Annotated in this window: 66 protein-coding genes (2 of these 66 cut by a window edge); 21 read left to right on the top strand and 45 right to left on the bottom strand. The window is 44.8% G+C overall.

The window, feature by feature from the left end:
• The 5 genes from AOC29_RS07465 to AOC29_RS07485 form a co-directional block, all read right to left on the bottom strand.
• On the bottom strand, nt 1-1,153 hold the 5' portion of the coding sequence (locus AOC29_RS07465) for a 4Fe-4S binding protein (protein WP_215295222.1). The gene continues 938 nt to the left of window position 1, outside the view; only the first 1,153 of its 2,091 coding nucleotides appear in the window; the start codon lies at nt 1,151-1,153; its stop codon lies beyond the left edge, outside the window.
• 11 nt (nt 1,154-1,164) lie between these two features.
• Nucleotides 1,165-1,731, bottom strand: coding sequence for a DUF3306 domain-containing protein (locus tag AOC29_RS07470; RefSeq protein ID WP_215295224.1), 567 nt, complete (start codon nt 1,729-1,731; stop codon nt 1,165-1,167).
• Entirely contained in the window at nt 1,728-2,243 is a 516-nt protein-coding gene (locus AOC29_RS07475; protein ID WP_251369958.1) for a DUF3305 domain-containing protein, read from the bottom strand. The genes AOC29_RS07470 and AOC29_RS07475 overlap by 4 nt, the downstream gene beginning before the upstream one ends.
• A gap of 32 nt (nt 2,244-2,275) precedes the next feature.
• The gene (gene apbC / locus AOC29_RS07480; protein WP_215295228.1) at nt 2,276-3,364 is read right to left on the bottom strand and encodes an iron-sulfur cluster carrier protein ApbC; all 1,089 of its coding nucleotides are present in this window, start codon (nt 3,362-3,364) and stop codon (nt 2,276-2,278) included.
• 128 nt (nt 3,365-3,492) lie between these two features.
• Entirely contained in the window at nt 3,493-3,687 is a 195-nt protein-coding gene (locus tag AOC29_RS07485) for a heavy-metal-associated domain-containing protein (RefSeq protein ID WP_215295230.1), read from the bottom strand.
• A gap of 51 nt (nt 3,688-3,738) precedes the next feature.
• Between AOC29_RS07485 and AOC29_RS07490 the strand changes: the two genes are divergently transcribed.
• Nucleotides 3,739-6,012 (top strand): cation-translocating P-type ATPase, encoded by a 2,274-nt coding sequence (locus AOC29_RS07490; RefSeq protein ID WP_215295233.1) that lies wholly within the window; start codon nt 3,739-3,741, stop codon nt 6,010-6,012.
• A 7-nt stretch (nt 6,013-6,019) separates the two neighbouring features.
• On the opposite strand, the gene AOC29_RS07495 is transcribed toward AOC29_RS07490, so the two are convergent.
• Complete coding sequence (locus AOC29_RS07495; protein ID WP_215295235.1) at nt 6,020-6,817, bottom strand: DUF3047 domain-containing protein; 798 nt, start codon at nt 6,815-6,817, stop codon at nt 6,020-6,022.
• A gap of 47 nt (nt 6,818-6,864) precedes the next feature.
• Between AOC29_RS07495 and AOC29_RS07500 the strand changes: the two genes are divergently transcribed.
• From AOC29_RS07500 to AOC29_RS07520, 5 genes are read left to right on the top strand one after another with little or no spacing between them, the layout of a single operon-like run.
• Nucleotides 6,865-8,361, top strand: coding sequence for a glycosyltransferase family 39 protein (locus AOC29_RS07500; RefSeq protein ID WP_215295238.1), 1,497 nt, complete (start codon nt 6,865-6,867; stop codon nt 8,359-8,361).
• Between the two features lie 49 nt (nt 8,362-8,410).
• Nucleotides 8,411-9,454, top strand: coding sequence for a lysylphosphatidylglycerol synthase transmembrane domain-containing protein (locus AOC29_RS07505; protein ID WP_215295240.1), 1,044 nt, complete (start codon nt 8,411-8,413; stop codon nt 9,452-9,454).
• 18 nt (nt 9,455-9,472) lie between these two features.
• Nucleotides 9,473-10,741 carry a glycosyltransferase family 9 protein gene (locus AOC29_RS07510; protein ID WP_215295241.1) on the top strand — a complete coding sequence of 423 codons (1,269 nt, stop codon included), beginning with the start codon at nt 9,473-9,475 and terminating at the stop codon, nt 10,739-10,741.
• Entirely contained in the window at nt 10,738-11,529 is a 792-nt protein-coding gene (locus tag AOC29_RS07515) for a phosphatase PAP2 family protein (RefSeq protein WP_215295243.1), read from the top strand. Before AOC29_RS07510 ends, AOC29_RS07515 begins: the two co-directional genes overlap by 4 nt.
• A gap of 6 nt (nt 11,530-11,535) precedes the next feature.
• The gene (locus AOC29_RS07520) at nt 11,536-12,405 is read left to right on the top strand and encodes a 23S rRNA (adenine(2030)-N(6))-methyltransferase RlmJ (RefSeq protein WP_215295245.1); all 870 of its coding nucleotides are present in this window, start codon (nt 11,536-11,538) and stop codon (nt 12,403-12,405) included.
• Between the two features lie 18 nt (nt 12,406-12,423).
• Here the strand turns inward: AOC29_RS07520 and AOC29_RS07525 are convergent, their stop codons facing one another.
• The 16 genes from AOC29_RS07525 to AOC29_RS07600 all read right to left on the bottom strand — a co-directional run bounded on the left by AOC29_RS07525 (nt 12,424) and on the right by AOC29_RS07600 (nt 24,906).
• Nucleotides 12,424-12,990, bottom strand: coding sequence for a heme-binding protein (locus tag AOC29_RS07525; RefSeq protein ID WP_215295247.1), 567 nt, complete (start codon nt 12,988-12,990; stop codon nt 12,424-12,426).
• 68 nt (nt 12,991-13,058) lie between these two features.
• Nucleotides 13,059-14,003: an LD-carboxypeptidase gene (locus tag AOC29_RS07530; protein ID WP_215295249.1), complete on the bottom strand. Its 945-nt coding sequence runs from the start codon at nt 14,001-14,003 to the stop codon at nt 13,059-13,061.
• Nucleotides 14,000-14,458, bottom strand: a complete 459-nt coding sequence (gene tadA, locus AOC29_RS07535) for a tRNA adenosine(34) deaminase TadA (protein WP_215295251.1) — start codon at nt 14,456-14,458, stop codon at nt 14,000-14,002. Before tadA ends, AOC29_RS07530 begins: the two co-directional genes overlap by 4 nt.
• Nucleotides 14,459-14,923, bottom strand: coding sequence for a 6-carboxytetrahydropterin synthase QueD (queD, locus tag AOC29_RS07540; RefSeq protein WP_215295253.1), 465 nt, complete (start codon nt 14,921-14,923; stop codon nt 14,459-14,461).
• A gap of 31 nt (nt 14,924-14,954) precedes the next feature.
• Nucleotides 14,955-15,608 (bottom strand): 7-carboxy-7-deazaguanine synthase, encoded by a 654-nt coding sequence (gene queE / locus AOC29_RS07545; protein ID WP_215295255.1) that lies wholly within the window; start codon nt 15,606-15,608, stop codon nt 14,955-14,957.
• A 27-nt stretch (nt 15,609-15,635) separates the two neighbouring features.
• On the bottom strand, nt 15,636-16,364 hold the full coding sequence (locus AOC29_RS07550) for a hypothetical protein (protein WP_215295257.1): 729 nt from the start codon (nt 16,362-16,364) through the stop codon (nt 15,636-15,638).
• On the bottom strand, nt 16,340-17,041 hold the full coding sequence (locus AOC29_RS07555) for a hypothetical protein (protein WP_215295259.1): 702 nt from the start codon (nt 17,039-17,041) through the stop codon (nt 16,340-16,342). The genes AOC29_RS07550 and AOC29_RS07555 overlap by 25 nt, the downstream gene beginning before the upstream one ends.
• A gap of 28 nt (nt 17,042-17,069) precedes the next feature.
• Nucleotides 17,070-17,867: a ferritin-like domain-containing protein gene (locus AOC29_RS07560; protein ID WP_215295261.1), complete on the bottom strand. Its 798-nt coding sequence runs from the start codon at nt 17,865-17,867 to the stop codon at nt 17,070-17,072.
• Between the two features lie 514 nt (nt 17,868-18,381).
• Entirely contained in the window at nt 18,382-18,981 is a 600-nt protein-coding gene (locus AOC29_RS07565; protein WP_215295263.1) for an alternative oxidase, read from the bottom strand.
• Nucleotides 18,982-19,043: 62 nt separating this feature from the next.
• Nucleotides 19,044-20,381: an NAD(P)/FAD-dependent oxidoreductase gene (locus tag AOC29_RS07570; RefSeq protein WP_215295264.1), complete on the bottom strand. Its 1,338-nt coding sequence runs from the start codon at nt 20,379-20,381 to the stop codon at nt 19,044-19,046.
• Nucleotides 20,382-20,423: 42 nt separating this feature from the next.
• A complete protein-coding gene (locus tag AOC29_RS07575) occupies nt 20,424-20,897 on the bottom strand; it encodes a TspO/MBR family protein (protein WP_215295266.1) in 474 nt (157 codons plus the stop codon).
• Between the two features lie 26 nt (nt 20,898-20,923).
• Nucleotides 20,924-21,064, bottom strand: a complete 141-nt coding sequence (locus tag AOC29_RS07580) for a hypothetical protein (RefSeq protein ID WP_215295268.1) — start codon at nt 21,062-21,064, stop codon at nt 20,924-20,926.
• 11 nt (nt 21,065-21,075) lie between these two features.
• Nucleotides 21,076-22,962, bottom strand: a complete 1,887-nt coding sequence (gene dxs / locus AOC29_RS07585; RefSeq protein WP_215295270.1) for a 1-deoxy-D-xylulose-5-phosphate synthase — start codon at nt 22,960-22,962, stop codon at nt 21,076-21,078.
• Nucleotides 22,963-22,976: 14 nt separating this feature from the next.
• Nucleotides 22,977-24,278, bottom strand: a complete 1,302-nt coding sequence (hemA, locus tag AOC29_RS07590) for a glutamyl-tRNA reductase (RefSeq protein WP_215295272.1) — start codon at nt 24,276-24,278, stop codon at nt 22,977-22,979.
• Nucleotides 24,279-24,417: 139 nt separating this feature from the next.
• Nucleotides 24,418-24,657 carry a hypothetical protein gene (locus tag AOC29_RS07595; RefSeq protein ID WP_215295274.1) on the bottom strand — a complete coding sequence of 80 codons (240 nt, stop codon included), beginning with the start codon at nt 24,655-24,657 and terminating at the stop codon, nt 24,418-24,420.
• Nucleotides 24,658-24,699: 42 nt separating this feature from the next.
• Nucleotides 24,700-24,906, bottom strand: coding sequence for a hypothetical protein (locus AOC29_RS07600; protein WP_215295276.1), 207 nt, complete (start codon nt 24,904-24,906; stop codon nt 24,700-24,702).
• A gap of 242 nt (nt 24,907-25,148) precedes the next feature.
• On the opposite strand from AOC29_RS07600, the gene pufB (AOC29_RS07605) reads away from it, so the two are divergent.
• The 6 genes from pufB (AOC29_RS07605) to AOC29_RS07630 all read left to right on the top strand — a co-directional run bounded on the left by pufB (AOC29_RS07605) (nt 25,149) and on the right by AOC29_RS07630 (nt 27,632).
• Nucleotides 25,149-25,292, top strand: coding sequence for a light-harvesting antenna LH1, beta subunit (gene pufB, locus AOC29_RS07605; protein ID WP_112294365.1), 144 nt, complete (start codon nt 25,149-25,151; stop codon nt 25,290-25,292).
• Nucleotides 25,293-25,307: 15 nt separating this feature from the next.
• Nucleotides 25,308-25,511, top strand: coding sequence for a light-harvesting protein (locus AOC29_RS07610; RefSeq protein ID WP_215295278.1), 204 nt, complete (start codon nt 25,308-25,310; stop codon nt 25,509-25,511).
• An 87-nt stretch (nt 25,512-25,598) separates the two neighbouring features.
• Complete coding sequence (locus AOC29_RS07615) at nt 25,599-27,011, top strand: PucC family protein (protein ID WP_215295279.1); 1,413 nt, start codon at nt 25,599-25,601, stop codon at nt 27,009-27,011.
• Between the two features lie 47 nt (nt 27,012-27,058).
• On the top strand, nt 27,059-27,295 hold the full coding sequence (locus tag AOC29_RS07620; RefSeq protein ID WP_215295281.1) for a hypothetical protein: 237 nt from the start codon (nt 27,059-27,061) through the stop codon (nt 27,293-27,295).
• A 2-nt stretch (nt 27,296-27,297) separates the two neighbouring features.
• Entirely contained in the window at nt 27,298-27,480 is a 183-nt protein-coding gene (locus tag AOC29_RS07625) for a hypothetical protein (RefSeq protein ID WP_215295283.1), read from the top strand.
• Entirely contained in the window at nt 27,477-27,632 is a 156-nt protein-coding gene (locus AOC29_RS07630; protein WP_215295285.1) for a hypothetical protein, read from the top strand. Before AOC29_RS07625 ends, AOC29_RS07630 begins: the two co-directional genes overlap by 4 nt.
• Nucleotides 27,633-27,656: 24 nt before the next feature.
• On the opposite strand, the gene AOC29_RS07635 is transcribed toward AOC29_RS07630, so the two are convergent.
• Nucleotides 27,657-28,133 (bottom strand): glutathione peroxidase, encoded by a 477-nt coding sequence (locus tag AOC29_RS07635; protein ID WP_371819557.1) that lies wholly within the window; start codon nt 28,131-28,133, stop codon nt 27,657-27,659.
• Between the two features lie 119 nt (nt 28,134-28,252).
• Between AOC29_RS07635 and AOC29_RS07640 the strand changes: the two genes are divergently transcribed.
• Genes AOC29_RS07640 through AOC29_RS07655 form a run of 4 tightly spaced genes read left to right on the top strand, consistent with a single transcriptional unit; the run spans nt 28,253 to nt 31,019 of the window.
• The gene (locus AOC29_RS07640) at nt 28,253-29,449 is read left to right on the top strand and encodes a Coenzyme F420 hydrogenase/dehydrogenase, beta subunit C-terminal domain (protein ID WP_215295289.1); all 1,197 of its coding nucleotides are present in this window, start codon (nt 28,253-28,255) and stop codon (nt 29,447-29,449) included.
• Nucleotides 29,450-29,475: 26 nt separating this feature from the next.
• Nucleotides 29,476-30,060, top strand: a complete 585-nt coding sequence (locus AOC29_RS07645; protein ID WP_215295291.1) for an NnrU family protein — start codon at nt 29,476-29,478, stop codon at nt 30,058-30,060.
• Nucleotides 30,061-30,084: 24 nt separating this feature from the next.
• Entirely contained in the window at nt 30,085-30,435 is a 351-nt protein-coding gene (locus tag AOC29_RS07650) for a hypothetical protein (RefSeq protein WP_215295292.1), read from the top strand.
• Nucleotides 30,436-30,455: 20 nt separating this feature from the next.
• Nucleotides 30,456-31,019, top strand: a complete 564-nt coding sequence (locus AOC29_RS07655; RefSeq protein ID WP_215295294.1) for a lipocalin family protein — start codon at nt 30,456-30,458, stop codon at nt 31,017-31,019.
• Here the strand turns inward: AOC29_RS07655 and AOC29_RS11390 are convergent.
• The 12 genes from AOC29_RS11390 to bchF form a co-directional block, all read right to left on the bottom strand.
• Nucleotides 31,016-31,138, bottom strand: coding sequence for a hypothetical protein (locus tag AOC29_RS11390; protein WP_255534195.1), 123 nt, complete (start codon nt 31,136-31,138; stop codon nt 31,016-31,018). The genes AOC29_RS07655 and AOC29_RS11390 overlap by 4 nt on opposite strands.
• 64 nt (nt 31,139-31,202) lie before the next feature.
• Entirely contained in the window at nt 31,203-32,405 is a 1,203-nt protein-coding gene (locus AOC29_RS07660) for a geranylgeranyl diphosphate reductase (protein WP_215295296.1), read from the bottom strand.
• Between the two features lie 43 nt (nt 32,406-32,448).
• On the bottom strand, nt 32,449-33,804 hold the full coding sequence (locus AOC29_RS07665) for a BCD family MFS transporter (RefSeq protein WP_215295298.1): 1,356 nt from the start codon (nt 33,802-33,804) through the stop codon (nt 32,449-32,451).
• 12 nt (nt 33,805-33,816) lie between these two features.
• Nucleotides 33,817-34,734: a chlorophyll synthase ChlG gene (chlG, locus tag AOC29_RS07670; RefSeq protein ID WP_215295300.1), complete on the bottom strand. Its 918-nt coding sequence runs from the start codon at nt 34,732-34,734 to the stop codon at nt 33,817-33,819.
• Nucleotides 34,716-35,468 (bottom strand): putative photosynthetic complex assembly protein PuhE, encoded by a 753-nt coding sequence (gene puhE / locus AOC29_RS07675; protein WP_215295302.1) that lies wholly within the window; start codon nt 35,466-35,468, stop codon nt 34,716-34,718. Before puhE ends, chlG begins: the two co-directional genes overlap by 19 nt.
• 4 nt (nt 35,469-35,472) lie before the next feature.
• Nucleotides 35,473-36,567 carry a magnesium-protoporphyrin IX monomethyl ester (oxidative) cyclase gene (gene acsF, locus AOC29_RS07680; RefSeq protein ID WP_251369959.1) on the bottom strand — a complete coding sequence of 365 codons (1,095 nt, stop codon included), beginning with the start codon at nt 36,565-36,567 and terminating at the stop codon, nt 35,473-35,475.
• A 19-nt stretch (nt 36,568-36,586) separates the two neighbouring features.
• The gene (puhC, locus tag AOC29_RS07685; RefSeq protein ID WP_215295303.1) at nt 36,587-37,051 is read right to left on the bottom strand and encodes a photosynthetic complex assembly protein PuhC; all 465 of its coding nucleotides are present in this window, start codon (nt 37,049-37,051) and stop codon (nt 36,587-36,589) included.
• Nucleotides 37,048-37,707, bottom strand: coding sequence for a photosynthetic complex putative assembly protein PuhB (gene puhB / locus AOC29_RS07690; RefSeq protein WP_215295305.1), 660 nt, complete (start codon nt 37,705-37,707; stop codon nt 37,048-37,050). Before puhB ends, puhC begins: the two co-directional genes overlap by 4 nt.
• Nucleotides 37,708-37,731: 24 nt before the next feature.
• Nucleotides 37,732-38,502: a photosynthetic reaction center subunit H gene (gene puhA / locus AOC29_RS07695; RefSeq protein WP_215295307.1), complete on the bottom strand. Its 771-nt coding sequence runs from the start codon at nt 38,500-38,502 to the stop codon at nt 37,732-37,734.
• Nucleotides 38,503-38,558: 56 nt separating this feature from the next.
• The gene (locus tag AOC29_RS07700) at nt 38,559-40,007 is read right to left on the bottom strand and encodes a BCD family MFS transporter (RefSeq protein ID WP_251369960.1); all 1,449 of its coding nucleotides are present in this window, start codon (nt 40,005-40,007) and stop codon (nt 38,559-38,561) included.
• 2 nt (nt 40,008-40,009) lie between these two features.
• On the bottom strand, nt 40,010-40,735 hold the full coding sequence (gene bchM, locus AOC29_RS07705) for a magnesium protoporphyrin IX methyltransferase (protein WP_215295309.1): 726 nt from the start codon (nt 40,733-40,735) through the stop codon (nt 40,010-40,012).
• Between the two features lie 19 nt (nt 40,736-40,754).
• On the bottom strand, nt 40,755-41,429 hold the full coding sequence (gene bchF / locus AOC29_RS07715) for a 2-vinyl bacteriochlorophyllide hydratase (RefSeq protein ID WP_251369961.1): 675 nt from the start codon (nt 41,427-41,429) through the stop codon (nt 40,755-40,757).
• A 295-nt stretch (nt 41,430-41,724) separates the two neighbouring features.
• On the opposite strand from bchF, the gene AOC29_RS07720 reads away from it, so the two are divergent.
• The 5 genes from AOC29_RS07720 (at nt 41,725) to AOC29_RS07740 (ending at nt 47,105) form a co-directional block, all read left to right on the top strand.
• Nucleotides 41,725-42,564 (top strand): B12-binding domain-containing protein, encoded by an 840-nt coding sequence (locus AOC29_RS07720; protein WP_215295311.1) that lies wholly within the window; start codon nt 41,725-41,727, stop codon nt 42,562-42,564.
• A 1-nt stretch (nt 42,565) separates the two neighbouring features.
• The gene (gene ppsR, locus AOC29_RS07725; protein WP_215295312.1) at nt 42,566-43,978 is read left to right on the top strand and encodes a transcriptional regulator PpsR; all 1,413 of its coding nucleotides are present in this window, start codon (nt 42,566-42,568) and stop codon (nt 43,976-43,978) included.
• A gap of 10 nt (nt 43,979-43,988) precedes the next feature.
• Nucleotides 43,989-44,675, top strand: coding sequence for a spheroidene monooxygenase (locus tag AOC29_RS07730; protein WP_215295314.1), 687 nt, complete (start codon nt 43,989-43,991; stop codon nt 44,673-44,675).
• Complete coding sequence (crtD, locus tag AOC29_RS07735) at nt 44,638-46,233, top strand: 1-hydroxycarotenoid 3,4-desaturase CrtD (RefSeq protein ID WP_215295316.1); 1,596 nt, start codon at nt 44,638-44,640, stop codon at nt 46,231-46,233. The genes AOC29_RS07730 and crtD overlap by 38 nt, the downstream gene beginning before the upstream one ends.
• A 158-nt stretch (nt 46,234-46,391) precedes the next feature.
• Nucleotides 46,392-47,105 (top strand): carotenoid 1,2-hydratase, encoded by a 714-nt coding sequence (locus AOC29_RS07740; protein WP_251369962.1) that lies wholly within the window; start codon nt 46,392-46,394, stop codon nt 47,103-47,105.
• A gap of 22 nt (nt 47,106-47,127) precedes the next feature.
• Here AOC29_RS07740 and AOC29_RS07745 read toward each other — a convergent pair whose 3' ends face one another.
• The 10 genes from AOC29_RS07745 to bchY form a co-directional block, all read right to left on the bottom strand.
• A complete protein-coding gene (locus tag AOC29_RS07745) occupies nt 47,128-48,162 on the bottom strand; it encodes a phytoene/squalene synthase family protein (RefSeq protein WP_215295318.1) in 1,035 nt (344 codons plus the stop codon).
• Complete coding sequence (locus tag AOC29_RS07750) at nt 48,159-49,676, bottom strand: phytoene desaturase (protein WP_215295320.1); 1,518 nt, start codon at nt 49,674-49,676, stop codon at nt 48,159-48,161. The genes AOC29_RS07745 and AOC29_RS07750 overlap by 4 nt, the downstream gene beginning before the upstream one ends.
• 77 nt (nt 49,677-49,753) lie before the next feature.
• The gene (gene pufC / locus AOC29_RS07755) at nt 49,754-50,821 is read right to left on the bottom strand and encodes a photosynthetic reaction center cytochrome PufC (protein WP_215295322.1); all 1,068 of its coding nucleotides are present in this window, start codon (nt 50,819-50,821) and stop codon (nt 49,754-49,756) included.
• Complete coding sequence (gene pufM / locus AOC29_RS07760) at nt 50,818-51,840, bottom strand: photosynthetic reaction center subunit M (protein WP_216861642.1); 1,023 nt, start codon at nt 51,838-51,840, stop codon at nt 50,818-50,820. Before pufM ends, pufC begins: the two co-directional genes overlap by 4 nt.
• 18 nt (nt 51,841-51,858) lie before the next feature.
• Nucleotides 51,859-52,683: a photosynthetic reaction center subunit L gene (gene pufL / locus AOC29_RS07765; protein WP_215295324.1), complete on the bottom strand. Its 825-nt coding sequence runs from the start codon at nt 52,681-52,683 to the stop codon at nt 51,859-51,861.
• 83 nt (nt 52,684-52,766) lie between these two features.
• Nucleotides 52,767-52,973, bottom strand: coding sequence for a light-harvesting antenna LH1, alpha subunit (gene pufA, locus AOC29_RS07770; RefSeq protein ID WP_088524712.1), 207 nt, complete (start codon nt 52,971-52,973; stop codon nt 52,767-52,769).
• A gap of 9 nt (nt 52,974-52,982) precedes the next feature.
• The gene (locus AOC29_RS07775; RefSeq protein ID WP_215295326.1) at nt 52,983-53,207 is read right to left on the bottom strand and encodes a hypothetical protein; all 225 of its coding nucleotides are present in this window, start codon (nt 53,205-53,207) and stop codon (nt 52,983-52,985) included.
• Nucleotides 53,208-53,234: 27 nt separating this feature from the next.
• Nucleotides 53,235-53,387 carry a light-harvesting antenna LH1, beta subunit gene (gene pufB, locus AOC29_RS07780; RefSeq protein ID WP_215295328.1) on the bottom strand — a complete coding sequence of 51 codons (153 nt, stop codon included), beginning with the start codon at nt 53,385-53,387 and terminating at the stop codon, nt 53,235-53,237.
• A 142-nt stretch (nt 53,388-53,529) separates the two neighbouring features.
• Nucleotides 53,530-54,987, bottom strand: coding sequence for a chlorophyllide a reductase subunit Z (gene bchZ / locus AOC29_RS07785; RefSeq protein WP_215295330.1), 1,458 nt, complete (start codon nt 54,985-54,987; stop codon nt 53,530-53,532).
• Nucleotides 54,987-55,629, bottom strand: the 3' portion of a protein-coding gene (gene bchY / locus AOC29_RS07790) for a chlorophyllide a reductase subunit Y (RefSeq protein ID WP_215295331.1). Its footprint extends 896 nt past the window's final position; 643 of the gene's 1,539 nt are visible here — the last part of the coding sequence; the start codon falls outside the window, past its right edge; it ends in the stop codon at nt 54,987-54,989. The genes bchZ and bchY overlap by 1 nt, the downstream gene beginning before the upstream one ends.

A 55,629-nucleotide genomic window follows, 5' to 3' on the forward strand; every position in this document is an offset into this window, starting at 1 on the left:
TTTTGGCTTCAGCATGAAAAACGCTAGCCAAGGTTTTTAATTCTTTACCTTGATGCGGCACGCTTGGATAGTTATAGCGCATCGCCCCCGATGGGCATACAGTCGAGCAAGCGCCACAACCCATGCAAAGATTAGGGTTGACTTCAACACTACCTTGCCCATTTTTAAAGATAGAACGGATTGCACCGGTAGAGCAGACATCAATACAGGCACTACAGCCTACTTTACCGTTGCGTCCATGGGCACAAACTTTTTCGTTGTAGACAAAATATTTAGGCTTCTCAAACTCACCCACCAACTCTAATAATTGATTTACAACTAATGCTTGATCAAGAGGATCTTTACCAGGAGCAAAGTAGCCCTGAGGAGTTTGGCTCATCGGCATTTTTGGATCTGCGCGTAAATCCAAGATCAAATCAAATTCGGCGCTGCGTTTACGTTCCACACGATCAAATGCAATGGCGCCAATACTGGCACAGGCGGTCACACAGTCTCGATGGGATTTACATTTGTCTAAATCAATTTGAAATGAGAGATCAATGGCATTTTCAGGGCAGACTTCAACGCAAGCCCCGCAACGAGTACACATCTCCGGATCAATTGGGTTTTGTAAATCCCAATCTACTGAGAAATTACCCAGATAACCCTCAAGCTTAGTCACTACGCCGGTATAAATGGGATAGTTGCGCACTAAAGGCAAATCACCTGACTCGGTACACAACACAGAGATATCCAAAGAAGCGCCAAGCTTTTCTGCCCAAGGTAAGACCTGAGATCCAGGGCCTACTAATAACAATCTTCCCTGACTTTCATAATTCACCACAGGCACAGGCTCAGCTTCGGGCATATCAGCCAAAGCCAAAAGTGCCGCAATCTTAGGTCCTGATAATTTTGCTTCTTGCGTCCAACCGGCAACTTCGCGAATATTGACAAAGCGCAATGGCGCCACCAAAGGCTTTTCAGATTGCTCTGCTAATTCAGCAAAGAGTGCTCCCTCTTGCGTGCAAGCTACGATTAGAGAGTCAGAACCATCCAGGGCTTTTAAAAAAGATCCAACTTCCTGTCGACATAAGGAACGATGTACTGAAACACCCAAAGCCTTCGCATCCAAAGGCATCGTGCCATTACAGTTACAGACTAATTTTTGACTCATTGACAACCTTCTTAGGTTTTTTTCTGATCTGACGCAAGCGGCATTTCATCCAGACTGGCAGATTTTTCCTGCGCTTGGATTTGAGTGGATGTTAAATCACTTTGTGTGGGAGCCTCTAAAGTGGCTTGCTCAGGCTCTGCTGCTTTAGTAATCCCAGCAGGCCCTTTCTTTTGATCAGCTTCATCACTACTCTTCTTGAAGAGATTAAGCATATCGCTTTGGACCATTCTTTCTAGCATGCCAGGTGGTAAAGGATCCGGCTTGGAATAGTCATCAATATAGATATCTAGACCATCCATCACATTGAAATGGGGATCAGTAAACATCTTCTTAAGAGCGGCCTGCTGAACAGCAGGATCAACATCCGGTTTCATAAATGCAGAAAAGTCCGGCGCAAAGCGATCGATCTTTTCGACATCATCTAAAGTCGGTGGCGGTGGCACCTCAGGATCTGGCGCCTTCATTTCTGCATTTGTCTGAGCTAGTGGCTGAGTAGCTTCTTTTTGTTGCTCCGCTACTTCATCCTCTTTGCCTGCCTTACGGCGTGACCAGCGACTTAGAAAACCATCTGCCATCATTCCTCCGCTGAGCGCTCGGCGCCTTTAAATGATGCTGGCTTGTGCCGTTTTTTGGGCTCAGGTCGATAATTTTCATTGACATACTCTTGCAGCCAAGAGGCATGCTCATCATTCATGGGAACAGTGTCCACTGACTCTCCTCCATCAAGCAATCGCGCTGCTTCGTTATAGCTCACACAGATACGATGAGGAACGGCAATAGTAACTTCCGCTTTAGCCATCTCAAGTGATTGCGCATCAATATAGCGATCAATCTCTTCTTCCAAGCGCCACATCACAAACCATGCGGGTGTTGTTGCAGAAACATTCAGGTAATAGCCTTCAGCCTCATCAGGAAAAAGATTTAATTCAAAGCCGGTGAATAACCAAGATTCACCCTCGGCATCACGACCCAAGAACTGCCCTGAGATAGCGCTATTTTGATTGGCATTGAATTGTCCAAAATCAGGGAGCACTTCCTGAGGAACCCATCGGTATGACACCCATGGGTTATCCATATTTTGTTTACGCATTAGCACTGCAAAGCGCATAAGTACCCAGCGCCTTAGGTGTTCTGAACCACAATGTTCGGAAATTTGCTGCTCATATCTTTTGACAGAGTAGCAACACGAATAGCGACTTGTCTTGCGATGTTCTTATAGATTGCACTAATGGCTCCATCCGGGTCAGCAACCACAGTTGGACGACCAGCATCTGCCTGTTCACGAATCGATAAATTCAGTGGCAATGAACCCAAGAAATCAACGCCATACTCCTGACACATTTTTTCACCGCCACCACTACCAAAAACATGCTCTTCATGACCGCACTGAGTGCAAACATAAGTACTCATATTTTCAATAATGCCGATGATCGGCACACCAACTTTCTCAAACATCTTTAAACCTTTGCGAGCATCCAGCAGTGCGATGTCTTGCGGCGTAGTCACAATGACCGAGCCGGTAACAGGCACCTTTTGCGATAAGGTCAACTGGATATCACCAGTGCCTGGTGGCATATCTACGATCAAGTAATCTAGATCACGCCAGCGGGTTTGACGCAGCAGTTGCTCCAAAGCAGAAGTCACCATAGGACCACGCCATACCATTGGTGCATCTTCTTCAATTAAGAAACCAATAGAGCTAGCTTGCAAGCCATGGCCTTCCATTGGCTCAATCGTATTCTCTTCAACAGATTCTGGTCTACCGGTAATACCCAACATCATGGGCTGACTTGGCCCATAGATATCGGCATCTAATATTCCGACTTGCGCACCTTCAGCTGCTAACGCTAATGCCAAGTTCACAGCAGTGGTTGATTTACCAACTCCACCCTTACCGCTTGCAACAGCAATAATATTTTTCACGCCCGGCAATAATTTAACGCCCCGTTGCACAGCATGCGCGACAACCTGACTGCTCACATTCACGCTGACGTTTTTAACCCCAGGCAATGCGCGCACAGCATTGATAACGGATTTACGAATCAAATCAAATTGGCTTTTAGCGGGATACCCCAAAACAATATCGAACGAAACATCGCCATCTTCAATACGCAAATTTTTGAGGTTTTTAGCTGTTACAAAGTCGATCTTTGTATTGGGATCAAGCAAGCACTTAAGGGCTCCTTGTACAGCTTCTACAGTAACTGACACTACTTTCTCCTATGCTCAGTAGCTCTGAATACATTTTCAGAACTGCTTTAATTAATTTTTAGAACATCAAGTAGATTAACCGCACCAGCAAAACTTTGCTGAGCAGGTGCTTATGGATCTCTTGGTAATTATTGAATAACCGGAAAACCTGCTTCCGTAATGATCTGACTGGCCTGCGCAGCCGATAAGGAAGTTTCTAGATTGACCATCTGAGATGGCAAATCAGCCCGTACTGTAGCTTGCGGATCCTGAGCTTGAATTGCCCTCGTTACGGCATTAATACAGCCCCCACAGGTCATTCCGGATACTTTAAGACTCAACATATCAACCTTTTTGCATTGAATTTACTTGGCATGAAGTAGATTATCTTCCATATGAGCACCCTAAAAGAGATGAGTTCTGAGCTTTTTACCTTAGATATTGGTGGAATGACCTGTGCCTCTTGCGTAGGGCGGGTTGAAAAGGCGCTTCATCAGATCCCTGGAGTAGAAGCTGCCAGCGTCAATTTAGCAACTGAGCAAGCCAGAATTCGCCTCAATACATCATCCCCTAGCAACATTGCTGAGGTTATTGCGGCAGTGAATAAAACCGGTTATGAAGCGCGCTTGAGCAATCCCCACTCAAGTGCAGAGATAAAACCCTCGCATTCATTTTGGGGGTCAGATGGTCTGGGTAGAGTGTTACTGAGTTTTGCTTTATCAGCTCCACTCATCTTGCCAATGCTGTTGATGCCCTTTGGGATTCATTGGGCGCTATCTCCCAAATGGCAACTGCTCTTAGCAAGTCCAGTGCAATTTTGGCTTGGGTGGCGATTTTATAAGTCTGGTTTTAAAGCACTCCTGTCAGGCGTTGGCAATATGGATTTACTGGTTGCCATTGGGACAAGTGCTGCTTATGGTTTGAGCGTATCTCAAATGCTGACTTCACCGCATGCAGTTCATGAGCTCTATTTGGAGGGGTCTGCTGTCATTATTTGTATGGTGCTTCTAGGAAAATGGTTAGAGGCTCGTGCAAAGCAACAAACTAGTGAAGCGATACGGGCACTACAAAAACTTTGGCCAGAGCATGCAAAAGTCCTTGACCCTAGCATTGATATCGCAGAGGGTGTTCCACTCGACCAATATCGCGATCTCCCTCTAGAGCAGGTTTTCCCTAAAGACCGTGTATTGGTTTTACCTGGGGAGCGCATTCCTGTAGATGGCTTCATCTTGCTTGGATCTAGCCATGTAGATGAATCGCTCCTGACCGGAGAAAGTGAGCCAGTTAAAAAAATACTGGGTGCAAAAGTCATTGGTGGATCACTGAATGGCGAAGGCTTACTGGTGGTTGAGGCGCAAGCTGTTGGCGTAGAAAGTGTTCTTTCCCAAATCATTTCATTAGTAGAAGATGCGCAAACCCAAAAAGCGCCCATTCAAAAATTAGTAGATCAAGTCAGTGCAATCTTTGTACCGAGTGTGATTGTGATTGCCATCATCACTGGATTGGTAAATTGGTTTTACCTGGACTCTGCATCGATTGCCATACTAAGAGCAGTCTCTGTCCTAGTGATTGCCTGCCCTTGCGCTCTTGGCTTAGCAACACCTGCAGCCATCATGGCAGGAACTGGTATTGCAGCGCGCTTTGGTATTTTAATTAAAGACCCTCAAGTACTTGAGTTAGCACACCGCTTAAGTATTGTTGCGTTTGATAAAACAGGTACTCTCACGATTGGTAAACCCAGGCTTCTCAATATCATTTCATTTACTGATTCTGTAGATGAAGATGCCATCTTAGCGAGTACTGCAGGCTTACAATTGGGCAGCGAGCATCCCTTAGCTAAAGCCTTGCTAGATGGAGCTAAACAAAAAGGGGTCAGCCCAATACCACCCCTGGAAAGTAAGGCGCTAGCAGGTATTGGCATCAGCGGTAAACCGAGTGCTGGTGGTTGGATGGGTCAAAGCCTCTGCTTACAAAGTATTGCCTCACTAGATGCAAACCCACATCAAGCAGACATTATTCAAAAAGCACAAGTGTGTTTCGATGCAGGGCAGACTGTTTCTGTACTCATGAATGAAGCTACTTCGTCTCCGATTGCGATCGTTGCCTTTGGTGATGAACTCAAACCGAATGCCAAAGAGGCGATCGCTTCTTTACAGCAACTGCACATTCGTACCGTGATGCTCTCGGGTGATAACACTGCGGCAGCAAATCGCGTGGGTCAGTCCATCGGGATCGATGAAGTCTTTGCGCAGGTGATGCCAAGCAATAAAGCAGACATTATTCAGAAACTGCAATCCTCTCAAAAAGATGGTGATCGTCATTGGGTGGCGATGGTAGGTGATGGCATCAATGATGCTCCCGCTCTCGCAACAGCAGATGTTGGTATGGCCATGTCTACCGGTACCGATGTTGCGATGCAGGCTGCAGGTATTACTTTGATGCGCGGAGATCCGACTTTGGTGGCGGATGCCATTGATATCTCCAAGAGAACCTGGAGAAAGATTCAGCAAAACTTATTCTGGGCTTTTATCTTCAACTCCACCGGAATTCCGTTGGCAGCACTAGGCTATCTCTCACCAATGCTCGCCGGCAGTGCCATGGCACTCTCGAGCTTTTGCGTTCTGAGTAACGCCTTGCTCCTAAAACGCTGGCGTCCCTCTCACGCGTAAGCAATCCTTATTTGGGGATTTTACGAATGAGCTCAATATCGCCATAAATAGCGCGTGTTTCTGACTTTGTATTATCAGTATCGGTTAATAAGGCAATCCCAATGACTTCACCAGGAGCCTCACCATAAGCATGTCTGTAATCAGCAGCAAGATCACGTTGATGTTTGTGCCAATTTCCTAAATTTTCCCAACCAGAATCCACCACAATCATTTTGATACGCGAGGTATGCGCATTGGTAATGACCGTGTCGATAGGAGACTTACCTGACCAGATATACATCAAAGTAGCGTATGGCATTTCTTGACCGCTAATGAGATTGGCCATCTCAAATGTCATTTTTTCTTTTAAAGAAAGTTTTGATTTATTGCCATCAAAGGCGACCAAAATTCTTAAGGGCGCATCATCTTGATAACTCTCAGCATTGTCAGCATCAGGCAAAGCGCCTAAAGCCTTCCATTCCCACTGTAACCATAAATTATTTGCTTGACGTGGGCGCAGTTTCACCGCCAACCCTGAAGCAGAGGTTTTGGAGTTGGCACTCAAAACAGTTTTGCCTTGGTAAGTTTCTAGGCGATAAACCGTATTCTTTTTATAAGGAGCAATCCGATAGAAATTCCAGCCATTAGGCATCCCATCGCGCGGAGTCTCAGCCGAAAATTTTGGCAACTCATCTTGTGCAGGAATTTGAGCAACATTAAAAGCCTGCCCTGACTCATTTTGCACTGATCCGCCACCCAGCCCTGCGCAAGCCGTTAGAGCCAGCGCAATGCAGACAATGAAGAAAAGGGAAAGGAGCTTGGGCATGGGCTAATTGTCCCAATTATTGACCTAAGTAAGTCTAAAATCAAAGTATGCGCCGACAATCTCCCTCTAGCTGGGCTGCAATCTGCATCTGTATTGCAGCAGTGGTGCACTTTGCTCTAGGCTTTGCGATTGAATTCTCGGTTGATGAAGCGCATTACGCACTGTATGCACAGCATCTAGCGTGGAGCTATTTTGATCATCCGCCACTCGTTGGCTGGATTCAGTGGCCACTAGTAGCACTCACCTCCTCCGAAGGCATTATTCGATTGATCCCAGAGTTGCTCTGGGTACTTTCCTGTTTCTTGGTTTATCAAGTGACTTTGGAGGTGCATCACTTTATCCAAGGACGTAACGCTGGATATCTGACAAGTGCACTGCCATCGTCTAACACTTGCGGACTCATGGCAGTACTAGCCATCATTGCGGCACCAATGCCACATGTATTAGCAATTGGCTTGTTACCCGACAGCTTACTCATTCCGCTGAGTCTAGTTCTGCTGTTGATGGCACTACGCTGGTTAATGAAAGATCACTTCAGCATTGCTGATTGGCTTATCACTGGAGCATTACTTGGTTTAGCGGGACTCAGTAAATATACTGCCGTCTTTACTGCAATGGCATTGCTGCTGATTTTTTTAAGTAGCCCTAGAAAACCTTGGATTAACAAAATCGGTTTTTGGCTTGCTGCAATTGTTGCTCTTCTACTCATTAGTCCTGTTCTATATTGGAATTGGACTCATGACTGGATCTCATTTAAATATCAAGTAGCTCATGGAGCTGGCAGTGTTTGGCTCTGGCGCAGATTTGGTGGCTACCTGGCTATCCAAGTGGTGGTCTATGGACCCCTACTCATTTTAGGTGCCTACCTTTTTATTAAACATTGTATTCACGGCACCAGACTAGCTTTATTAGCCTTACTAGGATTCTTTGTGATTCCTTTTGTAATCTTTACAAGTCTCTCTGCTGGTGGCGGATTACCACACTGGACATCACCTGCATGGTTTTGTCTGGCGCCATTTGCAGGCATTGGCTTAGCAAAAGCATGGTCCACTCAACGCCATCAGCTCATTCGAATTTTATTCATCGTACAAGTTGTACTCTGTTGTATTGGATTTACCTATGTTCTGTCTGGTGGCATGAATTCAGCAGCTATCAAATCCAACCCGATTGCAGATCTCTATGGCTGGAAACTAGCAGGTCAAAAGGCTGCTGAATTAACGCAAGCAACAAAAGCGAGTGGGATCGTCGTGCAAAATTGGACTTTAGGTAGTCGCACCGCTTGGTATGCCCAACCGATTCCCGTGTTTGTTTTGGATGAACGTCAAGACCAGTTTGATCTCTGGTTTGGGCAATTGCCCCGTGGGGCAAACATCATCCTCATAAATTGGTCGGGAATGTCTTTTGCACCCCCGCTTGGTAAGCAATCTGCCTTTGAACGCTGCGAAGCTTTGGATACCCTAGAAATTATGCGATTTGGACAAATCTTGTCTAAATTTGACTTTAGCCTTTGCAGCAACTGGCAAGGCACTGGTTTAGCGAAGTAATTCACCCAAATTCAAGACCTTAGGCGCCCAAAGCATTATCCTTACGCCTATGAGTTCACTGCCCCAGTCCACCCCAAAAGCCCAATCTGGGTGGAAATCAATGCTAAAGCGCGCCTGGCCGACCATTCGCATTTTGCTATCCATCGCCCTGCTTTGGAAAGCCACCAGCGGAATCGACTGGCATACCCTCCTTGATTCTGAAATCAAGATGCAACCAGCTTGGCTAATAGCTGCAGGAGTAGCAATTTGTTGCGCGTTTATTTGTGGCGGTCTGCGTTGGGGATTTTTAATGCGGAGTGTGGGTTTTCAAGGTGGCTTCAAAACTTATATCGCTCTATATTTTGCTGGCGGACTCATTAACCAAGGACTACCAAGTACGCTAGGGGGAGATAGTTATCGCGCCATCACCGCAACGCATCTCAACAGCACCGGAAATCTCACTGAAACAAAAGAGCTTGATGAAGAGCTTCATCACTCTGTTGATTTAGAGCATGCCCCTGCAAAACTGCGCCTCAGCTTTGCGATGGTTTTAGTGGATCGCTTTTTAGGTTTAGCGGGCAATAATTTACTCGGTGGCTTAGGCTTAATTCTCGGTGGCGCTACGCTTGCTGCCTGGGGACAAGATTTAGGTTACGCCGTTGTTGCCGTCATGGTGTTAGCAGGGTTAATCATCGCCTTGGTATTGGCTTGGGCGCCAACCCGTCGACTACTGCAAAACTTACTTGACCGCCTGCGCATGAACAACGCCATGCCTGGTATTCATTTGGCCTTTTCCTGGCCGATGAATATCGCACAAGCACTTTTCGCAATCGCCATTCATGGCTTCATTATTTTGGCTTTTGGTTGTTGCCTGAGAGCCTATGGTGCTGAAGCGCCAATCTCTAGCCTGATGATTGGCCTGCCCGCATTAAGTCTTTTGTTAATGCTCCCGATTAGTATTTCTGGCTGGGGTTTGCGTGAAGCAACTCTATCGTCTGTGCTAGCACTATGGGGCGTTAACCCTTCACTTACTGTATTAGCCTCTATAAGCTATGGTGCAATTACTGTGATCTCAGTCCTGCCGGGTGCTTACTTTTTATTAAAACGAAAATAATTCTTTCAGAGCAAAATTATGACTATTAGCGTCAATACCATGCGTGCCATTGATCATTGGGTTGGAGTACCCCTTTGCGCAATTGCCAGCCCATTAGTGGTATTGATAGATGGTGTAAAAAGAATTTTTAGCCGTGGTCCAAAAACTCCCAAGAAATTACTGTTTATCGAACTCTCCGAAATGGGGAGCGCCATCTTGGTTGACCCAGCGATGCGCAATGCACAAGCGCGTGGCGCTGAATTATTTTTCTTAATCTTTAAGAGCAATCGCGCTAGTCTCACCCTTTTAAATACGGTTAAGCCAGAAAATATTTTCACGATTGACTCTTCAAGCTTGGGTGGATTAATTAAAGACACCTTGCGCTTTTTGCTCGTCGCCCGTGCACATCGCATCGATACCGTGATTGATCTTGAGCTCTTCTCACGCTTTACTGCCCTTCTCACTGGACTATGTGGTGCTCGTCATCGCGTGGGCTATCACATTTTTCACGGGGAAGGTTTATGGCGTGGCTTCATGCTTACCCGCAAGGTGCATTACAACCCGCACATTCACATTACTAAAAACTTTCTCTCTTTAATTCATGCAGCTTTTGCAAAAGAGATTGAAGTGCCTTTTAGCAAAATTCAGATTCCGGATTCTGAAGTCAAACTTGAGCAAGCCATCATCCATCCAGATGTTATGAAAAAAGTGCTTGCTCGGATTGAAAAGAAAGCTGCTGAAGCCGGCATTCCCTATACCTATGGAAAAAATCGCCTCATTTTGATTAATCCGAATGCTAGCGATCTCTTGCCACAACGTCGCTGGGCGCAACAGCGCTTCTCGGAGCTCATTCAAGCTGTAAACCAGCGCTATCCAAACGATTTAATTCTGATTACGGGCTCCCCTACTGAATTTGTCTATGTCGATAAAGTGCGCTCTGTTGCCAATGTTAAAAATGCTCTGAACTTTGCAGGCCAAGTTACCTTTACTGAATTGCCACCGCTGTACACGCTATCTGATGTGATGGTGACCAATGATTCTGGCCCAGGTCACTTCTCTGCAGTGACACCACTCAGAACAGTGGTTCTGTTTGGACCAGAGACGCCCGCCCTCTACGGCTCTATTGGTAACTCTATTGCAATCACCGCCAATCTTGCTTGCTCACCTTGTGTGAGCGCAGCTAATCATCGCAAAACACCTTGTCAAGATAATGTCTGCATGCAAGCCATTTCGGTTGCGCAAGTATTAGATAAAGTGACTGTTCAATTGCAAGAAGCGGATAGAGCAAAAGGTCGTTCAGCTGGATGAGCAAGACAGCAATCCCCAAACTAGCTTGGTTTGTCCCGCTTGCTCCTATCGCTCTTGCTGCAGCGATTTACTTTGGGGAATTTCAAAGTAGTAGCTTTTTATTCATTAATCGTCTTACCCAGTTATTGCCTGACACAGTTTGGGCCTGGCTCACTTTTCTAGGAAATGGCTGGGGCATATTTGCATTGGCATTTCCGCTACTCCTTTTAGCGCCCCGCTTACTCACTGCCGGTTTATTTGCAGGTGCCCTCTCCGCAATTGCCAGCACAATTCTCAAAAACGGGTTTGATCTTCCAAGACCAGCTGGTCTTTTAGAGAATGGTAGTTTTTATCGCATTGGCGAGCCCCTGCTGCATAAAGCATTGCCATCAGGTCACACCCTTACGGCTTTCGCGATTGCCAGTGCACTGTATTTTGTCTCCAGCAGAGCGAAGCGTAGCCATCTATTGCCACTGTTCTTGGTTGCAGCATTAGTAGGCTTATCGCGCAGCGCAGTTGGTGCACATTGGCTCACAGACGTATTGGCCGGAGCAGGCGTTGGCATTTGGTGTGGGATGTTGGGTGCCCTACTTGCACAATACGTTCCAGAGAATCAACTATCCCTCAAGAATCTTTGGCCTCGCTTGATTGCTCTTGGCGGTGTTGTAGCTATCTATGCGCATTACACCCAAATTATGGATCTTGAATTAAATCTGCCATTGCAATATGCCTCCATTGCCATCGTAGCTATCACCTTCATATTTTTTGTTAAAGCGCAATTTAACAACTCACCTGGCAACCCAGAATAGTTTTGTATGTTTAGCTATCGACATGCTTTTCATGCTGGCAGCCATGCTGACATTCTCAAGCACCTTACCCTTATTCATCTTGTAGAGTATTTACAAGAAAAACCGGTAGCCTTGACGATGGTCGACACCCATGCTGGTGCTGGTATCTATAGCCTAGAGGATGGATTTGCTGCTGTGAGCAAAGAAGCAGAAGGTGGAATATATCGTTTATTGAAATTCAAAGATGCGGGCAATCCCATTCCAGAAAGCGTTCAAACATATTTGGATTGTATTAAGGCGGAAAATGTTGGGGGAGATCTCAAGACTTATCCTGGGTCCCCATTTATTCTGGCTCGACTGTTGAGACCGCAAGATCGCCTGAAGTTATTTGAACTTCATCCCAAAGAGATTGATATTCTTCGCCATAACATTGGAGAACTGAAGCAATCAAAACAGATTGATATTTATGCTGAAGATAGTTTTAGCAGACTGAAGGGCTTACTACCGCCTCCCAGTAGGCGCGGTTTAGTACTCATTGATCCTTCTTATGAAGACAAGCAGGATTATCGGTATTTAGAGCTTGCAATCGAAGAAGCATTACAGCGTTTTGCTACTGGCTGTTACGCAGTCTGGTATCCGATTCTTTCCAGAAGAGAATCTATCGCTCTACCTGATCGCATGAAAAAGATTTGCGCCGCTCATCAGCGCTCTTGGCTTCATACTGAGTTGCGTGTTGAGAATGCACCTGGTGAACGGCGCCTTCAAGCGAGTGGCATGTTCATTATTAATCCACCGTGGACACTAGAAAAGCATCTCGCTGATGCACTACCCACTTTAACCAAGGCTCTAGGTATTGATGGTGGAGCGCAATTCTTACTCAAGAGTTTTGAGGCATAAAACGAATCTTAGATTTACTCAGTCGCGCACATCAATCATGATCTCGTTGCGACGCATGAACGGTAGTGTCCAAGGCGGGTTATAGCGGGCGAATTTTGGTGAGCCATTCGCTGATAGATTGTGTGTCTTCATCCACTCTTCTAACTCTAAGACTCTCTCGGCGACTTTTTGACTGTTATAAAAACCTGAGAAGGTAATCACCGCTCTTTTGACTGCAGGAATTTGCCTGATCTGCACCTTTGAATTGAGGGGCTTCGGTAGCGTTTCCATAGTGTATTCAGAGGGCATGACAAATGAAACCACCCATTGCCCAGCCTTACTCTCAATATTGACTGGGGTGGTCATGGCTATCTTGGCACTTTTAGCAGGCTGCTCCTCTACCGCAACTGGAGTAGTCATCGCAATTTTTTCACTAACTTGGTTTTGGCCAAAGATATAAGCAGCAATGAGCCGAAAGCCTTGACCTGATGCTTCATCGAGATCGCCCTCAACCTGAACCTCAGCCAAAATCATCGGCGCATAAGATCGAAGTTCAAATGGGGGCGCCTTTTCAAGCACGGAATATTTTGGTTCTTCAATTGCCATGACTACCCCCGTGAAAGTCAGCGCTAAAAAAAGAATACTTTGCGTAATAAATCTTTTAAAAGACATCTTCACCAGCTTGCCTTAAGATTAAAGCCTGCAGCACTGTACTGAAGAGTGGCACTTGCTCCAACGGGTAGAGTAAGTTTATTGGCTTGATGGCCAAATGGTAGATCAGTCAAAATAGGAATGGATTTTGCTAGGCGATGACGAATAGCCTCAACTGCACGCTCAAGCGTATAGCCTTTATCGTTGTCATATAAACGATATGCTGAGAAACCCCCTAGTAATACTGCTGCCTGATTACCCAGTACACCAGCATCCAATAACTGCATCAAGGTTCTTTCCAGCCGATAGGGATGCTCATTCACATCCTCTAAAAATAAAATACCGCCCTTGGTTTGGGTGCTTGATGGCAGGTAAGATGTTCCGATAAGACTGGCTAGCACCGTGAGATTTCCACCCCACAGCATTCCAGTAATTGAACCTGAATCTACTTGCCCCAAGAATGCTTGAGATGCATTAATAGTGCAATCGAGTTTTCTTTCTTGTATGGCAGATAAGAAATGCTTCCACATGAATTCATCTGGAGGAATTGGCTTGCCATTCTCATCGATTCTGCCAAAGTCATAATTGAGCATAGGGCCAGATAAAGTAATCGCGCCCGTCTTAGCCAAGAGACCCAACTCAAAACTGGTGAAGTCGCTATGCCCACAAATCTGGAGCCCACCCTTCACTGCTTGAGCAATTGCATTCCATTGAATATCAGACAGCAAACGATGAATACCATAACCACCACGCATTGCCATCACAATTTGCTTCGTATCTAATGTGGCTAAGTGATTGAGCTCATTTAATCGCTCGGCATCACTTCCAGCAAAACGCTCGTGTACACGATGAACACAATCAGGATTATGAATCGCCATACCCTGGCTTTTTAACCAAGCCATCCCCGCTAAGGGGCTCTTCTCATCCAGACTAGCGCCTGATGGAGCAACGAGATGGATGGAGTTCAACGTCGCTCCTTAAAGAAGCTGCGCAGTAATTGACCACACTCTTCACTCATGACGCCACCCTCAACGCTGGTTTGATGATTAATTTCTTTTGAAGAGAATACATCCAAAACACTTCCAGCGGCACCTGTTTTAGGATCTAGTGCGCCAAAGACAAGCCGCTCTACCCTGGCATGCAGGATGGCGCCTGAGCACATTGCACAAGGCTCTAGGGTTACATATAGGGTAGTGCCTGGAAGGCGATAATTTGCTTCTACCCTTGCCGCTTCTCTCAGAGCCAGCATCTCGGCATGCGCACTAGGATCATGATGCGAGATAGGTTGATTAAATCCCCTAGAAATGACCTTACCGTCGCGTACTAAAACTGCACCAACCGGCACCTCATTTGCAGTAGCAGCTAATTGAGCTTGCTCAATCGCTTGCTCCATAAACTGATGATCAAGTTCAGCTTGATTCATTTAAGTAGGGTGAACGTCAGCCCAACAATTTGGAGTTTCATATAGACGAATTGCTGAGAGCTCAAGACGACCACTAAATGCTTTAGCAAAGACAGGCTGCAAAATAGCGAATGCAGCATTTGCCAGATTCTCGACAGTAGGAACATGCTCCATGATGACGGTTTTATGATTTGGCAATGTCGCCAAGAATGCCACCAAACCTTGATCTTCTTTAGCCACTAAAAATGCATGATCCCATGGTTCAACAACATGTTCATTGGTGAGCTTTTTGATATCACCAAAATCTAAGACCATGCCATCATCGGCTTTGCCAGGATGATCTGCTACCTCACCAGTCAAGGTCACCTCGATTGCATAGCGATGCCCATGCAAATGCTTGCATTGCCCATCATGATTTGGAATGCGATGACCTGAGTCAAACTCAAGACGGCGGGTAATGGAGATAGCAGCTTGTTTACTAGTCATTTGGTACTTTAAAGAATTGGGCGCAGCCCTTTTATCGGATTCCAATCAGTTTATGCGATTGAATACTCAGTCTCCACAAGGGACGTTTTTGGCACAAACCCACTGCCAGCTCTGTATTGCTTTTCAGGTTTGGTCCATCCATGGGTTGCAAGAAGCGATTGCGGTAGTCCATCTTCTCAAAACGGGCCATTAGATTTTCTACAGAATCATGTCCAGCTTGCGGAACCACCAACTTGAGTTCGTTTGCCTGCAACACAATCAGATCAGACCCTGCCTTTGGACTAACACAAACCCAGTCAACTCCTTTTGGAACCTTGATGGTGCCGTTGGTTTCAATCGCCACCTCAAAACCTTTTTGATGAAGCACGGTGATGAGCTCTTCATCTAACTGCAAGAGTGGTTCACCACCAGTAAACACTACATAACGTTGCTGCGGGCCTGCCGAAGTACTTCTCCAAGCAGTCTCTATATCCTTTGCTAAATTATTGGCAGTCTCAAATTTTCCACCACCAACACCATCACTACCGACAAAATCGGTATCGCAAAATTGACAGACTGCTGAAGCACGATCCTCTTCACGACCACTCCATAGATTGCACCCGGCAAAACGGCAAAAAATAGCAGCACGTCCAGCGTGAGCGCCCTCACCTTGTAAGGTTGGAAATAGTTCTTTAACGGTATACATAGCAATATGCTATTTTAAGCGCTTTGCTTACTTCCAGGAGACCAGCTCCCATTGCCAATAGTCTTCCCAATAGGCGTTTGACCAGAACACTCCGGGCGTAATATAGCGCCCACTGCCCCTACGGATCACCCAGCGCCCGATTTCTGGAGAGAACCAAACATCTTCCTCGCGGATATTTTGAACTCTAAAGAGGTCATTACTCTCAAAATAAGGTATCTCATTGTGGAGGTGAAGGGTCAGAAACTTTCCTGCTGGAGACTGGATTTGCTCCCAAGCAAGTGCCGACATATTGAGTCCCCAGTAATAACTTCCATCTGGATAAGTGGGAACTTGATAGTGGGTTTTATAAAACCGATGCCAGCCCACCTGAAGTTGTTCAGGCCAAAGAGGAATTGCCTGCTGAAATTTTTGTGGAGGGCTCCAATGCGGATCCTGCAAGACAAAGCCCCAGGGCGCTTGGATTTCATCGGGCAATGGACCCGACTTAACTCCCGAGCGTGTAATACGAATTTCACTACCTACCGAGACAACTCTTTCGGTGACGGTATCAATGATTTCTTGGTTAAATACATTACGGACTTGGTAAACCCATTCTTGCCCTACCTTGGGCGCCCGAACGATTGGCGTTGGTATGGGTTGACCTACATTGACACCTTGAGGAAATGGCTGCGAAGAAATGCACCCTAGCAAAAAAATTGGCAGGGCTACTAAAAAGAATCTGCGCCAGTGTTTTACTTGTATGAAGTGAGTTGCCATTGAAGACTATCTTCCAAATTAGGCATGCCTAACTGACCCTGAATCATATAAGAGCCAGAGGATTCGCGGGCAACCCAACGACCAATACTGGGAGCAAACCAGACAGTTTCTTTACGGATGCAATTGACTTTGTTGTCATCATCGCTCACATAATTAATCAGATTTTGGTAACGCAAAGTCAGAAAAATGCCTGCAGGTACAGTCATTTGTTCCCAACCGTGGGCGCTCATATATTCTTGCCAGCCATAAGCATTATCTGGGTAGCCTGCCAAGCTATATTTGGTAATCAATTGCTTACTCCAGCTTGAAGCTAACTCTTGAGGCCATAAAGGGATGGCTGGGTTAAAGCTAATGACCCTAGACCAATGCGGATCTCGAATCACTGTACCCCAAGGTCCTTGAATTTCATTGGGTAGTTTTTCGCCGCTTTCGTTCGATCGATCAACCACAATCGTTGAACCAATGCTGGCTACACGCTCAGTAATCAGCCCTAAATTTTTACCGTCAAATACATTGCGTTTAACGTAGGTCCATTCCTGGCCAACTTGGGGCGCACGAATAGCGGGTGCCGGGTTAGGCTGCGCAACTGGAATGCCACGCTCATATGAAAGCGGGACGCCACAAGCTACCGGCGCTAACGCAGCCGATGTGATGAATGTGCGACGAGATAAATTCATATACTCTCCTAATCAATATTTATTATGACTATACCCCAAGCAAACTGAGCTCTTCAGCAGTAAATCCTGCTTGCTTACGAGCCTCGAAATTAAATGGCCCCCGTAATTTGGGTGCGGAATATTTTTTTGCTAGATCTCTATAGGCGGTAATTGGCGAGAGATTGTCTTTCTCGCATAAGAAATTGAACCAATGATTACCAATGGCAACATGACCGATTTCATCTCGGAGAATGATCTCTAGAATATCTACTGCGCCGAGCTCTTTAATTTGCTTGAAACGATCTCGAATCATGGGTACGGCATCTAGGCCCCTAGCTTCCATGGTGCGCGGAACAAGCGCCATCCGAGCAATGACTGAGTCTTGTGTTCTCTCTACCATTTCCCACAAACTATTGTGTGCAGAAAAATCACCATAAGAAAATCCAAAGGATTGGATATATTCGTTCACTAGTGTGAAGTGGTAAGCCTCTTCTTTGGCAACTCTGAGCCAATCTTCATAGTATTGCTGAGGCATGTTAGGAAAACGCCAAATCGCGTCTAAGGCAAGATTAATCGCATTAAATTCGATATGGGCTAGTGAATGCAATAAAGCCACCCTTCCCTCGACGCTATCCATTTTTCTTTTGGGAACCTGAAGAGGTGGAATCAATTCAGGCCGTTGTGGGCGCCCAGGCAAAGCCAGATCTTGACTATTCAATAGTGCAGCAGGATTTATGTCGACGAGTTGCTTGTGATATTCGTCAAATAATTGAAAAACTCGGCTTGCCTTTATTTGCGCATCGGTAATGGCCAGTATTTCAAGAGTGGCTTGGCGTAACTCAGTCATTTATCAACAATATATAGGGTTCTCAAAGCCTACAAGAAAGATTGCATCGTCATATTTTCCACGATGAAAACTCATTGCCATTATAGGAACAGGTCTTGTATGATCAACAGAGTCTAGAACAAACGCTATTGCTTAGGGATCGATGAAATGTCCAGAGATAAATTGGGATTGTTTGCATTTGGCTTAGTACTAATAGGCTTTGTGGTGTTTGTAAAAACCGGCTCCTTTTTTCTCTTTTCCATAGGCATCGTATCTGTCGCCCTGTTAGTGTTTTCAAAAAGCAAATTCATTAAATAGATGACTGGTGAAAAACTAGAGCTAATCTTTGAGTTTGGTGTGATATTGATCTCACCCATCATCTATCATCTCTACCTTTTGAAATACAAAAAAATTGCGCGAGAAATTGTTTTTAAGGATATCAAGATTTACTTGTTCCTTTACATTCTGATTGCCATCACCGGCTTATTCGCTCTATTGAGATAGCCCAATCATGAAGGCTGAGTTGGCTTAAATCCTAACGGTCGTATTCGCTAGCAAACTCATGATTCACGTCGCGATGCTTTGCCTCATCCTCTCGGACTGCAATCACCACATCACGCAATGTAGCGTCTGCAGATAAGTTCCAATAATCAATGGCAATTTTTGGCGCAGGGATATTAGGTAAGCTTCCATTATCAATTTCACGTAAATATTCTGTATAGGAATAAACCGCTTCTTCTTCAAAATATCCAACAATACGATGAGCTGTTCTTGGAAAAAAAACGTAGATAACAAAAAACATATTCCAAAATACTGCTTGCGCAGTCAGGACTAAAAAGCGCTCAAAGGCATTTGGCTTAGCAATCTCAATGAAAGTCATTAAGTGCATTCTTTCATTTTCCGCTTCATCCAACAAAGTACGAATCTTGGGACCATATCCTGTTTTCATCTTGCGCAAACTGGTCAGATGCGTCCACATCCCAGAAACCATGCCAGGAACGCCTGCAACGGTCTCAAGAACGACTGCGCGGTGACCATATCTTTTTTGGAAAAAAGTATCTGCAAAAAAACGCATACTTTTTGTAAAGAAAAGGGCCACCCGGTCGGAGAAATTAATAGGTTGGTAGTGACTCATTTGATACTCTTAAGCTTGTTATTTGTATAAATATTACTCGCTTAAGTAAATATCTGCTTGGCTCAGTGAAGCTTGACGATAGAATGCGTTCTACGGTGGATTAAACGGCTGATCGTGTCTAAAGCCACCTTAACCCAGCCATGCAGGGCCAGTTGATGAAGTTTGTATAGGCTGATGTACATCAGCTTTGCAAACAAACCTTCCACCATCAGACTACCGCCAATCAAACCTCCCATCATGCTGCCCACACTACTGTATTCGCCCAAGGATACGAGCGAGCCAAAATCGCGATATTGATAAGGTCGCAGCGGCTTGCCGTCCATGATTTGATTGATTTGGGAAAAGAGATGTGAGGCTTGTTGATGGGCTGCCTGAGCTCTAGGAGGAACAATGCCGCCCTTGCCATTATTCGCCTCTGGCCATGGACATGCAGCACAGTCTCCCATTGCAAAAATATGAGGGTCAAGGGTAGTTTGTAAGGTTGGTAATACCAACAGTTGATTAGCACGATTACTTTCTAAGCCGCCAATCCCATTCAAAAAGTCTGGCGCCTTAACCCCAGCCGCCCACACAATTAATTCAGCTGGAATTTCTACGCCACTAGATAAACATACTCGATCAGACTGGATTTCTTTTACCTTAGCATTAGTCATGACTTCAACGCCAAGATCGGTGAGTAATTTTTCAGCCGCGCTGGAGATTCTTGCAGAGAGTGCAGGCAATATCTTAGGAGCAGCCTCAATCAAAATGACTTTGAGATCTTTCTCGGGATCCACGCGATCCATGCCAAAAGAAATAATCGCACGCGTAGTGCGATGTAATTCTGCGGCTAACTCTACTCCAGTAGCACCAGCCCCAATAATGACAACCTGTAATTGATGGGCTTCCAAAGGCTTGGTTTGAGCTTGCGCCCTAAGACAAGCATTGATCAAACGTAAGTGAAAGCGCTTTGCATCTACAAGAGACTCAAGCCTTTGAGCATATTGTTCAACGCCCGGGGTACCAAAATCATTCGTTAAGCTACCAATAGAAATAATTAGGGTGTCGTATTGAATCGTTTGCTGAGGCGTAATCAATACACCCGCGTCATCATAAAAAGGGGCCACCTGAATTTGTCGGTTGACTCTATCTATACCGGTTAACTCACCTAAGCGAAAACTAAAATGATGCCAGTGTGCTTGCGCAATGTAGTCTAGCTCTTGATCGGCAAGATCCATAGAGCCTGCAGCAACCTCATGCAGTTTTGGCTTCCATAGATGGGTACGATTCTTATCCACCAAAATAACGGATACTTTTTTAGAGCCACTGTTACGGGAGCGAAAACGATCGCCGAGTTTGGTTGCGAGCTCTAGACCGCCAGCACCACCTCCCACAATCACGATTCGATGTTCTTTAGTCATGGACTTCTCTTAATTTGTTTTACCTGCATCCCAGTCGCACTTTTAGGCAAAGGGGCCATTCAGTCGAACTGTATCCCAATTTAAAACAATCGCAATACTGACCCATACTAAATACGGCAAGATATATAAGCTATATTTAGTAGAAATTTTTCTGATTGTCAGAAAAATAGCTAGCACTGAAAGCCATAAAAACACGGCTTCATATAAAGACCAATCAGGTCTTTGAAAACGAAAATACAAAATGCTCCACAGTAAATTCAGAAGTGCATTGAGCCAAAAGAAAATATTCAGGCGACTGAGAATCAAAGTATCCGAGGTCAAGTGTTTTACCCCTACCCAAGCGATACCTGAAAGAATAAAAATAGTAGACCAAATGGGACCAAATAAAAAATCAGGGGGTTTCCAAAAAGGCTCTTTTAAAGCGTGGTACCAAGGCCCCAAATCCGTTGCCAAGCCGCCCAGAATCGCTATGGATAGGCCCCACACAAATGGCACGACCATTTTCTTATTCAACATGGGTTAATCAGCCTTTGGTTCAGTATTTAAGCGTAATAGTTGATTAAGAAAAAAATCAGAATGAAAAGATTCAGAGTACCAAAGATGATGGCAACAGGTTTACCAATGTATTGCCACTTTTGTTCTTTTGATAAACCTTGAGTGTCTTTTTTTTCTTTCTTAAACATGAAATAGATCGTTAGATTTGAAAATGCTCACGCACCTTAGTCAGAATTTTTTTCGGGGATAGGCCATAAAAATCTAGCAGCACATTAATATCACCATGCTCGACATACTCATCGGGTAGACCAATTTGTAAAGTCGGTATTTGAATCTTATTTGCTGATAAGGCTTCTAAACAGGCGCTACCAGCCCCTCCTTGGATGGCGCTATCTTCAACAAAGACCAAAGCATCATGATTTTTTGCTAGATCTAATAATAATTTTTCATCTAGAGGTTTCACAAAGCGCATATCGGCAACCGTAGCATCAAGCTCCTCTGCAGCCTCTAACGCACTGTAAAGCAAAGGACCAAAACAAACGAAAGCAATCTTTTTACCGACGGCTACAGTATTTTTGATTTTGCGAACGATCAATCCTTCGCCAACAGTAATAACCTCAAGTTTCTGAGAGGCTTCAGGACCCAATCCAGAGCCCCGTGGATAACGCACCACTGAGGGACCATTTAAGCTAAAAGCTGTGGTCAACATATTTCTGCAATCTGCTTGATTAGATGGCGTCATGAGAACCACATTCGGCAAGCATCTTAAAAAGGCCACATCAAATGCACCTGCATGTGTTGCACCATCTGCACCAACCATGCCGGCTCGGTCTACGGCAAAGACAATCGGTAAATTTTGCAAGGTCACATCGTGGATCAGTTGATCGTAGCCCCTTTGTAAAAAGGTGGAATAGATAGCGACTACTGGCTTGAGACCTTCACAAGCAATACCTGCCGCAAAAGTCACCGCATGTTGTTCTGCAATGCCTACGTCAAAGTAACGTTCAGGAAACTGTTTTTCAAACTGAACTAGACCAGAACCCTCGCGCATCGCTGGCGTAATACCAATCAGACGCTGATCTTGCTTTGCCATGTCGCAAAGCCATTCACCAAACACTTCGGTATAGGTTTTTTTACCTGGCGCGGAAGGCTTTAGACCTTCGCTAGGATTAAATTTTCCTGGCCCATGATAAGCAATCGGATTTAACTCTGCCCTCTCGTATCCTTTACCTTTTTTGGTAACGATATGCAGAAATTGTGGGCCATCAGTTTGAGCAATCTTTTTTAAATTACTCAATGTGACAATCAAATCTTCCAAGTTATGACCATCGATTGGGCCATAGTAATCAAAACCAAATTCTTCAAAAATGGTAGCTGGACCAATCATCCCCTTAGCATGACCCTCCAGTCTTTTTGCAAACTCTCGCAAGGGAGGGCTATAGGAAAGCACCTTATCTAAGCCTTTTTTAGTGGCCCCATAAATTGAACCGCTAATGAGTTTTGCTAAATATCGATTGAGAGCTCCGACGGCTGGCGAAATCGACATTTCGTTATCGTTCAAAATCACGATCAAGGGAATGGATTTATCAACTCCGGCATTATTTAAACCTTCATAGGCCATGCCCGCGCTCATGGAGCCATCTCCAATCACGGCAACCACATTGCGCTTTTCGCCCTTCACTTTACTGGCGACCGCCATTCCTAAAGCAGCTGAAATACTGGTGGAAGAATGTGCTGTGCCAAAAGCATCGTATTCGCTTTCCGAACGCTTAGGGAATCCAGACAAGCCTCCAAACTGGCGCAACTGAGGCATTCCCTCTCTGCGCCCAGTCAAAATTTTATGAGCATAGCTTTGATGGCCTACGTCCCAAACGATTCTGTCATCAGGCGTATTGAAAACGTAGTGCAAGGCGACTGCTAACTCTACTGTTCCAAGATTAGAAGATAGGTGCCCACCCGTACTAGCAACAGATTGAAGGATAAATTCACGCAATTCATCGGCCAATTGTGGAAGCTCAGACTGTTCGAGTTGCTTTAAGTCCTGCGAAGAATTAATCGTATGGAGTAGTTTGGTGACCTGGAGCATATTCAACGCCGTCATTATTTTGGAGGATAAATACTAGTGAGAATTCGCTTGAAATCTTCGATCTCATTATTGGGTGAATTTTGTAATGCATTGATAGGGGCATGCATAAATTTATTCGCTAGGGCATCTGCCATGATCGATAAAACCTCAACTGGATCTTCGCCCCTTTTAATGCGCCGCACTGCTTTTTCCAATTCAATTTCTTTGAGTCGGCCTGCAGTATTTTGCAAGGACTGAATGATTGGCACTAGTGTTCTTTTTTGTAGTGTCTGGAAAAATTCACTCACACCATTGTCAATAATAATTTCAGCATCAGCCATTGAGAGCTCGCGGATATTACGACCTTCATTAACCAGGCTGCCCAAATCATCAACCGAATACAGGTAGGCATCCTTGAGAGAGCGAATCTCTGGCTCTATATCACGTGGCACAGCTAAGTCGATTAATACAATCGGCCTACTATTTCTAGTCTTCAAAGCTGTTTTAACAAGTCCCATACCTATGATGGGTAAGGAACTAGCCGTGCATGAAACAACGACATCAAACTCATGCAAACGGGTTGGTAGCGATTGCAAAGGAAAAGAGTCGGTTTTCAAACCCTTCTCAGCAAAAACTTTGGCCATTTCGTCGCCACGGTCAACGGTACGATTCGTGATCGCAATCTGCTTTGGTTTTTTACCAGCAAAGTGTGAGGCGCATAACTGAATCATTTCGCCTGCACCAATAAATAAGACTTTTGAGTTATTTAAATCACCAAAGATTCTTTCGGCTAAGCGAACTGATGCGCTAGCCATAGAAACTGAATGTTTACCAATATCCGTTGTTGCGCGTACTGCCTTAGCAACTGAAAAAGTTTTATTAAATAGTGGCTTTAAATAGGACCCTAATGTGCCTGCTTGGTCCGCGAATTCAACCGCTTTCTTCATTTGACCCAGAATCTGAGTCTCACCCAAAACCATTGAGTCCATTCCACAACTCACTCTAAATACATGCTTTACAGCATCAGTCTCTTTTGCAGAATAAATATATGGCTTTAATGCATCACTGTGCAGACGCTTTTGTGCAGTCAGCCAATCAAAAGCACGCTCTTCTAAATGATGACTCGGTTGAGTCACATCATTAGCGGCACAGTAAATCTCCATGCGATTGCAGGTCGATAAAATGGCGACTTCAGGCATTAACTCGCGATGGGTGCCTCGCAAATAATCACGAAGATCCAATAACGAGTCTTGCAAATCCTCTGGAGAAATAGCGACACTCTCTCGAATATCAATTGGAGCAGTGTGATGGTTCACACCAAGATTGAGTAATTGCATACGAGAGGCTATCTAAAAATAGCTTGAAGTGGGCGTAGAAAAATCATGAAAATGATTCTTCCCCGTGATTCACAAGATGTCAATCAAGATTGACACCTATTTCAGTTTCCCACCTAGGGAAAACCCACATATGAACCCATTATTGCTGGCTCTTAGCAGCAGCCTCGTAAGTTTTAAATTTTTTGTATGAATTCACTGTGGAATACAAGGCCAAGGCCGTGATCAGCACAAAAAGTAAATTGGTAAATGAATACTCCTGATAGAGAATCCAGATCTGCCCGAGCAAGGCGATGGGGAAGACAACGATGGCAAATTTGAGCCAAAGCATGGTTCTTTTAAACTTCGCATCAATTGGGCTCGATGTAGATTGCTTATTCATAACCTATCCTTATCAAACAAGAGGCTGGACCTCACATTAATCTCAACGCAGTATACGAAAAATGAAGCTTGTGAGGCCCTGCGCAAGAATGAAGGTGAAAATTGCCCCCATGAGGCCCATAAAAACACCAGGGACGTCTCCTAAATCGAGCTGCTTGGCAAATAGAAGGGACATGGCAAACCCGCCTGCAGCACAAGCGATCTCAAAAATGATTTTGATAGTGCTAAAACGCTCACTAGATAGACTCATATGACACCTCAATAGACCGTGTTCGGAGCCCATTTTATCCCCCAAAAGCCCTAAAACAGCTCAAAAATAGCTGTTTTACAATCTATTCTGCAGTGCAACACATTGACTTATAAGGGAAATTCCTTAGAAAAGTGTCTAGATTTTTTTACACATTAGGACTAAATTCACCTTGTGGCAAAGAAGGTTAATTAGTACCCTCGTGTGGGTTTGCACGACGCAGTTAGATTTGAGAGGAAAACACTATGACAAATAACACTCTTACAGGTCTGAGTGTTGAGGAAGCGGAAGAGCTACATCGCAACCTCATTCAAGGTACGCAATTTTTTGGGATGATCGCAGCACTTGCCCATTTACTTGCTTACATCTATTCACCTTGGTTGAAGTAATTTAAGGAGCTTAAGATGATCTACGGAAAAATGTGGACAGTAGTAAAGCCAACAGTTGGTATCCCATTGTTTTTGGGTGCAGTAGCAGTTGGTTCCTTTTCAGTTCATTTGGCATTACTTAATAACACAACTTGGGTGAAGGCTTTTTTAGAAGGCGGTAAGTCTGCTAAGGCTGGCGCTACTTCTGGAGCGCCCGCGGCACCAGCAGCACAAAAATAAGTTTTATTTTGTCTCATAAGACCTAGATCGTTAGATCTGGGTCTTATTTTTTTGTTTTGCATACTCGTCAGTTAAACTCAGTTTTAGATGAATCGCTTTAGTCAAAAATTAATCAGTACCTGGGCTAATTTAGGTCCCCGTTTTTTGCCCTTCGCAGACGCCGCTTCTGCTGAACTACCACTAGGTAGATTACTCAGGCTATCCCTCTTCCAAGTATCAGTTGGCATGGCCTTAGTGCTCTTAGTGGGCACACTGAATCGAGTAATGATTGTGGAGTTACATGTACCAGCATCATTGGTATCGATCATGGTTTCCTTGCCCATTATTTTTGCTCCTATTAGAGCGCTGATTGGTTTTCGCTCCGACACTCATAAATCTGCTCTCGGTTGGCGTCGTGTTCCTTATATTTGGATGGGAACCATGGTGCAATTTGGTGGGCTAGCCATCATGCCTTTTGCTTTGCTAGTGTTAGCTGGTGCAGGTAATGCGAGCGAAGCGCCAGCATGGATTGGACTAGCAGCTGCTGGACTGTCATTTTTATTTGTTGGCGCCGGCATTCACACAACTCAAACTGTTGGTCTTGCCTTGGCTTGTGATCTTGCACCACCTAAGGCGCAACCTAATATTGTTGGCCTGATGTTTGTGATGTTACTCATTGGCATGATTGGTAGCGCTTTGATTTTTGGTCAGTTATTAGAAGAGTACAGCCCTGGACGCTTAATCCAAGTCATTCAAGGAAGTGCTGTCGTCACGATTTTGTTGAATGCCATTGCACTTTGGAAACAAGAAAGCCGCGAAGAAGCGCGTGCTAGAGCGCAAGTCGCTAGAGAACAAAACTTTAAAGAGTCTTGGGAAACCTTCAAGGAGGGTGGTCAAGCAATTCGTCGCTTAATTGCAGTAGGTTTTGGCACCATGGCATTTAGCATGAATGATGTTTTGCTAGAGCCTTATGGTGGTGAATTATTAAACATGAGTGTGAGTGCTACCACTGTGTTAACTGCTACTTTGGCCGTTGGCTGTTTGTTTGGCTTTAGTATTGCCTCCAAGGTATTAAGTGCTGGTTACGATCCTTTTAAGATGGCTAGTAATGGCGCCAAAATTGGTATTCCTGCATTCATGTTGGTCATCATCGCTGCGCCATTTAATAGCACTCTCATTTTTATTCTCGGGGTGGTATTAATTGGCTTTGGTAACGGGCTATTTAGCCATGGCACCTTAACTGCCACCATGAGATATGCTCCAGAAAATCAAAGTGGCTTGGCATTGGGTGCATGGGGAGCAGTGCAAGCAACTGCTGCAGGGATTGCAGTTGGCTTTGGAGGCATTTTTCGGGATATTTTGGCTGGCATGGCTTCCAGAAATTATTTTGGCGAAGAGCTCAATAGCCCAGCTACCGGTTACTGCGGTGTCTATCTAATAGAAATCATCTTGCTGCTCATCACTATCGCAGCAATGACCAATTTCATATGGCCAGCCAAGTCAGTAGAGTCGGTTGCTTAATTGAAGCTGCCTGCTAGGCTCCCAAGCTACTAGCCGTCATCAACCCAATGACCAACTTACCGCAATTAGCTGAAAAGACCTTCATCCTTTCGGGCTTCTTCATTAGCTCGGTTAGCTTTATCTTGATTAGCTTGAGTCTGTGGGACTTCATTTCTGCCGATATGTTTTCTTTTGGTCTTTCTTCAGGCATTCGTGTATTGGGTGGCTGCGCTATCATTGGATGCCTTCTGAGCGCAATTGGCTACGGAATTGGGGATTATTTTAATAACGAAGTGAAGGAGTGAATATGTTTAAAAAATCAGATTACTTCATTCTCATGGCGGTGGTAATTTCATTCTTTACCTCAGCCTATTTATGGTTTGTAGTCCAAGATCGTGAGCAGTCGATCTTTACAGCGCTTTGGGTGCCCTCAATATTTTGCTTTGGGATTTATTTCAAATTATCTGCATTATTGAATCGTAAAAAATGAGTAACACTACCCTACTCCTTCTATCGATCTTTGTTTTTTGTCTCTTAATTGCTGGCCTGTATTACATGGTTCGTGAATTTATGGGTGAAGTTCAAGATGCCTTCCCAGATGTCAACGAATGGTTAGACTCCGATAAGAAGAAAAAGAAGTAACTACTTCTCTAGGCAGCATCTCATTTAGAGTAGTTTTTGAAGCGCTTCTTCCATCTTGCTAGCGCCATCGGCTGATGCAAGTCGTGTGATGGATTGACCATCTTTGCTCACAATAAACTTAGTGAAGTTCCACTTAATACCAGTGGTTCCCAATATGCCAGGAGCCCGATCCTTTAAATAAGCATACAAGGGATGAGTGTTATCCCCATTCACATCAATTTTCTCAAACATCGGAAAAGTCACACCATAGTTAGTGCTGCAAAAGCTTTGAATCTGCTCTGCAGAGCCCGGCTCTTGAGCGCCGAATTGATTACATGGGAAGCCCAATATCTCCAGGCCTTTGGCTTGATTTGCAGTGTAAAGATTTTGTAAATCACGGTATTGAGAAGTGAATCCACAGTTACTGGCAACATTGACGATTAAGAGTGTCTTGCCAGCATAATCCTGTAAATTTTCTGCACTTCCATCAAGTCTTTTGAGGGGGATATTCGGTAGCATGATGACTCTCCATATTCATAAAATTGGTCTGCAAGTATTTTCTATTCAGGTCATAATAAATGCATTATCTTTACCTTGCTTTTTGCCCCATTACCCTAAAATGATAGTGACCAAAGGACTGTGTGAACCCTTCTAATGCACCTTATCGGAGCCTCTGCACTGACTGTGGTATTTCTCGCACTGATAATCCAAAACGTTGCGGCGAAGCTTGTCAATTTATCAAGCCCAATTACCCAGAATTAGAAACTCAGGTTCATGGCAGGGCAAGAGATTTGGGTCGTCCTGACGAACTGCATTTTGGTCCCTTCATCAAAATGCTGAGGGCTGCACTCAATCATCCTAGTGCAGGCGCGCAATGGACTGGAATTACCACTCGGATCGGGGAGCGCCTACTTGAAACAGGCGCAGTCGATGCCATTCTGACGATGACCGAGGATCCCCAGGATCGCTGGAAACCATTGCCGATCATTATTGATAAAGCAACAGATATGGCCAAGTGTCGTGGTATGAGAATGGGCTATGCGCCACTTCTCTCCCTTCTAGAGCCGGCAATTGCTCAAGGCTATAAAAAGATGGCTGTGATTGGCATCCCTTGTCAGGTATACGCTTTAAGGGCTCTAGAAAAAGAATTAGGCCTCGAAAAACTTTATGTGATCGGCACACCGTGTTCTGACAACACCACCACTGAGAACTTTCATCACTTTCTGTCCTTAGTTAGTTCAGAACCAGATGAGATTAACTATCTTGAATTTAGAGCAGATTATCACGTTGAAGTGCGCTTTAAAAATGGCAAAAAGAAAGAGATTCCGTTTCTGCAATTGCCGCTCTCTACTTTGCCAAATGACTTTTTTCCCTTAACCTGCCGCACCTGTGTTGATTACACCAATGTGCTGTCTGACATCACAGTTGGCTATATGGGCGGTCAGGGTGAGCAATGGCTGATCGTTCGCAATCAACGTGGCGAAGAATTACTAGCGCTCTTGGGTGATGAAGTGCACACCTCTGCACCAGGAAGTGCTGGCAAACGCCACTCAGCCGTGGTGGGCTTTATGAAAAATGTTGAGCGCGCTGCTGGTGGCCTTCCTTTAAGAAAAATGCCGAACTGGTTAAGACCAATTGTGGGTTGGTTAATGCCTAAGGTTGGACCTCGTGGTCTTGAATTTGCTCGCACTCGCGTAGAAATGAAAGCCATTGAAACTGTGATTCATCTAAGAAGAGAGCAGCCTGCAAAAATGACTTCGATGATTCCTAAACATATCTGGCCTCTAGTAGAACCCTATGGCATTAAGCCCAGCGAATCAGAAATTCACAAACCTTAAAACCTATTTTCCCTTTGGAGTATTCCATGGCTTTATTTCTATTCGGTCTCTTTATTTTTCTCGCCAGTCACTCTTGTCGCATCTTTGCTGAGTCATGGCGCAACCAAATCATTGATCAAATCGGTGAAGTGAAATGGAAAGGCCTCTACACCATCATTTCCTTAATTGGATTCATCATCATGGTAGTTGGCTATGGGCAAGCAAGACAAGATACCTTGGTTTTATGGCAGCCTAATGCATTTCTCATTTATATCGCCTTGGTATTAAACCTCATCGCCTTTATCTTCTTAGCCGGAAGCTCGCCTTCGAATAATGCGATCCGCCTCAAGCTAAAACATCCAATGATTCTCGGCGTCAAAGTATGGGCCCTAGCGCATTTACTTTCTAACGGCACCCTAGTAGATCTCATCCTATTTGGCAGCTTTCTCATCTGGGCTGTTTTGGATTTTCGTTCTGCCAGAAAACGACCAGTTCATATCCCTGAGCAAGCTCAAATCAGCACTAAGGCTACTGTGATTACTATCGCTTCTGGCGTGATTCTCTGGGTGGTTTTCATATTCGGATTGCACCAATACTTGATTGGGGTTTCTCCTCTCGCTCAACTCTCTTAAGCGCTAGTTTTGGCGTCTGCCCCGATGAGTCTAAAGAACGCTTTAGCGTCTCTATTATTGGCTTTGGCTTTATGGGGTTGCGACTCTCATGCACCCAAAATAGACGCGATTGATCGTAAAGCAAAGACACTGGCATGCGTTCTCAATGGTAGTCCTATGCAGATAGTCATTCATAAAGACTCGCTAGTTGCAAGCTTGCTCTATGAAGGCAAAGAGATTAGGATTGACCTATTAGAGGTGAAAGATTTCTACCAAATATTAATGCGCTTTGACCCACAAATTGGGCAACTTAAAATCAATAAGATGGGTAACGAATTAATTCAACTCAAAAGTGGTAATGAACAAATCACTACTTGCAGCATTCAACTCAACTGAAAAAAACTGAGGCAAATATCATGAGAAAACATCACTATATTTTTGGCTTACTTTTTTTCTTGTGCGCACAAACTGGGGTGATGGCCCAAGCTGAACCAAAGCCAAATGCTCCTGTTAAAACAATCCCTTCACTAGACGTTGCCCGCTATCAAGGGACTTGGTACGAGATTGCCAAGTTTCCAAATTGGTTTCAAAGAAAGTGTATTGCTGATACCAATGCCACCTACAAGATCAAAGATGATGGCAATGTGAGCGTGACGAATCGCTGCACATTTGAAAATAATGAAAAAGGTGAGGCCTTAGGTACCGCAAGGCAAATTGGTGACTCCACTTCACCCAAGCTAGAGGTCCGTTTTGCACCAGCTTGGTTAGGGTTTCTGCCTTTAGTCTGGGGCGACTACTGGGTTATTGATATTGACCCAGAGTACCAGTTGGCCGCCGTCAGCGATCCTAGAAGAGAATATCTCTGGATACTCTCACGCACTAAAACAGTGGATTCCAATCGCTACCAAGCGCTATTAAGCCGCTTGGTGAACGACAATGGCTTCAGTCTCGAAAAACTGAGCCTGACCCCACAAAATTAAACTGAGAACAAGAACTTAATAAAGACAATTCCAGTAATCAAACCGGAAAAGGCAATAATCCCAATCAGATACATTTTGCCGGACTTCATTTTTAAGGTTGCTGCGCTGTTATCTTTCATGATGCCACTTCCTTTCAGTAGTCAAAACTGATTAAAAACTGCTGTCAAACAAACACCCTACTCTTTAAACTTTTGCAAAACCCAATAAATGGGCGGTATCTTTTAAGAAAATCTTGAAGTGCGCCAAAGGATCACGGCGAACAAGTTTCTTATTCATATACGATTCAAATGTTAAACGCTGAACGTCTTTATCTTCACACATCTTGACAAAGCGTTCGCGGCGTTTATCGTTGTTGTACCAAAAACGCTGCATGATTCCGAGTACCAAAAATACAGTACCGTGTTCTTTCATGAAACGCTTGCGAGCTTTTGCTAACACCTTGCCATTGCCAGTTACCAGTAGCTCTTCAACAGCCTCAGCAGCGACTCTGCCGCCATACATGCCGTAATAGATGCCTTCGCCTGAGGCTGGCGCAACCACGCCAGCAGCATCTCCTGCCAAGACAACATCTCTGCCGTTATCCCATTTTTTTAATGGCTTCATTGGTAGCGGTGCGCCTTCATGTCTGAGCATTTCAGCATCCTCAAGACCAGTTTGTTTCTTGAGTGCACCTACTGCACTTCTCAAAGAGAAGCCTTTATCAGCAGTTCCAGTTCCAATACTCATGGTTTTGCCATGAGGAAAGATCCAGCCATAAAAGTCTGGGGATAAAGCGCCTTGATAAAAAACATCGCAGCGAGAACCATCAAAGTCAGCTGGTGGATTATCAGGAACCTTCACTATCTCATGATAGGCAAAGACATATTCCACATCCTTAGCGCCTGGAATCGCTTGGCGTCCAACTCCAGATTTAGCTCCATCTGCACCAATTACTGCCCTAGCACGAACAGCTATGGTTTCATCAGGCGCACCATGCTTGCCGCGCACAACATAGTGAATGACTGAGACTCCATCTTGATCTCGAGTGATTTTCTCAAAGATACCCGTTCTTCTCTCGGCACCATCATTGGCGGCACGCACGCGCAAAAATTCATCAAACTTATCGCGATCGACCATCCCGACAAAGCCGCCCTCAATATGCATATCTACTGCCTTATCTGACGGCGCAATCATTCTGGCGCAATTGGCCTTGGCTACAAGGAGCTCATCAGGGATTTCAAAATCCTTAATTAGGCGTGGAGGTATGGCGCCGCCGCAAGGCTTGATTCGGCCCATGCGATCCAAGAGGAGCACTTTGCGACCTTTCTTGGCCAGATCACTTGCAGCTGTAGCTCCAGTAGGGCCACCACCAACTACTACGACATCAAAAGTTTCTAAAGTACCCATTCTGATCTCCATATATTGAGCACATCATTTAATCTTGAAAAACTTACGCACCTACTAAATGCTTTGACAACTCGTTTGTTTGTTTGTGCGGACGTGTCTGAAATGATAAGTACGCAGCCAAAACAAATAAAACAGCTTCTAATAAAAAGACAAACGCATAGGCAGTCGCTGGGTTTCCTAAAACAATCCGAGCTATATCGCTCAGACCAGTCCCGACGATGCCACCTAAACCAAAAGCAAGGGCCTGCGAAGCGCCCCAAATACCCATGCGAACCCCTTCACGCTTTTCACTGCCTAAGCTGGCAAATTGCATCATTGAACCAATGGCTGCAATTGAAAAAGCGCCATTAAAGATGCCTAAGAAAAAGACTGCGGTCTTGAAAAAGAGACTGCTGGCAACCGGTCCAGATAAGACCAAGCCCATCATGGCAATCGCTGAAGCAAGACACCCACCAATAGTCCAATTGCGCAGAGAAGTTAAATTCTTGGACTTTGCTCTGCTGGAAATAAACGCTAACGCGAGCATCCCTACCAAGACACCACCATTTTGAAGACCTGATAAAGCCGTGGTTTCAGCAGGGGTGTAGCCAAACGCGACTGCAGCAAATGGCTCTAAGATCAAATCTTGTGAGCTATAGGCCAACATGGAAATGAAGACAAACCAGGTAAATGAGCGTACGGTTCCCTCTTGCCAAACTTCAGCAAGTGCCTCACGGAAATTAACCTTGGTATTCTGTTTTTGTAAATCCTCGTGGGCTAGATTGATCGCTTGTTTTTCAACTGACTCTGCTGGTGTCTCCATACCCCAAATAGCCAAAAAGGTAACGATAACTGCTATTACAGAAACGGTAGAAGAGATCATCAATAAGCGCTCAAAAGAAAATGGCGTCAAAAATTTTCCGCTGATGCTGGCAGTCATTGCAAAGCCAAAAATCATCATGAGCCAAACACAGGTTGCTGCAGCTGCTTTGCGTTTGGGGTCAACACGTTTGGCAAGTAAAACCAATAAGGCAGTACCGCTAGCACTCACACCAACACCAATCATGGCAAAGGCAACGATCGCTAGCGCAATACCCAAAATAATAGATTGCTCCAAGAGAATGATTGAAGTTGCAGCCAATATGCCGCCACTTGCTAAAACCAATATGCCGCCTCGTATCCAAGGTGAAGCACTTCGAGTCTGATCTGAGCCAAAACCCATGCGGGGACGAACCAATTGAACCAAGTAATGCAGAGCAACTAGTGCTCCAGGCAAAATAGCTGGAAGTGCTAGTTCAATTACCATCACTCGGTTTAAGAGAGAGGTGGTTAAGACCACGATGGAGCCTAAAGAGGCTTGCACCAATCCTAGCCTCGCAATTTGCAGCCAACTGAGATAAGAAATGTTTGCGGTGCTCATAGGTTCAATGAATTAACTGATAGCAAATCGCCCTGCTACTGCAAATGCACTGACCATCATTCCTGCAACAAATAATGGCACCCCAAAACCACTCAAAAATAATGCGCGCTTAACTGGATCCTGCAAGAAATAATGCATCATCTTGATTTGACCGGCGATGAGCAGCAAGATCACGAATGCTTGCCAAAAGGCACCCCAAATCAAAAGCAGCCCAAGCACACCGAACTGTGGAACCAGCATCATCAAACAGGCATTTTCAGCGGCGCCTGCGATACCTAGTTGCACTGGCAGAGATAGAACGCCCATTCGACGATCGCCCTCTACTGCCTTGAAATCATTCAAAGTCATAATGCCATGAGCGCCAATGCTATATAGAATGGCAAGTAAAATCGAAGGGGTCGATGGAAATACATCACCCATCATGACAGCCGAACCGGTAAACCAAGCTAAGCCTTCATAAGATATTCCGCAAGCGGCATTACCCAACCAACCGTTTTGTTTAAAACGTAATGGCGGCATGCTGTAGAGCCACGCTAATAAAAGACCAAGCAGTGTCGCAACAAATGCCCAAGGACTAATAAACCAGCCCAATGCCAGTGATAGCAATGTCCAAATGAAAGCGACATAAAGCCCCCAAGTTCCGGGCATGCGACCTGAAGGAATGGGACGCTGAGGCTCATTGATGGCATCTACTTCACGGTCAAACCAATCATTCACTGCTTGGCTAGCCGCACATACCATAGGGCCTGCCAAGATCACGCCAGCGATTAATAAATGCCAGCGACCCTGAAAAGAAACACCAGTCGCTATCACACCGCAGGCAAAAGCCCACATTGGCGGAAACCAAGTAATCGGCTTCAGTAATTCGAGAATGGCCGAGGGCGCAGGATACCTCTGCACCGGAAGAGTATTTATGATCGCATTCCCCATTTCCACAAGCCTTCACTAGAAAAAGGAACAACCATCAAAATATGCTCCAACACAGCCAAAGATAAAATCGCGCCGGTGAGAGACATGGAAGCTACTTCAAAATCAGTACTACTGGGATGAATTGCAACCTCCCAGAGTGGAATAGCGCACAGCACACCACCAATTACTGAGAGTGGCAACAAGGGATTCATCGGCTTGCAGGTGAAGTAAGTAAAGATGTATTTCAGGTGATTCGGTAAAAACCGTTCGTTCAGGTTCAGTACACCCAAGAAGATATTGAGCTTCGCACTCTGTCTCATGAGCCAAAGAATCATGAAGGTCCAAAAGCCTGTCTGGTTGGCACCACCCCAAGTCATGATGGTTACTAACACTGCTAGAACTACCAAAGCAATTTCATGGTGCTGAATAGTCTGAAAGGCATAGTGCATCTTTTTTAAGCCACGACAATCTTCAGGACAAGGCTCTCTACGAGGGCCAGTGACATAACCGAATAAGAAACCGATTTCTTGCCAACCCCAAACTAAAATTGCGCAGGTAAAACCACAATAAGCTCCCGCTACCGTACCTAAGTTGGCACTTGTTTTCAGCCCTACCAATGCCATAGCTAGCACCATACCGCTTACCCAAAAAGCATTTCTATAGGTGGAGGGATGGCGCTGATTTAAGAGCAGAATGATCCCGGTGCTGAACCACCATATAAAAATCGAGTAGAGGATAGGCCAAACGATGCTCATAAAATTACCAGGTAGGGACCATCCGAACGTTGGCAGGTAAGGTGTTATCTTGGACTGGAATGAAGTAAAGCTTCGCAAACACTAAACCAGCGCGAGCACCCAGAATGGCTGTCTTCACTTTATTAATAAAGCCACCCTCTTTCTTGTATGCGTCCATCTTCTCAAACAAGGCTCGCATCTCCTCAAGATAGTGATAGAAACGCGGATCATCTAAATTCACAGAAATTGGGAAGACCTGCTTAATAATTTCGTTTGTGATGAAAAGTACTTTCTTGTCGTAATCCGTTGGAGAAATTTTCATCGCTTTATATAGCTCAATGCGGGTATGGTCGCGCACATACATCGTTGCATAGACTGCCAAGATGAAAAAGCGAATCCATAATTTATTTACACCTTGCAGCAACTTAGGATTAGCACGCATGATCAACGCAAAGGATTCGCCATGACGGAACTCGTCATTACACCAACGTTCAAACCATAAAAAGATCGGATGAAAACGAACCTCAGGGCGACTCTCAATTTCCCTAAAGATCGTGATGTAACGGGCATAACCAATCTTTTCTGAGAGATAGGTCGCGTAGAAAATAAACTTCGGCTTGAAGTAAGTATATTTCTTAGCTTTTGCCAAAAAGCCTAAGTCAATACCAATATTAAAGTCCTTCAGCCACTGATTAATAAAACCAGCGTGGCGGCTTTCATCCCTGGCCATATAGCCGAACAAGTTACGCATATCTGGATTGCTGACCTTACGCTTGATCTCAGCGTACAAAATACATCCAGAGAACTCAGAGGTAATCGAGCTGATTAAGAAATCAACAAACTCATCATATAAGGCGGGATGCAGATTGGAATAATTCTTATCCATATCTGCAGGACGCTGGAAGTGATCCGCATTATTGTCGCCCTCATACTCTGCCATCAATGCATCCCACTCTGGGCGCAAGGAGTCAATGCTAATGCGATCCATCTCTTTAAAGTCAGTCGTATAAAAGCGCGGGCTTAATACCGCATCTTCTAATGCCATCTTGGTGGAGTCATTGATTGATCCCTTTACAGGGATCTGACTTTGCAACATGCTTTCTGCGCTATCTAAATTCATTTCCAACTCCAATAAATATTTATGACTTACTTACTGCTACTACATTTGATGCATTAAATAACCTAAAAAATGTTCCAGCATTGGTAGGGCCAAAAGACTCTAGGTCTACCATACGACCAGTTGCGGTATCAGCTAGAGTTAAACGACCATCTGTACGATAAATTAATTCAAATGGAGGTCCACTATCCAAGCCTCTGCGTTTTCTTTCTTGTGCAAGACCGCGCAATGTACCCCTGACAAAACCGGCTTCACCTTGCACAGCCTCAATTTGCTTACCAGTTTTGTAATCGATGACAGCGATAGAGCCATCAGGACGATCCTCAAAACGCAGTTGCAAAACTTTTAGAGGCGATGCATCAGGTTCACGCACCTGACTCAAGTCGCGACTATTAATAAATACCAACAATAAAACAATGATGATCACATCAGCGATCAGCATTTTCGCAACGGGTGATAAAAAATCTTTTCCTTGGGTAACACTCATGCTGTTTGTGCTCTCGCTTGTTCAACTGCAATATCTTGAGGCTCTATCTTGCTAAGACCAGTGGATGCCTTCCAGGCTTCAGTAAGTAATTTTGCAACCTGCTGTGCCTCGGGAATACAACGCATCATCGGTTCTGGTTTTGCTAAACGCCAAGGCCGCACGTGAGGCCATAGGTGGAAGAAAGCAATCTTATCTTCGGTAGCAATTTGCATTGGGATATCACCAGTACCATCTGCATATAACTTTAAATCAGCACTTCTCAGCGTTTTATAAGGGAGGTTAAAGGTCACCGTCAACACAATACCCACTCGCATCACAATTCGACGATTGGTTAAGGTATACATCGTGGTAGTTGCTGACCAGTAAGCCAAAAGACCTATTAGCAGCAGACCAATCAGCGCTAAAAATACTGCGAGCGCAACACTACTCCAACCTTCTGACAAACCACCTTCACTACCTGCTACTGAGAAAACCTGCAAAACCACGATGACTGCAAAATAAACTGCGAGCCATTGCAGACGAAATACATGTTTAGCCATAGCAGTCCAACTAGGAGCGCCTTGCCAAAGAATCGTTTCGCCAGCAGGTAATGGTTCGGGCAACCCTAAGGCTGCCTCGAACTCATGCTCTGCTGATTCATATGGTTTTTGATTCACAAAATACTTTCAATTGAATGGGATTTAAATAAGGGGTTCTTGGCGCTCTGGGGTCGCATACAGAGTACCGCCGCCAAAGTAAGCCATGATCTTTTCTTCTTCTAAGAGCGTAATCTGATCTTGACTCTTTAAGCCTGGCACTAAAGCAAACTGATTGCCCAAGATCGATTCCACCTTGATAGCGTCTTTACCAATACGAGAAAAATTCATTGGCAGTAATACTCGTCTGCCTCCAAACTCTGGCAAGGTTTCAATTTCAAAATAGCGAATCACGACTTCAGCCTGATCAATCCAGAGCTCTTTCACGGTGCCAGCTACCACACCATCATCACCCTTAACTTGCATACCAATCGGATTTCTATCCTGCTTGGCTACGCTAAATTGACCGAGTAAGCGCCCTGGCAAAATACGTTTTTGACCTTCTGATGTCATGTCAGGAATATCCGCACGCTTCGTAAAGGCGCCCGGCCCTACACCGTCTAACATCGGGTTACCAGTTGGCACTAAAGGCGCACCATTTAAATAGCTTGAAGGTCTAGCGGCTACTTTTTCCAGAGGCTCATCTTTGGGAACAGTGACATCGCCCCAGTACTCTGTATGAAATGTCTTCGGTGCCGGCATACCAGCTATTCCAGCCGCTCGTCGGGTCTCGCCACGAACGTCATACTCTAGCGGAAAACCTTCACGCTTACTTTCTATAGTCAGGTAATAAACGAGGCCTGCAAAAAATACCCAAAATGCATATAGAACCAATTGTGCAACATCTACATATTCTGTAATTGCTCCGGTTGCCATCTTGCTCTCCCTTTTAACAATAATGCTTATCGTGAAAAAACATACTGTGCCACTATTTAACTTGGTAATTCATCTAAACCGAACTTCTGAGAAACATTCATCACAGGTTCCTTGTTCATAATGACTAAAGGTCCAATTGCAATCAATGTAGCAAACAACAAATAAAACTCAATGTGATATACAAAACTATAGCCTGTAGCGGTAGAAATCAAACCCTCACCTAGGAAGCCATTTGTCGCCAGGCTAGAAATCACATCCCGTATGACGCCGCCAGCTGCAATAGCAATACCAGATGCGCTAGCGTGTACCGCGCCCCAAGCACCTAAAACCAAACCATTCATCCCGCCTGATTCAAAACTCATGGCGGCAGTCAAAGTGCTCACAGAAAATAATCCGCCACCAAAGCCAATTAAAAATGCGCCGCAACGAAATAAGGTGGGCGAAAGCAATGGTTCGGAAAAAATGACGCAACTAAATGCCGCAATACCAAACAAAGCGCCAATAGAAGCCAGGCGATAGGGATCAATTGAGCGATTTAGATAACGCGCAGCCACACCAAAAGCAACGAGAGCGCCTAAAGAAGTCAGACTGGTTAATACAGTGGTAGCACTAACCGATAAACCTAATACTTCAGCACCATAGGGTTCTAAAATAATGTCTTGCATACTAAATGCGGCTGTACCTAAACCTAAAGCTACCAAGAAACGCATCACTTTGCCCTGCTGTGAAAAAGTGGCCCAAGTTTCTTTAAAGCTTGGAGTTTCGATAGAGTGCGCTGTTAAATGGGGCTGACGAGGCTCTTGCTTCCAGGCTGCGATCAAGTTGAGCACCAAGGTAGTTGCTGCAACACCCTGTACCACCCGAATCAACAGAATCGGGGTGATATCAATCAGCAAATAGCCAAAGATGGCACTACTGACTGCCATACCAACCAACAGCATCATATACATTAGCGCGACCACTCTAGGTCTAGCTTGAGGCTCAGCTAGATCAGATGCTAAAGCGAGACCAGCGGTTTGAGTGGTCTGCATACCAGCGCCTACCAATAGAAAAGCAAGCCCGGTAGCGCCTTGCGCAAACCAAGCGGGCCAAGTGGTATCGCCAGACAAGAGAATGAGTGCGAAAGGCATGATTGCAAAGCCACCAAATTGCAACCAGGAACCAATCCAAATATAGGGCACTCTGCGCCAACCCAGAAAAGACTTATGGCTGTCACTCTTAAAGCCAACCAGTGCTCTGAATGGAGCAAATAGCAGAGGCAAGGCAACCATAATCGAAACTAAAGCCGCACTCACTTTCAACTCAATAATCATGACTCGATTCAGAGTGCCAATCAACATGACCATTGCCATGCCTACAGAAACCTGAAACAGAGCCAGCCTCAAGAGACGACTGATTGGCAACTCTTTGGTGGCGATATCAGCAAAAGGTAAGAACTTTGGACTCACTCTCTTCCAAGTTTCAAATAACTCTTTGCCACGCCAGGTCAGAGTAAACATTTTCATTGTTATCGCGCTTTATTCTGATCAGTTGGCTTTTTACTTAAGCGCATCGCCTGTGAAAAATAAAAAGCGCGTTGCACTTTTTGCGTACTGACTGGCGCCCAATCTGCTAAACCATCATGCTGACTGAAGGTTCTGGTGAGAGAGTCAATCGAAATGGGCTGAATAAAAGGTGATCGATCACTTCTCGGAAATACACTACCAATCGTTAACAAGGTACTCAGAGCGGCATTATTGGGGGCAAATGTAAAAGCAATATTGGCTCGCGTACGCTCGGCAAGCTTCGCCATCGCATCAGCAATATCCAAGTGGTGATAGTGAATCATGGAATCCATACAAACCACATGATCAAACTCACCCAAGGCGGGATCTAACATATCTCCAGAACGGAACTCAATAGATCCAGAGCCAACATCACGACCAATTCTCTCGCGCGCTAAATCAACTAAGGTAGGCGATAAATCAATAGCGACTACATGCGCACCCCGCTTTGCTAAATCAGCTGCTAAGACTCCAGTACCGCAGCCAGCATCCAAAACACGCTGTCCGGACAAATCAGTCGGTAAATAGCTTAGCAAGACATGACGCATCTCTTCACGGCCAGCTCGTACCTTAGCGCGTATACCGCTGACTTTGGCCGTCGACGTTAGCTTTACCCAAGCATCTACCGCAGTGCGGTCGAAATACTCCTGAAGCTGAGTACGTTTTTGAGTATAAGAATTTTCAAGCATGGCTAACGATCGCCTTTAATTATTTCAACCATGGGGAATAGATATAGGCTAAGAGATGCGCTATTACCGCCATGAATCCAAAAAATTGTGTTCCTTGCACAAGGTTGCGATGCAATTCTTCTGCCTCTGCAATGCTTAAGCCAGTTAACGTTGTCTGAGCACTACTAAGACTTGCTGCTTGTGCAGCTTGTAATTGAATAGTCTGCGCGCCAAGCATAGACTCGCGCGTCTTCTTTTCTTGATCTAGGCGAGCCATCCGTAGCTTCCAGATAAATTGACCTGCATTGATCACATAGGTTGCATAGGCTGCCAAAGCCAATAGCATCAGTTGAATTGGGTCCAGATAACCAGTACCCAGTGCTACAAGATATAAGGTATGAAGCAACAACACCAACATACTAAATACGTCTTCCCAGAAAAATGCTGGGGCAAACAAGTAGCAGTTAAAAACAACCTTCTCCCAAATACAACCAGTGATCATGATGGTGTAGAGCGTTAATGTTTTAACCACTACTGAAATATTGGCGGCATGCTCTCCCTCGCCGGTAAATAAAAAACGCAGGACGAGGTAAAGACTAACCAGGAAAACAACAAACTGAATAGGCGCCAAAATACCTTGGACAAGTGTCCACTTGGTTTCGTCTCTTCTTACCCTCTCTTCTGGGGTATAAAGTGGCTTATATGTTTTTTCCATGCACAGTCTGATATATTTTCTGCAACAACCTTAAGGCAATTATTAATACACTTTTAAAGCACAAAAGTGTCAATTAAAGTTTACGGTATCTGGAAAAAGAAAGTCCTCGGGATAACCCTATTGGGGGTACTTACCCTATAGCAACTTGCTCAAAAAAAGCGCTAAATAGGATCATTACTAAATGATCAGTTTTGAGAGAAATAGCGCCCTTCTATTTTGCAGTGCAGCATATTTTTCGGGGAGCACTTACAGCCTTTCATTTTGTATTCATTACTAGGCTATTAGGAGATGGGCTTTGTCAGATTCACTGAAAAAAACGTTCCAATCTAATGTAAGTGAATTGGATAGCGCAGAAATGAAGCTATGGCTGAATAAAACCATAGAATCAGAGATCATCCCGCGCTTGCTGATGGGGCATAAATTAGAACCAGCAAACGATCAATTTATTCGCCAGATTAATGAAATCAATATTACGCAAGTTGAAATTGTCGACTTTTGCCAAATATTGTTAGATGGCCCCATAGAGGATTCCTTCTCCTTTATAGATAAGATGCAAAAATCGGGGCATACCCTTGTATCGCTCTATATGAATCTGATTCCAGCGTCTTGTAGACGCTTGCAGCATCTTTGGGAAAATGATGAAAACAGCTTTACAGAGGTGACGGTCGCGCTAGGGCGTGCTCAGAACCTCATTCATCAACTTAGCCCTCTCTTTATGAGTCAAGGCAATCTCGCCCATTACCAGGGTAACGCCCTTCTGATTAATGCACCGGGGTCGCAACATACCCTGGGGATCTTAATATTAGGTGAATTTTTCAAGCTGAATGGCTGGAATACGACAGTCGAAATTGAAACTTCTAGTGCAGAATTAAAGGATCGAATCAACTTGCAAGCCTATGATTTATTGGCAATTTCTATCTCATGTGAAGATCAGTGGGATACTATGGAGGCATTGCTAAACGAAGTAAAGAAGGTGTCAAAAAATAAGGGGATACTGACCATGGTGGGCGGTCCATTATTTGATTACAAACCAGAATTAGTAAAAGCTTGCTCTGCAGATGCCTGCGCCCTAACAGCCGAAGAGGCCATTAAAACAGTGTCGGATCTTTTAGCCCAAAGAACTAGCCTAAATTAATATGCCTGCCTCACATCATCCAGAGCAACTCTTTTCAGACCTGAGCAGTAAAGAGCTTAGCCTGATTGCTCAAGCCTCGGCAGATATTTCGCTTCTTTTGGATGATTATGGAACCATAGTCAACATCTATTCTGATAATCAGAGTCTAGCCAAACAAATCCCAGATGACCTCATAGGAAAAAAATGGTTAGACATTGTTGTACCAGACAGCGTCAAAAAAATGCACTACTTGATAGAAGACGCTAGCTCAGACAAGATCACCAAGTTTCGACAAATCAATATGGTCGGTAACCATCAAAATTTAGTACTGCCAATGATGTGCACTTCCATCAAAACATCATCTAATAAAAAAATTATCGTTATTGGCAGGGATCTTTCGGAAGCATCCAAGCTGCAACAAGATTTAGTTGCTGCCCAAAAAGAAATTAGCAAAAATTATCTGCAAATAAGTCAACTAGAAGAACGCTTTCGGTCGATCTTTGAAATCGGTACTGAATCGGTCATCATCGTTAAGGGAGATGATGCTTATCAGATAGTCGAGATGAATGGCAACGCAATTAGGCAAATGCTACTAGCTAAAAATAATTGCATTGGCAGGTCATTTCTTTCGCTCTTACCTGCAGCAGAATTAAACAAAGTCAAAACCTTTCTTCAGACTGTTCAAAATACTGGCGAACCTAATACTCTAGAAACTGTCATTAACGGCGGGCAAGTCATTCGGATCAAAGCAACTTCTTTTATAAATAGCGGAAAACCCTACTTATTATTTAACCTTACGCAACCCGACTTAGCTAAGACATCCAACTTATTAGATGCTGACTCCTTAACTGTTAAGGCCATTGAAAATAATGCGTATGGTTTTATTGTATGCACTCCGGAAGGTCAGATCCTCAAAGCAAACAAGGCCTTTATTAAATTAAGTAATGCTAAGACCGAACAAGACTTGATTGGCACTACTATCCAAAATTATCTAGGGCATGACACAACAGATTTTGATCGCATGATGCAGTCCTTAAAAGGAAAAGCAAGTACTCAATCTTGTGTCTCTTCGATTAACAATAATAGTGGTGGTTTTAAACTAGTAGATATTTCAGCGGTATCCGTAGTCCAGCCACGCGCTTGTATTGGTATGATTTTCCGACAAGTAGATTCGAGACAAAATAAAGATAAGCGTATCGACAAGAAACTAGTACGAAATTCTGATGAATTGTCGATGCTGGTTGGAAAAGTCCCCTTGAAGGACATCCTAGCCGAAACCACCGACTTAATTGAGCAACTCTGCATCAAAGCTGCCTTAGATCTGACAAAAGACAACCGTGTTTCTGCTTCTGAGATCCTAGGCTTATCTCGACAAAGTCTTTATATCAAACTCAGAAAGTATGGTCTAGTAGACTCCAATAAGGATATTGATTAGAAAGTCAGTAATGGGCAACCAAGTTGCATTGATGGTCCTTATAGACATTCAATCATCAGCAAAATTCAGCGGAATCTTAAGACTCATGTTTGCAAGACTATGGCTTTGGTCAACGCCAGGACTAGAGTTCTACAAACACATGGGCTCAGGAAGAAACGGGGGCTTCTCATTTCATCCAAGCGCTACCCATCAAGCACTGTTTTGCATTTTCAAAGATATCGCTAGCGCCGAAAGATTTTATAAAACCTCTCGGCTGATTCAATGGTATCGGGCGCACGCTAAAGAATTTTTTTCAGTAAAACTCAAAACCTATTCAATTAAAGGTCAGTGGTCAGGCTTTGTACCTCAAATTACTGTCGACGCACCTACATCAGGACCAATCGTATCGATTACCAGAGCCTCTATTAAGCCGCTCAATTGTTTGCAGTTCTGGAGTAAAGAACCAGCGGCTGAAAGCTCACTTGAGCAAACGTCTGGCTGCATTATTGCCGCCGGCATTGGTGAAGCTCCCTTTTTTCGCCAGGCTACTTTTACGATCTGGGAATCGCAAGCAGCGATGGATCAATATGCTAGACAAGGCGCTCATCAAGCTGCCATCCGCGCATCCATGAGCGGTAACTACTTTTCAGAATCGATGTTTTCACGCTATCAACCTTTTGATGCCTTCGGTAGTTGGAAGGGTCGCACTCTTGGCTAAGGCACCCGTTGTCATTATTGGTGGGGGCATAGGTGGATTGACCTGCGCACTCGACCTCGCCTCTTCTGGGCTTGAGGTGATCTTGATTGAAAAAGAATCTCAAGTTGGCGGCAAGATTCGACAACTGAATTGCTCACAGGATCTGCTCAAGCCTACACTCATTGATTCTGGCCCAACCGTCTTCACAATGCGCTGGGTATTTGATGCCCTCTTTCAAAAGGCAGGCACCTCACTAGAGTCTGAGTTAAAGCTTGAAAAATTAAATATCCTAGCAAGGCACGCCTGGAGTAAAGATGAAAGGCTCGATTTATTTTCTGATGTAGAACAATCTGCGCAAGCCATTGCAGCATTTTCCTCTCCAGCGGAAGCAAAACGCTTTCTACAATTTTCCGATCAATGTCGCAGACTGTATAAGGCGCTAGAAAAGCCTTATATGCTGTCTGCTAGACCAAACTTTGCCGGAATGATTTCGGATTTGGGAATGTCTGGATCCAAAGTCTTATATGAAATTGGTTTGTTTAATAATCTCTGGAAATCACTCGGCAACTATTTCAATGACCCAAGGTTGCGTCAGTTGTTTGGTCGCTATGCTACTTATTGTGGATCCTCACCCTATCAAGCGCCAGCAACGCTCATGCTGATTGCCGATGTTGAAGCACAGGGTGTCTGGGCGCTGGAAGGTGGCATGTATTCATTAGTAAAAACGATTCGCAAATTAGCCGAAGCTAAAGGTGTGCAATTTTTAACCGGGCAAGCATGCGAAGAAATCTTGTTAGATCACGGTCGCATATCAGGTGTCAGGCTTACGGATGGAACTGTTCTGCATACTGAATCTGTCGTTTTTAATGGCGATCTTGCAGCACTGCAAACTGGCTTACTCAATTCAGAAGGAAGCAAAGCGCTGAGCTCAAAAATGATTCCCCCTTCACCTGCTAAGAGATCTCTTTCTGCAATTACCTGGTCGATGAATACCAAGACAGATGGCTTCCCTTTGGTGCGACACAATGTGTTCTTTAATCAAAATTATCATGCAGAGTTTGATGATATTTTTAGCAAGAGACGTCTCCCTGTAAAACCAACAGTCTACGTTTGCGCTCAAGATCAAAGTGATGTTTATCAATCATCCTCAAATACTCAAAGGCTACTTTGCCTGGTAAATGCTCCCGCAAACGGCGATCAATCAGAATTTAATGCTCAAGAAATTGACGCATGCGAACACGAAACTTTTGGTCTTCTGCAACAATGTGGTCTCAACATCGACTTGGATAGCGCAATATGTCAACGTACAACGCCCTCCCTTTTCAACCAGCTCTTTCCGGCAACGGGGGGAGCCCTTTACGGCCAAGCCAATCATGGTTGGATGGAAACTTTTGGGCGAGCTTCAGCGCAAAGCCCGATTCCGGGCCTCTACCTAGCGGGTGGCAGCGTGCATCCGGGTCCGGGAGTGCCGATGGCCGCGCTCTCGGGACGAATGGCGGCCGCAACACTGATGGATCACCTCGGTTTGATCAAGCTGTCGGGCCGAACGCTTATCTCTGGTGGTACATCGACGCTCTAAGTGATGACGGTAAGCACGGCATAGTCCTGATTGCATTTGTTGGTAGCGTATTTTCACCTTACTATGCGTGGGCTAGAAGAGGAAATGCCACTGTTAATCCAGAAAATCATTGCTCATTGAATGTTGCCATTTATAGCCGAGGAAAAAATCGTTGGGCGATGACTGAGCGAGGAGAAAAACAAGTTTCCCGCAATGCTACCGAATTTATGATTGGCCCCAGTAATCTGCGTTGGGATGGAGAAAAATTAATCGTTCATATCGAAGAGCGCGCAGTGCCTTTTGGTCAAAAAGTTTCAGGTACGGTTGAACTCTATCCAAATACCTTATTCAACTTTAGTACGCCTTTAGATGCTGCTGGCAAACATCGTTGGGGCCCTCTTGCCCCTTCAGCACGGGTCAAGGTGCGCTTAAACTCCCCAGATTTACAGTGGGTAGGTAACGCTTATTTAGACTCAAATGAAGGTGATGAGCCTATCAGTCAATCTTTTCATGAGTGGGACTGGTCCAGAGCAGAGATGAGTGGCGGTCGAACTGCTGTCATTTACGATGTACGAGAAAAGAGTGCTCAAGAAAAGATATTGGCATTGACCTTCAATCCTAATGGAACGATTGATCATTTTGAACCTCCGCCAAGACAGGCCCTTCCAAAAACCATTTGGGGTATTCGAGGGCATATGCGCAATCAAAGCTCTAAAGGTTTAGAGGTAGTTCAGGTTTTAGAAAACACGCCTTTTTATACGCGTTCCGTTTTAAATTCTGAACTGCTGGGTGAAAAGGTGCTTTCGTTTCATGAAACCCTCAGCGTGCCAAAGCTAACGCTGACCTCAACTCAATTGATGCTGCCTTGGAGAATGCCTCGGATTACGTGGTAATTGGCAACTGAAGTTAATACGTTTACTGTAAAGCTCTGCCACTCTTGCGAGGATTACGACGACGTTCTTGTCTCTCCATGAGATCAACAAACCACAGTAAACGATCGTGAGCCGTTCCTTCAAAACGCTTTTCATGAGGCACTTCAATTACGGCATCTACTAAATACTGAATAGCTTTATCAGCATCCACTTTCAGCTGTCTAGAAAATATTTTAGAGATCGCCGTAAAGGCTTCAGCCAAAAGGATCACTTTTCTCTTGGAAGGTACGTAGGCTCTTGTCGAAACAGAATTCAAATTGAGCTTTTCTACCTGACGACCAATCTCCGCATAAATCAGTCGAGCCGCCTGAATGGCGGGACGGCAATCCCATGGCAAATCAGAAATACCGTTCTCCGCACGAGAATATAAAACATCTGCATGCTTTAAGAGACGCGCAATCACAGAAGCAATTTGATCATTAAACTCTGGCTTACTGAGCCAAGCCTGCGGATCTAGGCCCGCTTCCCTAAGCCAAGCAAGGGGTAAATAGATGCGCCCGTTTGCAGCATCTTCACCAACATCGCGTGCGATATTCGTGAGCTGCATGGCCAGACCAAGTTCACATGCTCTTGCCAAGGTCTCAGGTTCTCGACGATCCATAATGACACACATCATTGCCCCTACAGTACCTGCAACGCGTGCGCAGTAATCGAGTAGATCTTCTAAGGTTTCGTAAGTTTTAAATTGGGTGTCCCACTCATAGCCCTCAATCAATGCGAGAGGCAGACTAATGGGTAAATCAAATTCTTTCACCACAATCGATAAAGCACGATCAGCGGCAATATCATCAGGCATGCCTTGATAGATACGATCAAGGCGTTCACGCAATTTGGGTATCGCATCCGGCTCTGCATCTACCGCATCAGCTACATCATCCGTAATTCGACAAAACGCATAAAGGGCAGTTGCGGGATCTCTCACTCTCTGAGGCAAGATTCTGGAGGCGGCAAAGAAGGACTTCGATCCATCCCGCATGGTTGCGACGCACTCTTGAAGATCTTTAATATTTTGACTCATGTTAGGGCTTTTTTAGGATCGGCTACTACAGACATTAATGCTTTTGCCGAAGATAAAACACCGGGGATACCCGCACCAGGGTGGGTTCCAGCGCCCACCATATAAAGACCTTCAACATCCTCACTACGGTTATGAGGTCTAAACCAAGCGCTTTGTAATAAGAGGGGCTCAAAACCAAAGGCAGCACCTTTGACTGACAAGAGGCGATCCTGAAAATCTTGAGGTGTCATACAAAAAGATGTCTTGAGGTGTTTTTCAAAGCCAGGCAAAACACTTTTATCTAGATACTTGGCGATCGCTTGACGATAAGACTCAGTCTCTTTGGACCAGTCCGTACCGCTTGCTAAATTCGGTACTGGAGCCAATACGTAAAATGTATCGCCGCCAGCAGGAGCTAAAGATGGATCCGTAGCTGTTGGTCTATGCAAATACAGACTGAAGTCATCTGCCAAGATGTGTTTCTTAAAGATATCTGTTAAAAGCTCTTTATAACGCTTGCCCAACAAGATCATATGGTGGGGAACATCAGGATATTGTTTGTCTGTGCCAAAGTACCAAACAAAGAGACTCATTGAATATTTACTACTATTGACCTTAGAGTCTGTCCACACTTTCCGATGCTCTGGGGCGATGAGTTTCTGATAAGTCCAAGCGGCATCCGCATTCGAAACCACAATATCAGAAGGTATAAATTCACCATTGGCAAGTGTGACACCTTGAGCTTTACCATTGACTACTTCGATACGCTTCACCTCAGAGTTAAGCCGAATCTCCACCCCTCTATCAGCCAATAAACCCGCTAAACCTTTAATTAAAGAGCCGGTTCCACCCATAGCAGAATGAACGCCATGGCGTCGTTCTAAGGAATTGATGAGCGCATAGACTGCGGTTACAGAAAAAGGATTTCCGCCAATTAAGAGTGGATGAAAACTCATCACCTGACGTATCTTGTCATTTTTTAAATGACGTGCAACTAACTTGTAAATACTCTCCCAGGCCTTCATCTTGATCATCGATGGAATTGCACGAATCAAATCACCAATTGAGTCAAATGCAGTGGAACTGAGTTCCTGAAATCCAAGCTTGTAGCATTTTTCTGCCTCCGCTAAAAATCGCTCATAACCTGGCAAGTCTTCTGGTGCAAACTTAGCCACTTCGGCGCGCATTCTGGCGGGGTCACCGGTATAGTCAAAGTGGGTTCCATCATCAAAGCGGATGCGATAGAAAGGATCCATTAAACGAAGGTCAACATCGTCGGTCATTTTCTTACCGCACAACTCCCATAACTCATTAAGCAGGAAGGGTGCAGTAATAATGGTGGGGCCTGCGTCAAAGGTATAGCCATCGCGACGATGAACGTATGCCCTACCCCCTGGAGCATCGAGCTTTTCTAAAACAATGACCTTATAGCCTTTACAAGACAAACGAATGGCGGCTGCTAAACCACCAAATCCACTTCCAATCACAATGGCAGTGGATCCTTCATTTTCCTTAAAGTCAGCTTTTTTTAACATTTCCTCAAACCAACTTTTCTACAAAAAAATAGCGTCATATTGATCGTATGACGCTATTGGTTAGAACGAACTATAGATTACTTCATTGCCACCGATTTTGCTGGTGGAACAGGATCCTTAGCCTTCATCGCTGGCTTTGCTGGACCAGTTAAGAAAGGATAGTCTGACAACATCGATACTCCATAAAGTGGCTTGTAAGCCCCTTGGTGGCAAGTAGCACAATTGGCTTTGGCAACATCTCCAGTAGGCCCTAAACGATGCTCTGGAAACAAGCCTTTAATTGGCTCCATGTAATTATTATTGATATCTTGCGCCATCCGAATGGCATACCAAGCTCTAGCTCTTTGTGGAGGACTCTCTTCCCAAGATGAGAAATTACGTGAGTTATGGCAATACGTGCAATTAACACCCAATGATTTTGAGAAGTGCATCATCAAACCATAGGTCGCTTCAGTTTCGTTGATGCTGTGTTTATTGCCTGTTGGTAATGCGGTGCCGCCCTGCACACGAATGTTGCTCGATTTCGTGAGGTACTGAGCAAAATAATCATTTGGCAAAGATGAATAGCCTGAAGCAGCAACTGGCGTATTTTGTCCGTCTTTATCACCTAGCAGTCCATTACCCGTCTGTTGCTTCGGCGCTTTGAACCAAACTTGCTCAGGGATATTATTGCCACGATGGCAGGTGTAGCATGTCACGCCCGTCTGCGCTACGTGATCTTGCCATTGAGTATTCACTCGCTGTGTCATCAAAATCATATTGCGCGCAACTTGCTTGGTGTAGAGCGAGTCATCTGCAAAGTTCGCAGGGTTATGACAATAAGTACAACCTTGCTCTGGCGCAACCCAGCTTGTCATGGAAGCCATGAAGGTACCAAATTGAGCTACGCTCAAATTATTCAGAACTTTCACATTTTTATAGACCGCTCCTGCTTTTGGTCCATCTGCTGGAGCAGCGCCATACGAGACAGGTACAGCATTTTTCTCAGCCTGTTCAGCTAAGATGCGCGGGTTGTAAATCAAATCCATGCCTGTTCCACGGAAGCCATGCTGGACAGCTTCAATTGGAGGCCTCTCGCAGCCGGACAGAACCAGAACACTTGCCAACAGAGCCGGCAATATCAGAAATTTTCTTAATTGCTTCATGGCTTAACTCCTGTAATAACAGGTGCAGCAGGTGCAGCTGGCGGGACGAATCCAGAAGTGGCTGGATCGGGGATAGGGACTCCAAAAACGTCTGGATAAGAAGGGGCAACATTATGTTTCACTGCCCATAAATACCAGTTATCCACTACGGTACCGGTGAGCAAAATACCAATGCCACCTACTAAAGGTGTTAGTACTGCAAACCACCAAGCCCAACGGTGAATCGATTCCATCGTGGCATTAAAGCCCATGGTCCATCTCCAGAACAAAGCGGCTCTTTCTGAAGCTGTACCACGATCAACGATTTGCTCAATCTCGCGTTCGCCACCAAAGCGGCTGACTGCCAAAATCGTTGCGCCATGCATGGCAAATAAGAGTGCTGAGCCATAGAGGAAAACAATCGAGAGCATGTGGAATGGGTTATAGAATAAATTGCCATAGCGCAATGAAAATGCGGCAGTCCAATCTAAGTGCGAGAAGACTCCAAATGGAACCGCCTCACTCCAACTACCCATCATGATCGGACGAATAAACCCCAAAACAAGATATAACCAGATAGCCGCTAAGAAACCCCAGGCAATGTGAGTACCCATACCTAAAGCGATAGCACGACGATACATTCTTGCCCACCACAATAGAATCGATACGGTTAGGAAGAAGCCTGCCATCATCCACCAGCCACCCTCATTGAGAGGCATAAACAGAGACAAGCCATGTTTAGGTAAAGGTGGATCCAGTGACAGCCAAAATAATTGGCGCACAAATTGAATTGGGCTCCAATTAACTGAGGCCAGCATATTCCAGCCCATAATCTGAATGGCAATAATGCCGAAAAATAAAGAGGCTAAACCAAGACGCCCTAAATAAATTGGTCCTAACTGAGCATTACCCAATCGGCCAAATAAATGATAGAGCTTGGGCTCGCCAAAGCGCTCGCGCTCATCATAAGGATCTATGGAGACTCCATGATGTGGTGGCGCAACGACTTGAACTTGAGTAAAAAGGTTTTGATATTCCATAATTTTTATATTCCCCTCTTATCGCCAAATCGGCAGGTTCAACCACCAGCCCCACCATTCTGGCCAACCACGAGTCCAAAATGGGCCGCTAATCACAATACAAACGGCGCTCCAGAAAACTGCTGCTAAAGCTAAAAATAATCCGAGGCGATGAATGCCTAAAGTTCCGATGGAATAACCGATCGCATCTCTAAAGAAAGTATCTTCATGCTCAGGCGTTTTAACAAACTGCCCTTTTTGTGGATTAGTGGACGATAAGACCAAGCCACCGTGTAATACCAAAGCGAAGGTGGTAGTAAAGAATAAGGACACAGCGATCATATGCGCTGGGTTGTAATGAAAATGTAAGTACTGATAGCCTGTATTGGATACCCAATCGAGGTGACTCAAGATACCGTAGGGAAAACCGTGACCCCATGCACCCATCAGTACAGGTCTAATGACTACCAAAGTGAAATAAGCAAATACCGCCATTAAGTAGGCGAAGGGAACATGAAGCCCCATACCCAGTTTTCGGCAAATTTCAATTTCACGTAAAGCCCATGAAAAGAATGCGCCTAGAGCACATACTGTGATGAGCTGCCACAGGCCTCCTTTTAATAAGGGGGCAAAGCCTAATCCATAACTGATATCCGGTGGGGCAATGTTAATTTGCCAAGGGTTCCAGGTTGGGCCCTGTGAAGCGCCCCATAAAATGAGCGCGGTGCCTAAAAAAGCAAAGAAGACAGTCGTAACACCAAAAAATCCAACATAAAACGGCCCTACCCAAAAATCGAATAAGTCCCCACCAACTAAGGTACCACCTCGAACACGATACTTTCTTTCAAAACTTAGCATGGCCATTTTTATGCTCTCCAATGAATGGATAAATAGGGTTGAGCTAAAAAGCTTTTTAACCTAACCCTATTCACCATTTTTTATACAAATTACTTTGCTGCTGGAACTGATGGTGGCATTGCAGAACCTGTTTTTGCTTCCATCGCCTTGAACTGGGCTTGGCTCAAACCATCCAACCAGTTGAAACGAACGCTGCTCAGCAAAATCAAATGAATCATTGCTGCAAGACCAAACAGAAAAATACCTTGAACAACCATTGATCGCAACGGATCATACAGTTTCCAAATTCTCCACATAATCTTCTCCTAATTTAAGTAAGACATAAAACCATAAACAGCCGACCTTGTGCCCTCGATAAGCGATTTTTCTTCAGCCCCTGGAAGCCAAGAACTCCACTTATTTGGCAAAATCTGGGTAAACAAAGAAATAACAAAGCACACTAGAAAACACAAAATAAAAATAAGATTAAAAGAAATAGAATCTTCTCTAATCATATTTTTTTCCCTGCTCATAACGTGATCATTTTTCATTTCATCCCCCTAAGATTGAGTCCTATTTCAGTGGAACCAAGGACGCCAAGCCCAAACCAAAATATGGGCTACAACTGCTATCGAAACAAAACCAACTAAACCTTGGACGTACAACTGGTGAAACTCCTTGGCTTCGTCATCAGTAAGGCCGGATATTGAACCTGTTCTGTGGTCGCTCATAACCTAATACCTCCTTCAAAAATAGCCTTGCGGCCGTTACCGCGCTTAACCCGCGCGACATGGGCTGTAGCGTACGGCATGCCACATTCCGTTTTCAACAAATCAATTGATTTGTTGTAGTTAACTTTTGCCAATGAAGTCATCATGCTTCGACCTCTTCAATAATTTCTTTACAGGATGACTTCACTCTGGCAGCGGTGATTCTTTCTTCGCCAGCTTTTTCTGCTTCTTGCTCTATACGATCACGCATTTCTTTAGCAGCAGAAATCTGAACCAACACTGGCCTGGTTTTAATATAGTCAGCCACCAATTTCTGAGCATCCTGGTCCCAAGGCAGAGCATTCGAACGATAGGTTCGCGTTAGCGAAGCATCGACCTTATCCATATCGGTACCCAAGGGCAGGATATAAAAGAGCGCATCGAATAGTCCGTTACAAAATTCTTGAATGATGTAGGTTGCGCCGGCGTAGCCCATAAATGGAGTGCCGGTATGGCGACGAATAATGGCGCCAGGAAATGACGAGGGGATATAAGAGGCTTTGCTGCCGTTTTCAGCCAAATACATTCTTTCGTTGTAGCTGCCAAACATGACTAGTGGTGGCTTTTCTTTGGTTAACTTACGTACGTCTTGATTATTGGTTTTCTCACCAGGCTTTCTTGGAACAGCAAAGCTGCAAGGTAGGCCCATCTCATCGGATAAGAAATGACGAATGCCTCTGGTGTAAGTTTCATTAGCGACTACTGCATAACTTGCAGTACTGAAAAAGTCTTGGGTTACTGAACGCCACAAATCCCAGATCGGTTTAATGGTGGTATGTTTCTCGCGTTCAATAAATGGCTCTGGATCTACACCAAGCAATTCACCGAGTTTGCGCAAGAATTGAGTAGTGCTATGTAAACCCAGTGGTGCTTGTAAATAAGGACGCTCTAGAGCTTCACAAAGCATGCGTCCAAACTCACGGTACATACAGATATTCACATCAGCATTGACTAAGTTCTCAACTTCAGCCAAATGGGATCCCAATGGGAAGACCATATTAATTTCAGCACCAATACCTTCGACCAAACGACGGATTTCTGCCAAATCACTCGGCATATTAAAGGTGCCATAACAAGGTCCAATAATATTGACGCGTGGCTTTTCACCTTCTGCTCTAGGTTTACGCTCTGGAATCTTACGAACGCCATACTCGCTCCATAACCAATACATAGCGCGATTAGCACATTGCCATTGATCTTCATCGATGGTTCTTGGTAAGAAACGAGCAATATTCATGCCTTCAGGAGTAACGCCACCGCCAATCATTTCTGCAATGGAACCTGTCACTACGACTGCTGGTAAGTCTGGGTCTAAGGTAGCATGCGCACGCTTCATGGCGCCTTCAGTACCTTCGCGCCCTAACTGCTCTTCCTCTAAGCCAGTAACGACAATCGGTAACTCGTGAGGAGGTAATGCATCGGTGTAATGCAAAACAGAAGTCACTGGTAAGTTTTCGCAACCTACAGGACCGTCAATAACTACTTGCAGACCTTTGATAGCAGTAAATACGTACACTGCTCCCCAATATCCACCGGCGCGATCATGATCGATGGCAAACATTACATCATCTCCTCAGCTTTACGCTTCTTGATTTTCTTCTCTAGTTTGCGACGCACTTCGGCTTTGAACTCTGGATGATCTTGAGGAACATTCTCCCAAACACCAGACTTAAATCCAGATCCAACATCACCAAAGAATGCTTTCATCTCATCAAAACGCGCTTGATTACCAATCGCGGCATTAATTACTTGCGCTAATGAACCTGCACCTGCAGGACCCATCAACGGTCTTGCTGAAATCAAATTCGTAAAATACAGAGAGGGGATTGACGCTTGCTTAGCAGCTTGCACTACTGGGGTAGTACCAATCGCCAAGTCTGGTTTGAATTCTTTCATTGCTGCCAAATCTTGCTCCAATGAAGCGCGGAACTGAACGTGCACTCCTTTGGCCTCTAACCATTCACGATCTTCATCGCTCCATGGCGTGCGAGGACAGGCAGAGCCAACATAACGAACATCGGCACCACTCTCAATCAGTAGACGGGCTACGATGAGCTCCGAACCTTCATAGCCACTTAAGGTAATACGGCCCTTAATTGGTGCCGCAGCAAGCACGCCTTTAATGGCTGGAAGAATCTTGTTTTGTGCAGCAGCGATCAGATCCTGCGGAGTATTGGTTGATTTACCAATGGCCTCTAACCAA

The organism is Polynucleobacter sp. JS-JIR-5-A7 (assembly GCF_018687935.1).
Lineage (GTDB): Bacteria > Pseudomonadota > Gammaproteobacteria > Burkholderiales > Burkholderiaceae > Polynucleobacter.

What these genes read in the sequence shown, in the direction of transcription:
- AOC29_RS07525 (WP_215295247.1), bottom strand. Translation starts at nt 12,990, where the DNA reads ATGGCAATTGAAGAACCAAAATATTCCGTGCTTGAAAAGGCGCCCCCA.
- AOC29_RS07750 (WP_215295320.1), bottom strand. Translation starts at nt 49,676, where the DNA reads ATGTTAAAAAAAGCTGACTTTAAGGAAAATGAAGGATCCACTGCCATT.
- AOC29_RS07555 (WP_215295259.1), bottom strand. Translation starts at nt 17,041, where the DNA reads ATGAATTTATCTCGTCGCACATTCATCACATCGGCTGCGTTAGCGCCG.
- bchZ (WP_215295330.1), bottom strand. Translation starts at nt 54,987, where the DNA reads ATGTTTGCCATCGATCATGATCGCGCCGGTGGATATTGGGGAGCAGTG.
- AOC29_RS07700 (WP_251369960.1), bottom strand. Translation starts at nt 40,007, where the DNA reads ATGAAAATGTTTACTCTGACCTGGCGTGGCAAAGAGTTATTTGAAACT.
- chlG (WP_215295300.1), bottom strand. Translation starts at nt 34,734, where the DNA reads ATGGGGAATGCGATCATAAATACTCTTCCGGTGCAGAGGTATCCTGCG.
- AOC29_RS07620 (WP_215295281.1), top strand. Translation starts at nt 27,059, where the DNA reads ATGACCAACTTACCGCAATTAGCTGAAAAGACCTTCATCCTTTCGGGC.
- AOC29_RS07665 (WP_215295298.1), bottom strand. Translation starts at nt 33,804, where the DNA reads ATGAGCACCGCAAACATTTCTTATCTCAGTTGGCTGCAAATTGCGAGG.
- tadA (WP_215295251.1), bottom strand. Translation starts at nt 14,458, where the DNA reads ATGAATCAAGCTGAACTTGATCATCAGTTTATGGAGCAAGCGATTGAG.
- AOC29_RS07575 (WP_215295266.1), bottom strand. Translation starts at nt 20,897, where the DNA reads ATGTTGAATAAGAAAATGGTCGTGCCATTTGTGTGGGGCCTATCCATA.
- pufC (WP_215295322.1), bottom strand. Translation starts at nt 50,821, where the DNA reads ATGAAGCAATTAAGAAAATTTCTGATATTGCCGGCTCTGTTGGCAAGT.
- AOC29_RS07565 (WP_215295263.1), bottom strand. Translation starts at nt 18,981, where the DNA reads ATGAGTCACTACCAACCTATTAATTTCTCCGACCGGGTGGCCCTTTTC.
- AOC29_RS07625 (WP_215295283.1), top strand. Translation starts at nt 27,298, where the DNA reads ATGTTTAAAAAATCAGATTACTTCATTCTCATGGCGGTGGTAATTTCA.
- puhE (WP_215295302.1), bottom strand. Translation starts at nt 35,468, where the DNA reads ATGAGCATCGTTTGGCCTATCCTCTACTCGATTTTTATATGGTGGTTC.
- bchF (WP_251369961.1), bottom strand. Translation starts at nt 41,429, where the DNA reads ATGGAAAAAACATATAAGCCACTTTATACCCCAGAAGAGAGGGTAAGA.
- bchM (WP_215295309.1), bottom strand. Translation starts at nt 40,735, where the DNA reads ATGCTTGAAAATTCTTATACTCAAAAACGTACTCAGCTTCAGGAGTAT.
- AOC29_RS07485 (WP_215295230.1), bottom strand. Translation starts at nt 3,687, where the DNA reads ATGTTGAGTCTTAAAGTATCCGGAATGACCTGTGGGGGCTGTATTAAT.
- AOC29_RS07515 (WP_215295243.1), top strand. Translation starts at nt 10,738, where the DNA reads ATGAGCAAGACAGCAATCCCCAAACTAGCTTGGTTTGTCCCGCTTGCT.
- AOC29_RS07490 (WP_215295233.1), top strand. Translation starts at nt 3,739, where the DNA reads ATGAGCACCCTAAAAGAGATGAGTTCTGAGCTTTTTACCTTAGATATT.
- AOC29_RS07595 (WP_215295274.1), bottom strand. Translation starts at nt 24,657, where the DNA reads ATGAATAAGCAATCTACATCGAGCCCAATTGATGCGAAGTTTAAAAGA.
- AOC29_RS07570 (WP_215295264.1), bottom strand. Translation starts at nt 20,381, where the DNA reads ATGACTAAAGAACATCGAATCGTGATTGTGGGAGGTGGTGCTGGCGGT.
- pufM (WP_216861642.1), bottom strand. Translation starts at nt 51,840, where the DNA reads ATGGAATATCAAAACCTTTTTACTCAAGTTCAAGTCGTTGCGCCACCA.
- dxs (WP_215295270.1), bottom strand. Translation starts at nt 22,962, where the DNA reads ATGCTCCAGGTCACCAAACTACTCCATACGATTAATTCTTCGCAGGAC.
- ppsR (WP_215295312.1), top strand. Translation starts at nt 42,566, where the DNA reads ATGCCTGCCTCACATCATCCAGAGCAACTCTTTTCAGACCTGAGCAGT.
- AOC29_RS07550 (WP_215295257.1), bottom strand. Translation starts at nt 16,364, where the DNA reads ATGGCAACTCACTTCATACAAGTAAAACACTGGCGCAGATTCTTTTTA.
- AOC29_RS07505 (WP_215295240.1), top strand. Translation starts at nt 8,411, where the DNA reads ATGAGTTCACTGCCCCAGTCCACCCCAAAAGCCCAATCTGGGTGGAAA.
- AOC29_RS07500 (WP_215295238.1), top strand. Translation starts at nt 6,865, where the DNA reads ATGCGCCGACAATCTCCCTCTAGCTGGGCTGCAATCTGCATCTGTATT.
- AOC29_RS07650 (WP_215295292.1), top strand. Translation starts at nt 30,085, where the DNA reads ATGAGTCTAAAGAACGCTTTAGCGTCTCTATTATTGGCTTTGGCTTTA.
- AOC29_RS07615 (WP_215295279.1), top strand. Translation starts at nt 25,599, where the DNA reads ATGAATCGCTTTAGTCAAAAATTAATCAGTACCTGGGCTAATTTAGGT.
- AOC29_RS07580 (WP_215295268.1), bottom strand. Translation starts at nt 21,064, where the DNA reads ATGTTTAAGAAAGAAAAAAAAGACACTCAAGGTTTATCAAAAGAACAA.
- AOC29_RS07730 (WP_215295314.1), top strand. Translation starts at nt 43,989, where the DNA reads ATGGGCAACCAAGTTGCATTGATGGTCCTTATAGACATTCAATCATCA.
- crtD (WP_215295316.1), top strand. Translation starts at nt 44,638, where the DNA reads ATGCCTTCGGTAGTTGGAAGGGTCGCACTCTTGGCTAAGGCACCCGTT.
- AOC29_RS07740 (WP_251369962.1), top strand. Translation starts at nt 46,392, where the DNA reads ATGACTGAGCGAGGAGAAAAACAAGTTTCCCGCAATGCTACCGAATTT.
- puhA (WP_215295307.1), bottom strand. Translation starts at nt 38,502, where the DNA reads ATGGCAACCGGAGCAATTACAGAATATGTAGATGTTGCACAATTGGTT.
- AOC29_RS11390 (WP_255534195.1), bottom strand. Translation starts at nt 31,138, where the DNA reads ATGAAAGATAACAGCGCAGCAACCTTAAAAATGAAGTCCGGCAAAATG.
- queD (WP_215295253.1), bottom strand. Translation starts at nt 14,923, where the DNA reads ATGACTAGTAAACAAGCTGCTATCTCCATTACCCGCCGTCTTGAGTTT.
- AOC29_RS07775 (WP_215295326.1), bottom strand. Translation starts at nt 53,207, where the DNA reads ATGAAAAATGATCACGTTATGAGCAGGGAAAAAAATATGATTAGAGAA.
- puhC (WP_215295303.1), bottom strand. Translation starts at nt 37,051, where the DNA reads ATGAGTGTTACCCAAGGAAAAGATTTTTTATCACCCGTTGCGAAAATG.
- AOC29_RS07645 (WP_215295291.1), top strand. Translation starts at nt 29,476, where the DNA reads ATGGCTTTATTTCTATTCGGTCTCTTTATTTTTCTCGCCAGTCACTCT.
- AOC29_RS07660 (WP_215295296.1), bottom strand. Translation starts at nt 32,405, where the DNA reads ATGGGTACTTTAGAAACTTTTGATGTCGTAGTAGTTGGTGGTGGCCCT.
- AOC29_RS07630 (WP_215295285.1), top strand. Translation starts at nt 27,477, where the DNA reads ATGAGTAACACTACCCTACTCCTTCTATCGATCTTTGTTTTTTGTCTC.
- queE (WP_215295255.1), bottom strand. Translation starts at nt 15,608, where the DNA reads ATGTATACCGTTAAAGAACTATTTCCAACCTTACAAGGTGAGGGCGCT.
- acsF (WP_251369959.1), bottom strand. Translation starts at nt 36,567, where the DNA reads ATGAATTTAGATAGCGCAGAAAGCATGTTGCAAAGTCAGATCCCTGTA.
- pufB (WP_215295328.1), bottom strand. Translation starts at nt 53,387, where the DNA reads ATGAGCGACCACAGAACAGGTTCAATATCCGGCCTTACTGATGACGAA.
- AOC29_RS07745 (WP_215295318.1), bottom strand. Translation starts at nt 48,162, where the DNA reads ATGAGTCAAAATATTAAAGATCTTCAAGAGTGCGTCGCAACCATGCGG.
- AOC29_RS07610 (WP_215295278.1), top strand. Translation starts at nt 25,308, where the DNA reads ATGATCTACGGAAAAATGTGGACAGTAGTAAAGCCAACAGTTGGTATC.
- AOC29_RS07470 (WP_215295224.1), bottom strand. Translation starts at nt 1,731, where the DNA reads ATGATGGCAGATGGTTTTCTAAGTCGCTGGTCACGCCGTAAGGCAGGC.
- AOC29_RS07560 (WP_215295261.1), bottom strand. Translation starts at nt 17,867, where the DNA reads ATGACTGAGTTACGCCAAGCCACTCTTGAAATACTGGCCATTACCGAT.
- AOC29_RS07510 (WP_215295241.1), top strand. Translation starts at nt 9,473, where the DNA reads ATGACTATTAGCGTCAATACCATGCGTGCCATTGATCATTGGGTTGGA.
- AOC29_RS07520 (WP_215295245.1), top strand. Translation starts at nt 11,536, where the DNA reads ATGTTTAGCTATCGACATGCTTTTCATGCTGGCAGCCATGCTGACATT.
- pufA (WP_088524712.1), bottom strand. Translation starts at nt 52,973, where the DNA reads ATGTGGAGAATTTGGAAACTGTATGATCCGTTGCGATCAATGGTTGTT.
- AOC29_RS07600 (WP_215295276.1), bottom strand. Translation starts at nt 24,906, where the DNA reads ATGAGTCTATCTAGTGAGCGTTTTAGCACTATCAAAATCATTTTTGAG.
- AOC29_RS07475 (WP_251369958.1), bottom strand. Translation starts at nt 2,243, where the DNA reads ATGCGTAAACAAAATATGGATAACCCATGGGTGTCATACCGATGGGTT.
- AOC29_RS07495 (WP_215295235.1), bottom strand. Translation starts at nt 6,817, where the DNA reads ATGCCCAAGCTCCTTTCCCTTTTCTTCATTGTCTGCATTGCGCTGGCT.
- AOC29_RS07655 (WP_215295294.1), top strand. Translation starts at nt 30,456, where the DNA reads ATGAGAAAACATCACTATATTTTTGGCTTACTTTTTTTCTTGTGCGCA.
- pufB (WP_112294365.1), top strand. Translation starts at nt 25,149, where the DNA reads ATGACAAATAACACTCTTACAGGTCTGAGTGTTGAGGAAGCGGAAGAG.
- pufL (WP_215295324.1), bottom strand. Translation starts at nt 52,683, where the DNA reads ATGGCCATGCTAAGTTTTGAAAGAAAGTATCGTGTTCGAGGTGGTACC.
- hemA (WP_215295272.1), bottom strand. Translation starts at nt 24,278, where the DNA reads ATGCAATTACTCAATCTTGGTGTGAACCATCACACTGCTCCAATTGAT.